This is a genomic window from Micromonospora saelicesensis (genome assembly GCF_900091575.1).
GTDB classification, from domain to species: domain Bacteria; phylum Actinomycetota; class Actinomycetes; order Mycobacteriales; family Micromonosporaceae; genus Micromonospora; species Micromonospora saelicesensis.
In genome coordinates, this window is record NZ_FMCR01000003.1 from 1 (window position 1) to 57,671 (window position 57,671).

A 57,671-nucleotide genomic window follows, 5' to 3' on the forward strand; every position below is an offset into this window, starting at 1 on the left:
GGGGGTGCGGGGTGCGGGGTGCGGCGAGGTGCGGGGTGCGGGCGCACGGGCGGGTGTGCGGCTTCGGCCACTGGGCGGGCGTGCGGTGCTCGGGGTCAGAGGGCTGGGCGGGCGGCGGCGCTGAAGAGGCGTACGGCAAGGTCGGCGAGGGCCGTGGCGGTCTGCTCGATCGGTTCGCGGGGGAGCACGATGTGGCTGACCACCAGGCGGACGATGGTGTCGGCGGCGAAGGCCAGCGCGGCCTGGTCCGCTCCGGGCAGGTGATCGCCGGCCCAGTCGATCAGCGCGCCGGACGCCTCGGTGAGCACCACCTCGGCCCGGGTGGTGAGGTACGGAAGTAGCTCGTCCGAGCCGCCTCGGGCGCTGGCCAGGATGGCCTTGACCAGCGGGTTTTGCGCCGCCGTGCTGAGTGTGTGCGCGATGGCCGCGTACGCGCCGGCCCGTACGTCGGTGCCGTGGGCGAGCAGAGCGGCCCGGACGGCGCCGACGAACCGGTCCACCTCGGCGCGGGCGAGGGCTTCGGCCAGCCCTGCCTTGCTGCCGAATTCGTTGTAGACGGTCTGCCGGCTGACCCCGGCGGCGTTCGCGACGGCGCCCATCCGGACGCCGTCCCATCCGGTGGCGACGGTCAGCGCGCGGGCGGCGTCGACGATGCCGGTCCGTACCGGCGTGGGGCCCCTCTGCTCAATCATGGTGGTCGAAGTGTAGGTCGTTCAGCGCACCTCGATCTGGTACTGCGCCTCGACCCAGAACCGCCCGCCGTCGGTGCCACCGAAGCTCAGCTCGTGTCGGCCGGGGCCGGGCGGCGGGATCAGGCCCCACAGACCCCAGCAGGAGACCGGAACGGACCACGGCCACATGGTGACGACGTTGTTGAAGAAGCCGCGGACCGGGAACGGCTCGGCCGAGCCGGCCGGTGTCAGCGCGATCGGCAGTCCGTCGAGCTGCGCATGCCCGGTGGCACCGAGGTCGGGCTCGGCCGGGCCGGTGCCGCCGCCGGCCTGCCACCAGCAGAACGCCGGGAAGAAGAGCGGCCGTCCGGAGGGGACCACGCAATGCCGTTGCACAGAGCCACCGTGCGTTCCCGCGAGGAACCACACGTCGTCGGGCTGGTGACGCCCGGCGTGCCGGCCGGACCGGTCGGCGATGGGGCTGGTCGGCTGCCGGTGTCGGGCCACCCAGCGCACCCATCTCGTGGCCAGGTGTGCCAGATCGGGGGCCTCTGGCTCGGGGGTGGGAGCCGCTCCGGTGTGCGGATCGAGGAAGGTCATGACGGCAGATGCTAACGATGCCGCGCCCGAGCGCACTGCCCTGACGAGCGGCGCATAGGATGTGCGGTCATGGCACGCGTGCTCACTCCCCGTGCGGAGGATTTCCCCCGCTGGTACCAGGACCTGATCGCCAAGGCGAAGCTGGCCGACAACGGCCCGGTTCGCGGCACCATGGTCATCCGACCGGCCGGCTACGCCATCTGGGAGCGTATGCAGGCTGAGATGGACGCTCGGATCAAGGCGGCGGGTGCGGAGAACGCGTACTTCCCGTTGTTCATCCCCGAGAGCTACCTCAAGCGCGAGGCGCAGCACGTCGAGGGCTTCTCGCCAGAGCTGGCGGTCGTCACCCACGGTGGTGGCAAGCCCCTGGCCGAGCCGATCGTGGTGCGTCCGACCAGCGAGACGGTCATCGGCGAGTTCATGGCCAAGTGGATCGACTCGTACCGGGACCTTCCGCTGCTGCTCAACCAGTGGGCGAACGTGGTCCGGTGGGAGCTCCGTCCGCGGATCTTCCTGCGTACCAGCGAGTTCCTCTGGCAGGAGGGGCACACCGCCCACGCCACCCGTGAGGACGCCCGGGCGTACGCGCGGCGGATCCTGCACGAGGCGTACGAGGACCTGATGGTCAACGTGATCGGCATTCCGGTGGTGGTCGGCCTGAAGACGACGCGCGAGCGCTTCGCCGGGGCGACGGCCACGTACACCTGCGAAGGCATGATGGGCGACGGCAAGGCGTTGCAGCTGGGCACCAGCCACGAGCTGGGCCAGAACTTCGCCAAGGCGTTCGACATCAGCTACTCCTCCAAGGAGGGCGGCCGGGAGCACGCCTGGACCACCTCCTGGGGCACGTCCACCCGGATGCTCGGCGGCCTGATCATGGCGCACGGCGACGACAACGGCCTGCGCGTGCCGCCGAGGCTCGCGCCGATCCAGGCGTACGTCATGATCGTCAAGGATGGCGACGGCGTGGGCGAGGCGGCGGCCAAGCTGCGCGACGGCCTGCGCGACGCCGGCGTCCGGGTCGCGCTCGACGACCGGACCGACACCCCGTTCGGCCGCCGGGCCGTCGACGCCGAGCTGCGCGGCTATCCGGTACGCGTCGAGGTCGGCCCCCGTGACCTGGCCGTGGGCAACGCGACGGTGGTGCGTCGGACCGACGGCTCGAAGACCCCGACGCCGGTGGCGGACGTGGTCACCGCGGTGCTGGCCGCCCTGGAGACCGACCAGCAGGTGCTGCACGACCAGGCGCTGGCCAACCGCGAGTCGCGCACCGTGGAGGTGGCCACCCTGGCCGAGGCCATCGAGGCCGCCGCGACCGGCTGGGCGCGGGTGCCGTGGTCGGCGGTCGGCGTGGCCGGCGAGGCGGAGGCGAACGGTCAGGGCGTCACTGTGCGCTGCCTGCTTCGCGCCGACGGTTCGGTACCGGACTCGGAGGACGAGCCGGATCTCGTTGCAATCCTCGCCCGCGCCTACTGAGGTGCGGCCGGGCAACCCCGTCGACCGGTTCGAGCCGGGTCGGCTGATCTTGCATCGGAACGTGCGGCACGGCCGGATCGGATGGGCCCGGCCGGCCCGCGTGGTCAGCGACGACGATCGAGGGTTGCTGGTCTGGATCGCCCGGGACTCGCCGGTGGCCCACGAGGTGACCGAGGCCGGGCTGGGGATGCGGGCGATGCCGTTCGCCGAGTGGATCTCGTCGACGTACCGGTTGGCGGAGGGGCGCTGGAACGGCCCGCCGCTGTTGAAGTTCCTGCCCACGGGGGCGGCGCACTCCGTCTGGTGGTTCTCCGACGCCCAGGGCCGGTTCGCCCACTGGTACGTCAACCTCGAGGAGCCCGGTGTCCGCTGGGACGACGGCCCGGTGGCCGGCGTCGACGTGGTGGACCAGGACCTGGATGTGGTGGTGTGGCCGGACCGCAGTTGGGAGTGGAAGGACGAGGGCGAGTTCGTCGAGCGGCTCGCCTTCGGGGCCGACTACTGGGTGACCGACGAGAAGGCGGTCCGCGCCGAGGGGGAGCGGGTGATCGCGCTCGCCGAGGCCGGCGAGTTCCCGTTCGACGGCACCTGGTGTGACTTCGCACCCCCTCCGGAGTGGCGCATACCGGACAAAATGCCATCGGGATGGGATCGTCCGCCGGTGCGCTGAGCGGTATCCCAGGTCGCCGACAACGCGGTGTACGGGTCCGATGCGGGAGATCGGCATCGGATCTGGCAGAATGGGTCGCTGGTATCCGGCGCGCGTCCGGCGCCCTCTAACCCGGGCGCGTCGCCAGTCCACCGAGTAGTCTCCGGCCCAACCCCACGGGCCCGGTCGGCGCTCACCCATGCACACCGTCCGCCTGGGCCGGTGAGATCGCAACAGGAGCGAAACAACTGTGGCCGTAAAGATCCGGCTCCTGCGGATGGGCAAGATCCGCAACCCGCAGTACCGCATCGTCATCGCCGACTCGCGCACCAAGCGTGACGGTCGGGCGATCGAGTTCGTCGGGATTTACCAGCCCAAGGAAGACCCCTCGATCATCGAGGTCAAGTCGGAGCGGGTCCAGTACTGGCTGTCCGTCGGCGCTCAGCCGAGCGAGGCGGTGCAGCGGCTGCTGGAGCTGACCGGTGACTGGCAGAAGTACAAGGGCCTGCCGGCCCCGCCGCCGCTCCTGGTCGCCCCCGAGCGGGCCGACCGCAAGGCGACGTACGAGGCTGAGGCGAAGGCCGCCGCCGGGCTCGCCCCGGAGACCCCGGCCAAGCCGGCCAAGAAGGCCGCCAAGGCTGCCGAGGCTCCGAAGACCGAGGCTCCGGCTGAGGCTCCGGCGGCCGAGGCGCCGAAGACCGAGGCTCCGGCCGAGGCCCCGGCCGCTGCCGACGCCGGTGAGCAGGCCTGACATGCCACTGCGTCCGGCGTTGGAGCACCTGGTCAAGGGCATCGTCGACCACCCGGACGACGTCCGGGTGCGGATGGTCGATTCCCGTCGGGGCAAGCGGCTCGAAGTCCGCGTGCACCCCGAGGACCTCGGCACTGTGATCGGGCGGTCCGGCCGGACCGCCAAGGCGCTGCGCCAGGTGATCGGCTCCATCGGCGGGCGCGGGGTTCGCGTCGACATCGTCGACTCGTACTGATGCAGCTCGTCGTCGGCAGGATCGGCAAGCCGCACGGTGTCCGCGGTGAGGTCACCGTGGAAGTGCGGACCGACGAGCCCGAGGCACGGTTCGCCCCCGGCACAGTGCTGCGCACTGAGCCGGGGGCGACACCCCCGCCTGCGCGCAACACTGTGCCGGGCACTGAGGCGGGGGCGACACCCCCGCCTGCGCGCAACACTGAGCCGGGGGCGACACCCCCGCCAACCAGCGATGAGCCCGGGGTGCCGTTCCGGGTTCCCGCGGAGCTGACCATCGATGAATCCCGCTTCCACCAGGGTCGGGTGCTGATCGCGTTCGAGGGCATCCTGGACCGCAACACCGCCGAGGCGCTGCGCGGGACGCTGCTCGTGGTGGACAGCGCCGACGTGACCCCACCGGACGACCCGGAGGAGTTCCACGACCACCAGCTGGTCGGGTTGGCCGTGGTGACCCCGGCCGGCGAACGCCTGGGCGAGGTCGCCCGCATCGACCACGCGCCGTCGTCCGACCTGCTGGTGCTGCGGCGCCCCGAGGGGCGTACCGCGTTGATCCCGTTCGTCCGGGCGATCGTCCCGGAGGTCGACCTGGCCGGCGGACGTGTGATCGTCGACCCGCCAGCCGGACTGCTCGACCTTTAGGACCAGCCCGCATGCGCGTCGACGTCGTGTCGATCTTTCCGGAGTACTTCGCCCCGCTGGACCTGTCGCTGATCGGACGGGCGCGGGCCAACGGCGTACTGCAGCTCGCCGTGCACGACCTGCGGACCTGGACCCACGACGTGCACCGCACGGTCGACGACACGCCCTACGGTGGCGGGCCGGGAATGGTGATGCGCCCCGAGCCGTGGGGTGAGGCTCTGGACGCTCTCGCGCCGCTCGACGCCCCGCCGCCAAGGCTGCTGGTGCCGTCGCCGGCCGGTGCCCCCTTCACCCAGGCCATGGCGTACGAGTTGGCGGCCGAGTCGCATCTGCTCTTCGCCTGCGGCCGTTACGAGGGGATCGACCAGCGGGTCCTGGCGCACGCCGCCACCCGGATGCCGGTCACCGAGGTGTCGCTCGGTGACTATGTGCTCTTCGGCGGCGAGGTCGCGGTCCTGGTGATGCTGGAGGCGGTCACCCGGCTGCTGCCGGGTGTGCTGGGCAACGCGGGCTCGTTGGACGAGGAGTCGCACGCGCACGGGCTGCTGGAGGCGCCGATCTACACCAAGCCGCCGAGTTGGCGCGGGCACGACGTGCCGGAGGTGCTCCGCTCCGGTGACCACGGCAAGATCGCCCGCTGGCGGCGCGAGGAGGGTCTGCTGCGCACGGCGGCCCGCCGGCCGGACCTGCTGGCCGCGCTGCCGCCCGATCGGCTCGACAAACGGGACATCGCGGCCCTGGACCAGGCCGGATTTCAGCCTCCACCGGGGGATGTGGCAAAGTAGGGGGGTTGCCGCATCCGTCCGCGCCCGCGGTCGGCTGCGAGGATCCCCGACCGGGGTCGGTCCGCCGATCACCACCCGGGAATCAGAATCACCCACCCGCGCACCGAGTGACGGTGCGCCGTGAGCCTTACGAGGACGCAGCGATGAACATCCTGGACGCCCTTGACGCCCAGTCGAAGCGGACCGACCTTCCCGACTTCCGGGCCGGTGACACCGTCAAGGTGCACGCCCGCGTCGTCGAGGGCAACCGGTCCCGTGTCCAGATCTTCCAGGGCGTCGTGATCCGCCGCCAGGGTGACGGTCTGCGCGAGACCTTCTCGGTCCGCAAGGTCAGCTTCGGTGTCGGCGTCGAGCGGACCTACCCGCTCAACGGCCCGGGCATCGACCGGATCGAGGTCGTGACCCGCGGTGACGTGCGTCGCGCCAAGCTCTACTACCTGCGCGAGCTGCGCGGCAAGAAGGCCAAGATCAAGGAGAAGCGGGAGAAGCAGCCCAGCTGACTTCCCGCTCGCCACGCCGCCCGAGCTGCGCGTATGCCGTACCGACCAGAGCGCACTACCCTGGTCGGTACGGGCGCAGCGAGGCGGCGGTCCCGCCCAGGTGGCGGGTAGTTGTCCACTACCGCCCGTGGAGCCTCGACGAGGCTCCCGGGCGGTGGTGTTTTCTGCGGACCGGGGAGTGGCGTGGTGCAGACGCTTGACGAGGACGGCACCGTCGATCCGTGGCGCCGACGGGCTCGCCGCACCCGCCGGCAGATGCCTCTCTGGCAGGAGCTGCCGCTGCTGCTGGTGGTCGCGTTCTGCCTTGCGGTGCTGATCCGCACCTTCCTGCTCCAGGCGTTCTTCATTCCGTCCGGCTCGATGGAGGACACCCTCCTCGTCGGTGACCGGGTGCTGGTCAACAAGGTCGTCTACGACGTTCGTGACCCGCTGCGCGGCGAGGTGGTGGTCTTCCGGGGCACCGACCGCTGGGCGCCGCAGGTCGACGAGCAGCCGAAGCCCGGCGTCGCCGGCCGGCTCGCCCGCACCGTCGGCGACCTGGTCGGGGTGAGCCGCCCCGGTGAGAAGGACTTCATCAAGCGGGTGATCGGTCTCCCCGGTGACCGGGTCAAGTGCTGCGACAGTCAGGGTCGGGTGACTGTCAACGGCATCCCGCTCAACGAGTCGTACGTCCTGCGGGACTCCCCGCTGGACCTGCCGCCCAACCCGGCGGAGTGTCGCTCCCGGCGCTTCGACGAGATCGTCGTGCCGCCCGGTCAGATCTTCGTGATGGGTGACCACCGCGAGGTCTCCCAGGACGCGCGTTGCCAGGGGCCGGTGCCGATCGACAACGTGGTCGGCCGGGCCTTCATGGTGGTCTGGCCGTCGTCGCGGTGGAGTGCGCTGTCGGTGCCGTCCACGTTCGAGGACGTCTCCGGGCCGGCCACGGCGTCGCCCGGTGCGACTCCGGCGCGACCGACTCCGCAGGGCGGTGTGCTGCTGATGCTTCCGTTGGCAGCCGCGCTACGTGGTTCCCGCGCGTTCCGGACGGTGCCGTCCAGCCGGGCAACGTAGGCTCCTTGGCGTGATTGACGAGCAGACCGACAAGCCGCGCAGCTCCTTCTGGAAGGAGCTGCCGATCCTGCTGGGTGTGGCGATCCTGGTCGCGGTGCTGGTCCGCGCCTTCGTGCTGCAGACCTTCTTCATCCCCTCCCCGTCCATGGAAAACACTCTCAAGATCGATGACCGTGTGCTGGTCAACAAGTTGGTCTACGACTTCCGGTCACCGCACCGCGGCGAGGTGATCGTGTTCAAGGCTCCGACCGCGTGGAGCGGCAACCCCGACGGTGAGGACTTCATCAAGCGGGTGATCGGCATCCCCGGGGACCACGTGGTCTGCTGCGACCCCGAGGAACGCCTGATGATCAACGGCAAGTCGCTGGACGAGCCGTACATCTTCTCCATGGACGGGATTCGCGACAAGCCCGCCGACCAGGAGTTCGACATCACCGTGCCGGAGGGCCGGCTGTGGGTGATGGGCGATCACCGGTCGGCCTCCGGCGACTCCCTGGAGCACTGGCAGCAGTCCCAGCAGAACATCACCGAGGCCACGATCCCCGAGGACGACGTGGTCGGGCGGGCGTTCACCGTCTTCTGGCCGGTCAACCGGGCCACCTGGCTGACGGTGCCCGACGGGTTCGACGGCATTCCCAAGCCGTAGGTCGTACGGGGCGTGGGCGATCCGTCCTCGGTCTGGCAGGCTGGTGCGGTGACCGTCTACACCCCTCGACGCGCGGCCCGCGTGCTGCTCGTCGACGCGGCCGGCCGGGTCCTGCTGTTCGAGGGCTTCGACCCGGCCCGACCCGGGCACCGATACTGGTTCACTCCCGGCGGTGGGCTCGATCCGGGGGAGGCGCCGGCAGTGGGCGCGGCCCGGGAGTTGGCCGAGGAGACCGGCCTGCGGCTCGACCCGTCCCAGTTGGGCGAGCCGGTCTGGTCCGACGCGACCGAGTTCTCCTTCGACGGCATCTGGTACCGCCAGGAGCAGGATTTCTTCCTCTTCCGGGTGGACTCCTGGCGGGTGGACACCACGGGCTTCAACGACATCGAGCGACGTAGCATCGCCGACCACCGCTGGTGGGTTCCGGACGAGTTGGCGGCCAGCGGTGACCGGTTCTACCCGCCCGAACTGCCCGCCCTGCTGACCCGGCTGGGGCAGTCGACCACCGCCGGCCGGGGCGAGGCGTCGTGCTGACCCCGCCGCGCACAGTGGTGCGCCGCGAGGCCGGCCTGTACGCCCTGGAGCGGGCATTGCAGCGGCGTGGCTTCCGGCACGTCGCCGGCGCCGACGAGGCGGGCCGGGGGGCGTGCGCCGGTCCGCTGGTCGCCGCCGCGGCGGTGCTGCCCGAGGGGCGGCGCGGCGAGATCGATGGGCTGGCCGACTCGAAGCTGCTCACCCCGGCCAGCCGGGAACGGGTGTACGCGGAGGTCGTGGACCGCGCGCTCGCGTACGCCGTGGTGGTCATCCCGGCCGAGGAGGTCGACGCCCGGGGTCTGCACGTGTGCAACCTGGCCGCGATGCGCCGGGCGCTCGCCTCGCTCACCACCCGCCCGGAGTACGTGCTGACCGACGGGTTCGGCGTGGACGGCCTGGGCGTGCCCGGCCTGGCGGTGTGGAAGGGCGACCGGGTGGCCGCGTGTGTGGCGGCGGCCAGTGTGCTGGCCAAGGTCACCCGGGACCGGCTCATGGTGGAGTTGGACGGGGTGTTCCCGGCGTACGGCTTCGCCGAGCACAAGGGCTACATCACCCCGGAGCACTCGGCGGCGCTGCGGGAGCACGGGCCGTGCCGGGAGCACCGGTTCTCGTACGTCAATGTCGCCGCGGTCTCCGGCCGCGACGGCCGGCCGCCGCGCGCCCGACGGCCCGGCGGCCACGGCCCGGATGAGCCGATGGAGCGCTCGTGGGCGTCAGGGGGTACCGTCGGCGTGGCGTTGGGCGAGCAGCCTCGGCCTCCGACGCCGGTGGGGGAAGATGTGGCCATGGAAGGCGGAGTGCGATGAGCGCGGAAGATCTCGAGAAGTACGAGACCGAGATGGAGCTGCAGCTCTACCGGGAGTACCGCGACATTGTCCGCCAATTCTCCTACGTGGTGGAGACGGAGCGCCGGTTCTACCTGGCCAACCAGGTCGACCTGCACGTGCGTAACTCCGACGGCGAGGTCTACTTCGAGGTCGAGATGCACGACGCCTGGGTGTGGGACATGTACCGTCCTGCCCGGTTCGTGAAGAACGTCCGGGTGATGACCTTCAAGGACGTCAACGTCGAGGAGCTGGAGAAGCCCGACATCTCACTGCCCGCCGACTCCGGCTTCGGCGGCTGAGCGCACCCGAGCCGCCGGGCCTGCCACGGGCCCCCCACCCGTGGCGTGACACCCGCCGCCGATCACTCGGCCGGCACCACGACCTCGACCCGCTGCACCATGTTGTTGGCGAAGCCGCCACGGTTCCACTGTTGCTCGACCGGCTGGGTCCGCCCGGACGCGTCGGTCGCCCGCGCGCCGAGCACGTACCTGCCGGGTGTGGCGACCCACTCGTGCCGCCAGCGCCGCCAGGCGAAGTCCCCCGCGTCCGCCGGGTCCAACTCGGCCGGCGCCCAGCTCTGCCCGCCGTCGGTGGTCACCTCCACGGCGACCACCGGGGCGTGCCCCGACCAGGCCCGACCATCCAGCGTGCACGGACCCTGTCGCAGCACCCGACGGCGGGACATGAAGTCGGGGAAGCCGGGCGGGCGGACCAGCGCCCGCGGCTCGATCCGGGTGACCGGCACGCCCGGGTCGTCGGCGTCGCGGCGTACCCGGTAGGCCACCGCGTTCTGGTACCCCTCGAACGGCTCGGTCCGCAGCTCGATCGAGTGGACCCACTTCACGTGCGCCATGCCGTACCAGCCCGGCACGATCAGCCGCAGCGGCGCACCGTGCTGCGGCAGCAGGGGAGCGCCGTTCATCTCGTACGCCAGCAGCACCTCCTCGCGCAGCGCGTCGGCGACCGGAAGCGCCCGCTGGTAGTCCTGCTCGATCCCGCGCTCCACACCGTGATCGGCGCCGGTGAAGACCACGTCCACCGCGTCCGGGTCGACGCCCGCCTCCCGCAGCAGCGGAGCGAGGGGGGTGCCGGTCCACTCCGCGTTACCGACCGCCTCGACCAGCCAGGGCTGGCTGACCGGTCGGGGGTGCAGCAGGGCCCGCCCGTTACCGGCGCACTCCAGTGTCACCTGCCGGGTGACGCGGGGCCGTTCGCGCAGGTCGGCGAGGGTGACCGTCAACGGACGGTCCACCGCACCGCCGATGGTCAACGTGTGCGCCGCCGGGTCGAGCTCCGGGATGTCGTAGTGGATCAGCAGGTAGTGCAACCCGGCCGGGGTGACGTCGTAGCGCAGCGCCTCCAACGGGATGCCGTGGTTGCGGGCCGCGAGCTGCAACTCCTCGGCGCTGATCGTCTCGTCCGGCTCCGCGAGCCGGGACGGGCCGCTCACGTCGGCCACCGTCGGCCCGGTGGGGTACGACGTCCAATCATCGAGAGTGGTCATGCGGCCTCCCCGGTACAGACGGCGGCACCCGCCGTACGCGGCCCAGCCTAGGCCCTCGATGGCGGCCCGAAAACGGCACCGGAGGTACGGCGGCGTTCGCGCGGCGGGCCGGGGACAGCCTCCGCCGTCGGGGGCATAACAGATCATCGAGGGCGTTGGGTGGTCGTCCACAGCACCTCCGGTTGTCCACAGCCCCGTCGGTCGGGACGGCGGACGACCCTGCGTCGGCCGGAGGCTGCCGTCATGCGACCGCCATCCGCCCGTTCGATCCGCCGCACGCTGCTGCTGTGCACCGTGCTCCCGCTCACACTGACCGTCCAGCTCTGTGGGCTGGCGGTGCTGGTCGCGGCGGTGCCCGGCCAACCACCGACCCCGACCGTGCCGGTCGCGGCCCTCGCGGAGCCGGTCGCCGCCCCAGCGCCCGCCGGGCGGTTCCGCTGGCCGGTCGACGGGCCGCCCCGTCCGGTGCGCCGGTTCGACCCGCCACCGCGACCGTGGCTGCCCGGTCATCGCGGCGTCGACCTGGCCGCCCCCGCCGGAGCGGTGGTCCGCAGCGCCGGGCCGGGCACAGTGCTCTTCGCCGGTCTGGTGGCCGGTCGACCGGTGGTCACCGTGGGGCACGCCGACGGGCTGCGGACCACCCACGAGCCGGTCCAACCCGCCGTACGCCCCGGCCAGCCGGTCACCGCCGGCGCACCGCTGGGCGAACTGCTGCCCGGGCATCCGGGTTGCCCGGCCGAGGCGTGCCTGCACTGGGGCCTACGCCGGGGCGAGGAGTATCTCGACCCGCTCGCCCTGCTCGGCCTCGGCCCGGTGCGCCTGCTCCCGGTCGGTCCGGTCCCGGCGTCCGCTCCCGGCCGGGTCCGGTCCCGGCCGTTCGCTCAGCGCTGGGCGAGCAGTGCCGGCAGCCGTGCGCCCAGACGCTCGTACTCGTCGGCGGCGTTGTAGACCTGGCCGGTGAGCCGCAACCACCCTCGGCCGCTCCAACTCATCACCGCGACCTCGGCGGCGAGCCGCTCACCGATCCGTGCCTGCAACGCCCGCGCCGCGTCGATCGTGGTGCCCGTGCCGGCCGGCAGCGGGATGAGGCGCAGCGCCACCCCCGGTCCGCCGGGGTCGGGCAGATCGGCGGGCGCCACCCCCAGGGCGTCCCCCACCACCCGCTGGCCGTACGCGGCGAGCGCGGCGTTGTGCTCCCGCACCCGGTCGACGCCGAGACTGCGCATCGTGAACAGGCCCGCCGGGGCGGCCAGCCAGGGCGTGTAGTCGAGCGTGGCCTGCCACTCGAGCCGGGCCGGGAAACCCGACTCCTGCTCCCAGGACACCACCAGTGGCTCGATCCGGTCCCGCCACTGCGGTGCCACCGCCAGCAGGGCGGTCCCGCGCGGGGCGTACGCCCACTTGTGCAGGTTGCCCACCCAGAAGTCCGCGCCGATGCCGGCCACCGGGGTGGGCAGCATGCCCGGGGCGTGCGCGGCGTCCACCAGGACCGGCACGCCGTGTTCGCGGGCCACCCCGACGATGGCGGAGGTCGGAAAGAGCTTGGCGGTGGCCGAGGTGAGCTGGTCGACGACGAGCAGCCGGGTCCGCCCAGGGCGCAGGCCGGCACGGATGCTCTGCACGATCTGCTCGTCGGTGGCGGCCAGGGGGATCGGCAGGACCCGGCTGACCGCGCCGGTGCGGCGGCACTCGCGCTGGATGGCCAGGCTCACCGCCCCGTACCCGTGGTCGGTGCTCAGCACCTCGTCGCCGGCCTTGAGGCCCACCGACTGAAGCACCACGGCGACGCCGGTGGTGGTGTTGCCCACCAGGGCGCTGCCGTCCGGGTCGGCGCCCAGGAACCCGGCGAGGTGCCGGCGGGTGTGCGCGATCCGGTCGACCAGCCCCTGGGTGAAGAAGCGCAGCGGGTTCGCCTCCATCTCGTCGCGCAGCCGCTGCTGGGCGCGCTGCACGCCGATCGGCACCGCGCCGAACGAGCCATGGTTGAGGTGGCTGACCGCCGGGTCCAGGGAGAAGAGCAGGCGGGCGCCCGGGATCGGCTCAGGGGGATTCGGGACGCTCACTTGATGATCGTAACCGCCGCGCGTGCCCGCCCTCCGGCCCTTGATCAGGCGTGCGTGCGCACCTTGCGGCCCTTGATCAGGCGCGCGGGTGCGCCTGGCGGTAGGCGGCGCGCAGCCGCTCGACCGAGACGTGGGTGTAGATCTGTGTGCTCGCCAGCGACGAGTGGCCGAGCAGCTCCTGCACGGCGCGTAGGTCCGCGCCACCCTCCAGGAGGTGGGTGGCCGCGGAGTGGCGCAGATCGTGCGGGCTGGTCCGGGGCAGTCCGGCGGTCTCGGCGTACGCACCGACGATCTGACGCGCGGTCGTCGGGTTGAGCCGACCACCCCGGGCGCCCAGCAGCAGCGCGTCGCCGGAGCGGGGGCCCACCATCGCCGGGCGGCCCCGGCGCAGCCAGTCGTCCAACGCCCGCTGGGCGGGCACCCCGTACGGCACCGAGCGCTCCCGCCCGCCCTTGCCGAACACCCGGATCACCCGCCGGCCGTGGTCGACATCCCCGACGTCCAACCCGCACGCCTCGCTGACCCGTACGCCGGTGGCGTAGAGCAGCTCCAGCAGCACGCGGTCCCGCAGTGGCACCGCCTCGGCCCCGCCCGTTGCACCCGACGCCAGCCCAGCCGCTGTGTCCGTGGGCTCTGCGTCGGCGCCTGCTTGGTTGGTGAGCGTGGGGTCCGTGCCCGCCGGGTTGGTGGGTGGTGCCTGCCGGGACGGTGCCTCGACCAGAGCGGCGGCCTGGTCGGCGCGCAGCACGCTGGGTAGTTCCCGGTGCGCGCGAGGGCTGGCCAGCGCGGCGCCCACGTCGGCGGGGAGCAGCCCGGCCCGGTGTGCCCAGGCGCTGAACGCCCGCGCCGACGCGGCCCGCCGGGCCAACGACGTGCGGGCCGCACCCATGGTGCGCTGCCGCGCCAGCCAACTGCGCAGCACCGACAGGTCCAGCTCGGCGAGGTCGACGCAGCCCATCCGGACGGCGTGGTCGAGCAGCGAGACCAGATCGGTGACGTACGCGCGGACGGTGTGCGCCGAGCGGTTACGGACCCGGGACAGGTGCTCGGCGAAGTCGTCGACAGCGTCGCGCAACGCTGGCGGGAGTGCCTGGTGCATGACCCGGGTGCCCCGGTCCGCCCGGCTCATCGTGGCCGCGCCGACGTGCCGGCCGGTTCCCCGGCCCCGGCACCCTCACTGACGGCTGACACGGCACCAGCCTACGGCCGGTTCGCAGCCGCCACGGGACACGACGGCGCCGGTGTCCACCCCCGACTACCGGCGGTTGTTCCTCTTGCTCAGGAAGACGAGCAAGCCGACAACGAGCACGGCGGTCACGACGAGACAGCAGAGCACACTGATGTGCCACGGCTTGATTGCACCCATGACCGGGCACGGTACCGGCAGTATCGGCTGGCCGGGACCCCGACCGCGAGGGGCTACGGGCATCCCGGCCGGATGGCGGTGACGCATCCGCTCAGGTAACAGGTCGACCGGACGTCCCTGCCGCCGCACGCTTTGGTTTGGCGGGTGGGGCGAGGGCGTAGCCGTCGTCGCGACGGACCACCATGGACAGCTCCTCCAGCAGCGACAGCTTGCGCAACGCGGTCCGTAGGTCGACGCCGGCGCGGGCGCAGAGCCGGTCCACGCCCATCGGGCCTCGGCGGGGCAGCGCCTCCAGCAGCGACCGCGCCTCGTCGTCCAGCGCGTCGGTGGCCCGCTGCGGTCCACGCGCCAACGGGGCCAGGTCCGCACCGATCCGACCCACCTCCTCCAGCACGTGCGCCACCCCGGTGACCAGCCGGGCCTTGTCGGGGAACTCGCGCAGGAACTCGTGCACGCCGACGGACATCGCCGAGGTCACCGGTCCCGGCACCACCATGGCCACCCGATTGGCGTGGATGGCCCGCCGCGCGGTCTGCGTCGCGCCACTGCGCGCCGATGCCTCCACCACGACGGTGCCCCGGGTGCCTGCGGCGATCACCCGGTTGCGGATCAGGAATCGGGGTCGCAGCGGCTCGGCACCGGGCGGCCACTCACTGACCAGCAGCCCCGTCTCGGCGATCCGGTCGAAGAGCGCGGCGTTGCCCATCGGGTACGGACGGTCCAGCCCGCAGGCGAGCACCGCGACGGTCAGACCGCCAGCGGTGAGTGCGCCCCGGTGGGCGGCGGCGTCGATGCCGAACGCGCCACCGGACACGACCGTCCAGTCCCGCTCAGCCAGGCCGTACCCCAGCTCGGTCGCGACGTGCTGCCCGTAACCGGTGGCCGCCCGCGCCCCCACCACGGCCACCGAGCGATCCAGAGCCTCACCGAGCGGCCAGCTTCCGCGTACCCAGAAGCAGAGCGGCGGGGCGGTCTCACCATCCACCCGGCGGCTGACGTCCGGCAGCCGCAATTCGGCCAGGCTGGCGACCTGGGCCGGCCACTCCTCGTCGTCCGGCGTGACCAGCCGGGCACCCAGTCGGTCCGCCCGCTCCAGGGCCTCCGCCGCCACCGCCCGTGCGTCGCCGGCCGCCGAGCGTGCGGCGACAGTGGTGTGCAGCCAGCCGGCCGGGCTGCCGCCGTCGAGCAGCAGATCCAGGGTCTCCACCGGGCCGTGCCGTTCGACCAGGTGATGCACCGCGCGCGTACCCGGCTCCGCCAGCCAGGTCAGGGCGACCCGGGCCAGCCTGCGTTCCTCCTCGGCGCTCACGTCGCCTCCCCCGTCCGTAGTTGAAGCGCTTCCCGGACGTCGTCCCGGTCAGGTCGGTCGCGACCGTCCAGATCGGCGATGGTCCAGGCCATCCGGATCACCCGGTCGAAGCCGCGCGCCGACAGCGAGCCGGAGTCGAGCCGGCCCCGCAGCTCCACGGTGACCCGGGCCGGCAGCCGCCACGGCGGTCGGCGTAGGTGCGGCCCTTCCACCTCGGCGTTGAGCCGCCGGCCGAGGCCGGCCCAGCGGCTGGCCGCCGCCTGCCGGGCCGCCGCCACCCGGGCGGCGACCGTCGCCGAGGGCTCGACGGCGCCGTCGGTCGCCATCAGCTCGGCTGCCCGCACCGGCATCAGCCGCACCTGGACGTCGATCCGGTCGAGCAGCGGCCCGGAGAGCCTGCCCAGGTAGCGGCGGCGAACCAGCGGTGAACACTCGCAGTGCGCATCGCCGGCCGGTTTCGCGCACGGACACGGGTTGGCCGCCAGCACCAACTGGGTGCGGGCCGGGTACACGGTGCCGCCTCCGCTGCGGCTCAGCTGGATGCGGCCGTGTTCCAGTGGCTGGCGCAGGGCCTCCAGCGCACCCTTGCTGAATTCGGGAGCCTCATCCAGGAAGAGCACCCCGCGATGCGCGAGCGACACCGCGCCGGGTCGGGCCAGCCCCGAGCCGCCCCCGACCAGCGACGGCACGGTCGCGGTGTGGTGCGGCGCCTGGAACGGCGGGCGACGCAGCAGCCGACCACCCGGCGGCAGCAGCCCGGCGACCGAGTGCAGCGCGGTGACCTCCAGCGCGGCGTCGTCGTCCAGCTCGGGCAGGATCGACGGCAGCCGTTCGGCGAGCATCGTCTTGCCGGCGCCCGGGGGGCCGAGCAGTGCCACGTGGTGCCCGCCGGCCGCGGCGACCTCCAGGGCGCGCCTACCCATCTGCTGCCCGGCGACGTCGGCGAGATCCGGCCCACCGGCCAGCGGCTCCGGGATGTCCGCCGGTGGTTCGATCAGTGGGGTGCCGTCCCGCACGAAGGCGACCAGCCGGTGCAGGGTGTCCACCGCTCGCACCCGTACCCCGGGGATGACGGCGGCCTCGGCGGCGTTGCCGACCGGAACGATCACCCGCGCGACGCCGGCCTGGGCCGCGGCGGCGACCATCGGGAGTACGCCGCGCACCGGCCGGACCGTCCCGTCGAGCCCCAGCTCGCCGAGGACCACCACCCCCTCCAGAGGGAGCAGCGGCAGCTCACCCGAGCCGCCCAGCAGCGCTGCGGCGATGGCCAGATCGAAGGCTGACCCGAACTTCGGCAGCGTGGCGGGCAGCAGGTTGAGGGTGATCCGCCGGTTGGGCCAGCGCTGGCCGGAGTTGACCACGGCGGCGCGGACCCGGTCGCGGGCCTCGTGCAGGGCGGTGTCCGGCAGACCGGAGATCACCACCGCCGGCAGACCGGCGGCCAGGTCGGCCTCCACCTCGACGAGGTGGCCGGTCACGCCGACCAGCCCCACGCAGAGCACCTTCGCGTAGCTCACGGCGCGTCACCGATCCTCCGGGTACGCATGTCAGAACGCGCCCTTGAGGTGGTCGACCTGTGCCGGACCGGCGTCGGGCAGCCGCACCGACAGCACGTCGAAACGCACCTCCTCGGCGGTCGTACCGGTCTCGGTCAGCCACCGCGCGGCGAGCCCTCGCAGCCGGCGGGCCTTGGCCGGTACCACCGCCTCGGCCGGGGTGCCGAAGTTCTCACCCCGGCGGGTCTTCACCTCGCAGAAGGCGAGCACCGGCCCGTCCCACGCGATGATGTCGATCTCCCCGGCCGCGCAGCGCCAGTTTCGGGCGATGGGGCGCAGCCCCGCCTCGGTCAGGTGCCGGGCCGCGCATTGCTCGCCGTACGCGCCAACCGCCTGGTTCCGCTTCGTCATGGCCGGCACGGTGCCCGCCGGAGGGTGATCGCCGCGACCCGGCAGCAGCCCAACTGTGGACAACGGGGGTGCTGTGGACAGTCGGACGATCATCCCCGCGCTGTGCTAGGCGCGACTCGTGTCCGCGCTGTCTGGACGATCGGCGGCGCGGTCGGCCGGGCTGAAATGGCGCGGGCGTGGCCGGTCGCATACGGTGCCTGACGTGGACGGACGACGGAGTTTTCCGGAAGATCAGGAGTCGCGCTGGTACCCCGACGAGCGGGGTCGCGGTTACGGCGAGTCGGAGTGGCGCGGCGCGGGCGAACCGCGGTACCGGGACAGCGAGATCCCCGAGCCGCGTGGCGCGGAAGGCGGCCGTTCCGTCGAGGACACCGGCGTCGGCCGCCGCCGCGAGCCGGACTCGGGTCGCTTCGGCGCCGTCGACGCAGGTCGCTTCGGTACGCCGGAGTCGGACTCGGGTCGTCTGAGCGCGGTGGACCCGAGCCGCTTCGGCACGCCGGAGTCGGATTCGGGTCGTCTGAGCGCGGTGGACACGGGTCGCTTCGGTACGCCGGAGTCGGATTCGGGTCGCTTCGGCGCCCTGGACGCTCAGACCGGTCGGTTCGGGGGGAGCGAGGCTGATTCGGGGCGTTTCGGGGCGGTCGACCCTTTGGGTGCCGCGCGGCCGGAGGTGGACGGTTACCGGGCCACCCGATCGCGGCGGGCGGACCGGGACCCCTCGGAGACCTCCGGTGAGCTGCCCGGACGCCGGGCCGCCCGCGAGACGACCACAGCGGGATCGCCGGTGACCAGTGCCCCGCCGGAGACGTCCCGCGACGGCACGTCGACAGCACCGGCGACCGTGCTCGCTGACCAGGCTCGTCCCGCTCCGCTCGCTGGGTACCCGATCATCGAGCCGACCCGGGGCGGCGGCGACACGCCGCACCCGCTGGAGATGCCGACCGGCCCGATGCCGGGGATCGGCCCGCGACCCGACCTGCCCGCGGCCGAGCCGCCGGTGTACCCGCCGGCCGCCGACGGCGTCTATCGGACCCGTCGACCGGTGCTGGCCGTACTCTTCGCTCTGCTGGTGTTGGTCTTCGAGGTTCCCGCGTTGCGGGTGCTGCTGGCGGGCGTGACCGGCGACCCGGTGGACGCCGGGAACGTGGTGGTGGGCATCGCCCTGGTCGCCGGCCTGCCGATCTTCGCGACCGGGCTGTACGGGCTACGGACCGGAGGTCTGGCGCTCGCCGACAACGGTCGGGGCTGGCTGCGCCCACCGACGGCCTACCTGACCGTCGGCCTGGTGCTCTTCGTGGCCGCCGCGCTCGCCGCCGGCTGACCCGGCCCTGCCCGGCCCGCCGCCGGCCTGTCGCGCGGCCGCCCTGTCGCGTGTCCCGACGGTTCGGACAACAACCAGGAAATAGTGGCCTCCGGCGACGCGGAGGCCACTATTTCCACGAACCAGCGCGATCTTCCCAGCAACTCGCGCGAGCGCGCAGGCGAGCGGGGGAGCGGCGGAGCAGCACGCCACGCGCACCCCGGGGCGGCTGAACGGGTGAGGGGCGTACACTGGCCAACTGGCGACCGCCTCGTGCGGTCGACCTCGCGCGCCCTCTTCACGAATCGTCGTGGAGCGACGGCCTCCCTGGTCCCGATCTTGATCGGGTCCACCATGGGTCGGCGACCAGGCGCCAGGACGCCCGGCCACCGGCCGGGCGTGACAACCAGGGACCTTGAGGAGTACCCCAACCATGGCCGTCGTGACCATGCGTCAGCTGCTGGAGAGCGGTGTCCACTTCGGGCACCAGACCCGGCGCTGGAACCCGAAGATGAAGCGCTTCATCATGACCGAGCGCAACGGCATCTACATCATCGACCTGCGCCAGACCCTCGAGTACATCGAGAAGGCGTACGAGTTCGTGCGTGGGACCGTCGCCGAGGGTGGCAGCATCCTGTTCGTCGGCACCAAGAAGCAGGCCCAGGAGGCGATTGCCGAGCAGGCGACCCGGGTCGGCCAGCCGTACGTCAACCACCGCTGGCTCGGTGGCATGCTGACCAACTTCCAGACCGTGTACAAGCGGCTCCAGCGGATGAAGGAGCTGGAGGGCCTGGGTGACCTCAGCGGCACTGCCGCCGGTTACACCAAGAAGGAGACCCTGCAGCTCTCCCGCGAGAAGATCAAGCTGACCCGCACCCTCGGTGGCCTGCGGGACATGCAGAAGCTTCCCGCTGCGGTCTGGATCGTCGACACCAAGAAGGAGCACATCGCCGTCGACGAGGCCCGCAAGCTGGGCATCCCGGTGATCGCGGTGCTGGACACCAACTGTGACCCGGACGAGGTCGACTTCCCGATCCCGGGTAACGACGACGCGATCCGCTCGGCGGAGCTGCTGACCAAGGTCGTCGCCGCCGCCGTCGCGGATGGTCTGATCGCGCGTTCCGGCCGTCGCCGGGGCAACGACGAGAAGCCCGAGGGTGTCGCGAGCGACGAGCCGCTGACCGAGTGGGAGCGCGAGCTGCTCGAGCCGAAGAAGGCCGACGAGTCGGCTGCCCCGGCCGCTGCGGCTGCCCCGGCCGAGCAGCCCGCCGCTGCCGCCGCCGAGCAGCCCGCGACCCCGGAGCAGCCGGCGCAGGCCGCCACCGAGCAGCCGGCGGCCGCCACCGCGGAGTGATCGCACCGTCGCTGCCCCGCCGTCCGTTTTCGCGAACGGCGGGCAGCGACGGTACGCCGGGCACGATCCGCCCGGATCCGGGTAACCGGCACCTCTGACCATCCACACGCCGTCTCAACACCGAAGAGAGAGCCATGTCCCAAATCACCGCCGCGGACGTCAAGAAGCTCCGCGACCTCACCGGCGCCGGCATGATGGACAGCAAGAAGGCGCTGACCGAGGCCGAGGGCGACTTCGACAAGGCCGTCGAGATCCTGCGCGTCAAGGGCGCCAAGGACGTCGGCAAGCGGGCCGGCCGTACGGCCGCGAACGGCCTGGTCGCCCACTCCGGCAAGGCGCTGCTCGAGCTCAACTGCGAGACCGACTTCGTCGCCAAGACCGAGTCGTTCATCGCGCTGGGCCAGCAGCTGGTCGAGCACGGTGAGCGCGCCGGCGTGAACTCCGCCGAGGAGCTGCTCGCCAGCGAGCTCGACGGCAAGGTCATCGCGGACCTGATCCAGGAGCAGTCCGCCAAGATCGGCGAGAAGCTGGTGCTCAACCGGTTCGCCCGGGTTGAGGGCACCACCGCCGTCTACCTGCACCGCAAGGCCCAGGACCTGCCGCCGGCCGTTGGCGTGCTGGTGTCGTACACCGGCAAGACCGACGAGGCCGGCGACGCCGACGCCCGTGGTGTGGCCATGCAGATCGCCGCGATGCGGCCGAAGTACCTCACCCGGGACGAGGTTCCGGCTGAGGTCGTCGAGTCCGAGCGGCGCATCGCCGAGCAGACCGCCCGCGAGGAGAACAAGCCCGAGGCGGCTCTGCCGAAGATCATCGAGGGTCGGGTGAACTCCTTCTTCAAGGACTTCGTCCTGATCGAGCAGTCGTCCGTCTCTGACAACAAGAAGTCGGTGAAGCAGCTGCTGGCCGAGGCCGGCATCGAGGTCACCCGCTTCGTGCGGTTCGAGGTCGGCCAGGCCTGAGCCGCCACCGGGCGCCGCTGGCGCCCGTGGGCAGGAGACATCAACGAGGAGGCCGCCGGTGTACGTGACAGGCACCGCGGCCTCCTCGTCACATAGGGTCGGCAGCGGCAGGTTCGCGGTACGCGCCGCACGGGGCGTGCGCGTGGGGAAGGGCGGGGCGGATGACGCAGGTTGTGAGTGACCGGACGCTGGAGCTGGACGATCCGACGGCACCGCCGCCGGGGCGTGCCCGCCGGGTGGTGCTGAAGCTCTCCGGTGAGGTCTTCGGTGGCGGCGCGATCGGCGTCGACCCGGACGTCGTCCAGGCCATCGCCCGGCAGATCGCCACAGTGGTCCGCCGCGGCGTGCAGGTCTCCGTGGTGGTCGGCGGAGGCAACTTCTTCCGCGGCGCGGAGCTGCAGAAGCGTGGAATGGACCGGGCCCGCGCCGACTACATGGGCATGCTCGGCACCGTGATGAACTGCCTCGCGCTCCAGGACTTCCTGGAGAAGGAGGGCATCGAGACCCGGGTGCAGAGCGCCATCACGATGGCCCAGGTCGCCGAGCCGTACATCCCGCTGCGGGCCATCCGGCACCTGGAGAAGGGCCGCGTGGTCATCTTCGGCGCCGGCGCCGGAATGCCGTACTTCTCCACGGACACGGTGGCCGCCCAGCGGGCGCTGGAGATCCGGGCCGACGTGGTGCTGATGAGCAAGAACGGCGTGGACGGCGTCTACACCGCCGACCCGCGGATCGACCCCACCGCCAGTAAGCTCGACTCGATCACCTTCTCCGAGGCGCTGCGCCGCAACCTGCGGGTGGCCGACGCGGCAGCGTTCAGCCTCTGCATGGAGAACGGCCTGCCGATGCTGGTCTTTGGCGCGCAGGGTGACGACACCATCATCCGCGCGGTGGGTGGCGACAAGATCGGCACCCTGATCACCGCCTGAGTCCCGCCGACGGCGACGACAGCGGTCTGACGACTTTCAGCAGAGCCCACCACGAGCACAGAAGGAGGCGAGGAGACCGGTGATCGACGACACCCTCCTCGAGGCCGAGGAGAAGATGGAGCGTGCGGTTGAGCACGCCAAGGAGGAGTTCGGCGCCATCCGTACCGGTCGCGCCAACGCCGCCATGTTCTCCAAGGTCATCATCGACTACTACGGCACGCCCACGCCGCTGACGCAGATGGCGTCCATCGCGGTCCCCGAGCCGCGGATGGCCATCATCAAGCCGTACGACAACTCGCAGATCAACGCCATGGAGAAGGCGATCCGCGACTCGGACCTCGGGGTGAACCCGAACAACGAGGGCAACCAGCTGCGCATCCTGCTCCCGCAGATGACCGAGGAACGCCGCCGCGACATGATCAAGGTGGCTCGGCACAAGGGCGAGGAGGCCAAGGTGGCGATCCGCAACGTCCGCCGCCGTGGCAAGGAAGAGCTGGACCGGATCGTCAAGGACGGCGAGGCCGGCGAGGACGACGGTCGCCGCGCCGAGAAGGAACTCGACGACCTGACCCAGCGGTACGTGGCCAGCATCGACGACCTGGTGAAGCACAAGGAAACCGAGCTGCTCGAGGTGTGACCCATGCTTCGAGGCCCGTTCCCGACGTCGGGGACGGGCCTCGTTCCATAGGTCAGCAGGGGATCCAGACGGTCCTGGTGCTCTCGGCGAACTGCTCGCCGGTGTCCCAGTCGCGCAGCGAGAAGTGGGCGGTGGCCCGGCCGGGGTGCAGTGCCGGAGCGATCCGGGCGAACGCCATCCCGAGTTCGACGGTGCCGCCGTCGCAGAGGATCTCGCCGGCGCCGTGTCCCCCGGTGGCCCAGAGGGTCGGCAGGCCGTCCTGCACCAGCGAGGCCGACATGAGGACGATGCCGGCCGGGCAGTTCCGGGCGGTGGCGGTGACCGCTGCTGCCGGGTACGTGATTCCCGGCTCGCCGACGGGCGGCTCGAACGGGTACAGCTCGCTGGTGTGGCGGTCGATGGTGATCCTGGTCCGTGCCGTGGTGGCGGCGGCCGGTGACCCTGCTCCCAGGACCATGGCGGCCACCGTCAACACCGCGAGACCGAACTTGTACATGTGAGTGCCCTTCCCCCGTACCGGAGCGCGGGCTGGCGCCGGCGCGGCACCAGCGGACCACGCCGGCCAGGGTTCGCTCAGTACTCGATCGCGCACCGGACGAGTCGGATCGACGGCTGCGGATTGCCTGCGGTCTGCCGTACCGAACGGGTGTGCGTCGCTGGCCGACGGGCCGGCGGCGTGGGTGGCGTCCGTGGGCGTGCCTCGTCCGCCGTGCCGATCCGGCGTGTGCAGTAGGCTCGGCAGGATTCCCGGCCACCGGGTGGTGAACACCGGGGATCGACCGACCGTCGGGGCGGTCAATCGGAGGAACATCGCACGTGTAGGGGATGCTTGTGGTCTTGCGTCATGTGGTGGTTCTCGTGCCGCGTCGCGGTGCGTGATGTCCCACCCCGACCCCTACGGCAGCGAGCCTCGCGGCTGGGACCGGCCGGAGCGCCCGGTGGCGCTGCCCTGGCCGGACCAGGAGCTGGAGGCCGGCCAGTGGAGCCGCCGTCCCGCCGCCGGCCCTGAGCTGTACGCCGACCCGCACGCCCGGCCGTACGCCGACCCGCAGCCCGCGGACCCGTACGACGAGCGTGGCCGCCCGGTCCGCCCGGACGACCGTTTCGACGACCGGGACCGGCACGATCGTTTCGACGACCTGGACCGGCACGTCGACGACCGCAACCAGCCCGACCGGTACGACGACCGGGGTCGCGGTGACCGCTACCCGGACCGACCTCCCGCGGGGGAGGGGCCGCCCAGTTACGACGGCCCGGATCGTGGGCGCTTCGACGAGCCGAGCCGTCTCGACGGCCCTCCCGTCCGCTTCGACGACCCGGGGTACCCGACCGAGCAGCTCGCGCCCGTCCGGGCGGAGGTGGTGCCGGACGAGGCTCCGACGACCGGTCGACGGTCGAAGGGACGACGTCGGGCCAGCCTCGACCGACCGGCCACCCAGCAGGTGGGCACCGGGCGGGCCGGGCGCAACCTTCCCGCGGCGATCGGGGTCGGGCTCGGCCTCGGCGCGCTGATCGTGGTGCCGCTGGTCTTCTATCCGTTGGCCTTCCTGCCGGTGATCGCCGCCGCGGTCGCCATCGGCATCTGGGAGATGGCCCGCGCGGTACGACGCAGCGGTGCGCACCCGCCGCTGGTGCCACTGATCGCCGGTGGCGTGTTGACGGTGGGTCTGGCCTGGTACGCCGGCCCGGACGCGCTCAGCCTGGGGCTGCTGGTCACCGTGCTGGGCACCATGATCTGGCGGTTGGGTGACGGGCCGGCCGGGTTCCAGCGGGATCTCACCGCGGCCACCCTGATCGCCGTCTACGTGCCGTTCCTCGCCGGTTTCGCGGCGTTGCTGGCGGCGGCCCCCGACGATGGGCGCCTGCGCATCCTGGCCACGCTGATCGGGGTGGTCCTCTCCGACACCGGCGGGTACGCGGCAGGGGTCTCCTTCGGCCGTCACCCGATGGCCCCGTCGATCAGCCCGAAGAAGTCCTGGGAGGGCTTCGCCGGCTCGGTCACCGCGGCGGCCCTGGGCGGAGCGTTGCTGCTGTGGCTGATGTTCGAGGTGGCCCCCTGGTGGGGCGCGCTGTTCGGGGTGGCCGTCTCCTGCGCGGCGGTCCTCGGCGACCTGGCCGAGTCGATGATCAAGCGGGATCTCGGCGTCAAGGACATGAGTAATCTGCTGCCCGGCCACGGCGGTCTGATGGACCGGCTGGACTCGATCCTGTTCGCGGTGCCGACGGCCTACCTGCTGTTGGCGGTCTTCGTGCCGGTGGTGAGCTGAGGTATGAATCACGGCGACCTGGTCATCCGGCTCCGACGGTCGCGGCCCGTTCGACACCTCCGGACCGGCAGCCACCGCCGACGGCGTGACACACTGGACCAGCCATGACGAGCCTGCCCTTGATCCCCGCCATCTCGGTCGCCCCCGCCGCGCGCCGGGCCTCCATGCCCCCTCAGCACCTCGCTGACCTGGACCTGGCCGGCCGCCAGGCGTTGGTCACCGGGCTGGGTGAGCCGGCCTTCCGCGCCAAGCAGGTCTCCAACCACTACTTCGGGCGGTTGGTCCGCGACCCGCAGGCGATGACCGATCTGCCCGCTGCGACCCGGGAGCGGCTGGCCGACCAGTTGCTGCCGACGTTGCTCAACCCGGTGCGCGAGTTGGCCTGCGATGACGGCGCGACCCGCAAGGCGCTCTGGCGGCTGCACGACGGTGCGCTGGTGGAGAGCGTGCTGATGGGTTACCCGGACCGGGTGACCGTCTGCATCTCCAGCCAGGCGGGTTGCGGCATGGCCTGTCCGTTCTGCGCGACCGGCCAGGCCGGGCTGACCCGCAACCTGTCGACGGCGGAGATCGTCGACCAGGCGGTGTACATGGCCGGGGTGGCGGCCTCCGGCGTGGTGGCGGGTTCCCCGCCGAGGCTGTCGCGCGTCGTCTTCATGGGCATGGGCGAGCCGCTGGCCAACTACAACCGGGTGATCGCGGCGATCCGTCGGCTGGTCAGCCCGGCTCCGGAGGGGCTCGGCCTGTCCCAGCGGCACATCACCGTTTCCACGGTCGGCCTGGTTCCGGCCATCCACCGACTGGCCAGCGAAGACCTCTCAGTGACCCTTGCGCTGTCGTTGCACGCGCCCGATGATGATCTGCGCGACGAACTCGTGCCGGTAAACCAGCGCTGGAAGGTAGCCGAGGTGCTGGACGCAGCGTGGGACTACGCCGCCCGGACGGGCCGCCGCGTGTCGATCGAGTACGCGATGATCAAGGACGTGAACGACCAGCCGTGGCGAGCCGACCTGCTCGGGCGGCTGCTGGCCGGCAAGTTGGCCCACGTGAACCTCATTCCGCTCAATCCGACGCCGGGCAGCCGCTGGGACGCGAGCCCGAAGCCGGTCGAGCGGGAGTTCGTCCGGCGGTTGCGCGACGCCGGGGTGTCCACCACAGTTCGGGACACCCGAGGTCGCGAGATCGACGGCGCGTGTGGCCAGCTTGCCGCCGCCGAAGACAACGACACCAACACCGACCGCGCCGGAGAGGCACCGGCGTGACCGGGCGTGGCGAACGAGACCAGGAGACATAGTGGCGAGTCAGGGTCAGCGTTTCCGGCGCAAGGCGCTCCGCCGGGGATACAAGGTCGACGAGGTGGATGCCTTCCTCGACCGGGTCGAGGCGACGCTCGACGGCCGACAGGTCGGTGCCCCGGTGGCCTCCCAGGAGGTTCATGACGTCGTCTTCCGGGTCCGTTTCAACGGCTACGACGAGTGGCAGGTCGACCTGCACCTGGACCGGGTCGAGCGGCAGCTGGCCGAGCTGGAGGAGCGCAACAGCGCCGGACGCGGTGGCGACCCCCGGATGGGTGACCGGATGGGCCCACCGGACCGGATGGGTCCGCCGATGCGTGACGACCGGGGCATGGTCCCGCAGCCGATGCCGCCCCGGCCGATGCCCGCGCAGGCCGGCCCGCCCTACGGCCGCTACGACGAGCCGACCGGTGCCTTCACCGGTGGGTACGACGCCCCCCGCGGCGGTGGTTACGACGCGCCACGTGGCCCGGCCGGCCCGCCGATGGGTCCCGGCGGCCCGATGGGCCCCGGCCCGATGGGTGGCCACGGCATGCCGCAGCGCGGCCTGCCCGCCGGTCCCAGCGGGTACGGCCCCCCGGACGACCAGCGCTCACCCGCTGGCTACGGCCAGGATGATCAGCGCGGCGGGTACGGCCCCGACGACCAGCGCGCGCCGGGCGGTTATCCGCCGCCGCCGGAGGAGCCGCGCTTCGACGGCTTCGAGGCCGGGCGACACGGTCGCGCCGACATGACGGCCGAGATCCGGATGCCGGAGCGGGATCTGCGCGACATGCGCCGTGGTCCGGCCGGTCCGCCTCCGCTGCCGCAGCAGGGCATGGGTGGCCCGCCGATGGCCGGTCCGCCCGCGGTGGCCGGCCCCCCGATGGGTGGCCCGCCGATGGGTGGTCCGCCGATGGCCGGTCCGCCCGGCAGCGACCTGTACCGGGTCGACCAGATCCGTCGTAGCTTCCAGGTGCGCCGGTTCGGCAGCGGGTACGACCCCGACCAGGTGGATCGGTTCTTCGACACCCTGCTCGGTGGCATGCAGCGCCGCAACCCGATGCCGGTCGACCCGAAGGACCTGGACACGCTCCGGTTCGGCCTGGTGCCGGGTGGCTACTTCGAGGCCGAGGTCGACGCCGCGCTCAAGGACGTGCAGGACATCCTTTTCGGGCGCTGACCCCGACGCGACACGGACGAGGGCCCGTCCCCGGGTGGGGGCGGGCCCTCGGCGTACGTCGGCCGGTCGTCCGGCGGTGGGTCGGGTCAGGAGCGCAGACCGCTGCGCCGCAACACGACGTCGCCGATCACGATGATCAGCAGCAGCGCGGCCAGGCCGATCAGCCAGATGTCCTCGACCCTGCCCTCGTGGTTGCCGCAGATCATCGCCAGCAGCGCCAGTGCGGACAGCACGGCGCCGATCTGCCCGGCCTTGCGGTGCCCGGGCTTGTGCTGGTCTGGCGACGTTACCGGCTCGCTTCCTGCCACTGTCGGTCCTTCCCTCGCGATCGGATCTTTGGTTAGTCTGGCACGCCTCGTACGCGGTGCGGTGGGGTGGGGGTTTCCTGGCCATCGGCCCTGCCCCACCCGGGCTGGACGGCACTACCGGCGTCGCGGGGTGGCGGTCAGACTCGCTCCGGTAGCGTTTGGCGTACACCTGATTGTCTGTTTGAGGGGGACTGTGCGGTGCGAGTGACCGGAACCGGGCACGCCAGCATGCGGATCGACACGGCCGCGGGCAGCATCCTGTGCGACCCGTGGGTCAACCCGGCCTACTTCGCGTCGTGGTTCCCTTTCCCGGACAATTCACTGCTGGACTGGGAGAGCCTGGGTCAGGTCGACTACCTGTACGTCTCCCACCTGCACCGGGACCACTTCGACGCGAAGCACCTGCGTGACTTCGTCTCCAAGGACGCCACGGTCCTGCTCCCCGAGTTCCCCACCTCGGAGATGGAGGACGAGTTCCGGGCGCTGGGCTTCACCAAGTTCCTGAAGGCGCCCAACGAGCAGGTGGTGGAGCTGCCCGGCGGCCTGAAGATCATGATTCAGGCGTTGACCAGCCCGACCGACGGGCCGATCGGCGACTCCTCGCTCTGGGTCGAGTACGAGGGTGTGCGGCTGCTCAACCAGAACGACGCCCGCCCCACCGACCTGAGCGTCTTCGCCGAGCTGGGGCACGTGCACGCGCACCTGCTCCAGTTCTCCGGTGCGATCTGGTACCCGATGGTCTACGAACTGCCGCAGGCGGCGAAGACCGCGTTCGGCAAGCAGAAGCGTGACCGGCAGTTCGACCGGACCTGGCGGTACATCGACGACCTGAAGGCGTCGCACGTCTTCCCGATCGCCGGCCCGCCGTGCTTCCTCGACGACGCCCTGTGGCAGTTCAACGACATCCACGGCGACGAGGGCAACATCTTCCCCGACCAGTCCGTCTTCCTGTCCGAGTACGCCAAGGTCGGCGGCACCAACGGGATCGTGCTGCTGCCGGGCAGCGTCGCCGAGGTCACCACCGAGGGCGCGAGCACCACCCACCCGGTGCCGGTGCAGGAGTTCTTCGCGAACAAGGTCGCGCACCTGGAGGAGATGCGGGAGCGCAAGCGCCCGATCATCGAGGCGGAGAAGGCATCCTGGCGGCACCCCGAGGTGGACGTGCTCGGCGAGATGAAGCGTCGGATCGAGCCGCTGCTCGACGAGTCGATCTACCTGGCCAAGGGCGTCGGCGGCCCGGTCCGTTTCGACCTGGTGGGGTATGACGGCGAGAGCGTCGAGTCGATCGTGGTGGACTTCCCCGGCAAGGAGGTCCGGCCGTACGCGGACGAGAAGGTGCGCTACCGGTTCCGGACCGAGCGGTCGCTGATCGAGCACCTGCTCTTCATTGACGAGGTGGACTGGGTCAACTCGCTCTTCCTGTCCTGCCGGTTCTCGGCGGCCCGGATCGGCCAGTACAACGAGTTCGTCTACGCGTTCTTCAAGTGCCTCTCCGAGGAGCGGCTCCAGTACGCCGAGGGCTGGTACGACGAGCACGAGCGCAGCACCGACGCCGAGGACATCACCTTGGGCGACTGGGTGGTGCAGCGGCGGTGCCCGCACCTGAAGGCGGACCTGACCCGCTTCGGCATCGTCGACGGTGACCAGCTCACCTGCCAGTTGCACGGCTGGCGCTTCGACCTGCCCAGCGGCCGCTGCCTGACCAGCGTGGGCCACAAGGTGCGAGCCCACCGCGTGGATGCGGAAACCCCCGCCCCCGCCGGCGAGGCCGTGATCTGATCCCGCGTGGTCGGGTTGCGCGACGTCGGGCCCGGCCGCACCGGTTCCGCGTTCACGCCGCCCCCGTGTACGCCACGATGCAGTGGTGTGGTGAGAGCCGCAGACCGGCAGCAACCGGGCATGGGGGCGGGTAGTGGCGGGGGCGGACGCGCGGGAGAGCGAGTACCGGTACGGGCGCGGCCGGGAGATGGCCCGGGACGCTACCCGGGTGGAGACGTTCAGCGACGGCGTCTTCGGGGTCGTGCTGACGGTGATGGCGGTCGAGCTGCTCCAGACCGGCCCGGCCAGGGAGAGCGGGCGAGAGCTTCCGGACGCCCTGGCCCACGCCTGGCCGTCCTACCTGGCGTACGTGATCACTTTCGCGATCGCCGGGCAGGTGTGGCTCGCCCACCACAACCTGTGGCGGTATGTGGCCCGGGTGGACCAGATGCTTCTGGTCTTCAACCTGCTCGTGTTGCTCTTCATCGCCACGATCCCGTTCACCGCCGACCTGCTGTCGGACAATCTGCGCGGAAACCCGACCGAGCAGCGGCTGACCGCCGCTCTCTACGTCGGCACCGTGCTTGGTGAGGCGATCTTCGTCAATTTGAGCTGGTGGTGGGCTCGTCGGCGCGGTCTGCTCCACCCCGACCTGGATCCCCGGCTGGCCCGGGCCATCGCCAGCCGGATACTGCTGAAGCCGCTGTTCTACCTGATCGCCTTCGCCATCGTCTTCGTCGACCCCATCCTCAGCCTGTGCGCGTACCTCCTGCTGGTCGGCTTCTACCTGATCGGGGGCGCGGGTGACCTCCGGCCGGCCGGCCGGCCGAGACAGGGCCGGTCAGCGGCCTAGATCGGTGAGGATGCGGCGGGCGGCGTTGTGGCCGGCCGCGCCGATGACGCTGCCGGCCGGGTGGCAGCCGGCGCTGCCGGCGTACACACCGTCGATGCCGGTGGCGTAGGGCATCCGGTCGGTGAACGAGACGGTGTTGTCCACGTGGTGGATGTGCCCGCCGGTGATGCCGAAGTGCTCCTCGATGCCGGGTGGCGGCAGCGGCACCGCGTCGGCGATCAGGTCGGCGGTGCCGGGGGCGTACCGCTCGACGATCCCGAGCAGCCGGTCGACGTAGCCGGGCAGCTCCGCGTCCCAGGTGGTGCCGGCCAGCTCGTAGGGGACGGACTGGACGAAGAGCGCCGACGAGTGGTGCCCGGCGGCGTCAGAGAGCGACGGGTCGACGGTGGTGTGCAGGTACCACTCGATGGTGGGCTCCGCCGGCAGCAGCCCGGCCTGCACGTCCGCCCACATGGCGCGCAGCGCGGTCATCGGCGACGCCTCCGCGCCGCCGACCAGCGACGCCGACCCGGGCAGCAGGTGGATGGTCGAGCCGAACGGGCTCGGCGTGCCGTCCGGAAGGCAGGAGAAGCGCGGCAGCCCGGTGAGCGCCAGGTTGAGCTTGAGGGTGGTGCCGGGCCGGCGGACCGCCGCCATCCGTTCGCCGAGCCGCGCCGGGAGCGCGCCGTCGGGCAACAGGTCCATCAACCGGTACGGGTCACACGCGCCGAGCACCAACCGGGCGGCGACCTCCCGACCGTCGGACAGCACCACTCCGCTCGCCGCGCCGCCGTCCACTGTCACCGCGTGCACCGGCGTACCGGTCAGGATGGTCGCTCCGGCGGCGCGCGCGGCCTCGGCGAAGGTCCGGGAGACGGTGCCCATCCCACCCTCGGCGATCATCCAGGTGCCGCCGGAGCCGGGCAGTCGGCACATGTTGTGCACGAGGAAGTTGTGGCCGGTGCCGGGGTCGTCCGGGCCGGCGTTGAGCCCGGACAGGCCGTCGGTGACCGCGTACATGCTGACCAGCAGCTCGGAGCGGAACTCGAACCGGGCCAGGTAGTCGGCGACCGAGCCCTGCACCAGGTCGACGAAGACCTGGCGCAGCGCCGGGCGGACGTGCCGCTCGGCGGTCTCCTGGACGCTCAGCGGCTCGGCCAGCCAGGCCGGGGCGAGGTCTTCCCGCAGCGCGGCCAGCTCGGCCTGCATGGCGTCGTCGGCGGCCACGTCGGCGGGGGAGAAGAACTCGGCGAGCTGCGCCCGGGTGGCGGCGGTGTCACTACCGAAGAGCAGGTACGGCGAGCCGAGGCCGCCCGGGGTGGGGAGGAAGTAGTGCGGGTCGCGGCGCAGCACCGGAATCCGTACGTCGAGCGTGGCGAGCAGCTCCGGGGGCATCAGCCCGAGCAGGTACGACCCGGTGGAGTGGCGCAGCCCCGGCACCTTCGGGAACGGGTTCTCGGTGCGGGTCGCGCCGCCGATCACGTCGGCGGCCTCCAGCACGAGGACGTCCAGGCCGGCGCGGGCCAGCAGGACCGCGGAGACCAGACCGTTGTGCCCGGCACCGACGATCACGACGTCGGCGCGGGCCGGAATCTCACTGCTCATGCCGCGGCAGCCTAGTCCGCCCCACCAGCCCAGGTCACCCCTTCCGCTCCCCACCCACCCCTGCCCCGCCCTCGCCCCCGGTGATCAAGAGCTTTGCGTCAAGGACCGGCTTCCCGGTGACGCAAACCTCTTGATCAACCCGGCGGGGTGGGGTCGGGGGTGGGGGTGGGGGTGGTGCGCCAGTGGGAGAGGGCCAGCGTGGCGGAGTAGCCGGCCAGGACGATCACGTGGAACAGGTAGAGCCAGAGGAGGACGGCCACGCCGCCGCCGATCTCGTCGAAGCCGCCGAACGGCACTCCCAGGTCCAGTGGAAGGGAGGCGAAGAGCACGAAGCCGTGCAGGAAGCCGGAGAGGTTCGCCGCGGTGAACGACCCGACCCCGAGGGTGGAGAGCCAGTCCGGTGAGGCCGGCCCGACGACCCGGAACACCCACACCAGCACCGGCGTCAGCACCAGCCAGACCCCCAGGAACGACAGCACCACGCCGAGCACACCGAACCAACCGCCCTGGCGTACGAGGCGGGTGGTGAGCGGGAGCGCCAGCAGGATCGACAGCAGCAGCGCGGGGGCCGGCGCGAGCAGTGGCAGGAGCAGGAGCCGGCCCCGCCAGCCGACCAGGTGCTCGTCGGAGCGGGGCGCGGCCACCGAGACGAACGCCCGGCGCAGGCCCTCGCCGTACAGCGAGGCGGGCAGCAGGGAGGCCAGCGCCAGCAGCGGGGTCAACCCCACCCCGGCGTCGACCAGTGCCTCCACCGCCCGGGGCGCGCCGATCGCGGTGGGCAGGGCCTCCACGGCGTACGAGGTGAGCCGGCGTACCCGGTCGGCCCCGGCCACCAGTGCGGTGAGCCAGATCGCCAGCAGGGCGACCGGCACCACGGCGATCGCCCCGTAGAAGGTGATCGCGGCGGCGTGCAGCGACAGGTCCCGTCCGCGCACCGGACGGAATGCGGCACTGGTGATCCGTTTCGCGCGCTGCCATCCGTTGCCCATCGGATCCTCCTTCCCTGTCGCCGGAGCCGTCACTCCTTAAGATCGCCGGTCATGACTGTTCTCACCACCGAACGCCTGATCCTGCGCGACTGGACCGACGATCCGGCCGATCTGGCCCGGATCTACGACATCTACTCGCGGCCGGAAGTCAGCCGATATCTGGGCATGGCGTCGGGTCTGCCGATGACCAACCCGGCCGAGGCCGTCGAGCGGCTGCGGATCTGGCAGGAGCGGCACGCCGACGACGGCGGCCGGTACGGCACGTGGGCGATCGAGGTACGCGGGACGGGTCAGGCGGTGGGCACCGTGTTGCTCAAGCCGCTGCCGGGGCGCGACGAGTCGCGCCGGACCGACGACATCGAGGTGGGCTGGCACCTGCACCCGGACGCGTGGGGCCACGGCTACGCCACCGAGGCGGCCCGCGCGGCGGTGGCCCGGGAGTTCGCCGCCGGTACCCGGGAGATCTACGCGGTCGTGTCGCCGAGCAACGAGCCGTCGATGGCGGTCGCTCGGAGGCTGGGCATGACCCATGTCGGTCAGCGCACCGACTGGTACGGCGGGGAGCTGCTGGAGACCTTCGTGCTGACCGCACCAGATGCCTGATCGTTCCCGGACGACCTGACGCAAGATCCGTGCAATTTCGGGGAAGGTGTGGCCTCCAGTCGTCGGGAGGCGGCCCCTTCCCCGAAACTGTGGGCAGGTCGGGCAGGGCGGTGACCCTCAGGGCAGGCAAGTCCGTCAATAGTTACGGCGGTCGAAGTGTTGACGCTCCCGTAGCACGTCAGTAACCTTTGGGCCAAAGTAACGCAAGATTTCGACAAAGAAGTGCACGGTTCTGTGCATGCTCTCGGAAGATTCAACGGGCCTCCTGGGGAGGCCCGTTGATGGTCGTACCCATCTGGTGTTTCCAGGACGAGCGGCGCCCCCGCGCCGCCCGTGCCATCCCGTCTCTCTCGACACCGGCCCGCTCGCGTCGGCCGGCGCTGCACCGCACCCCCACCCACCCCGTGGTCCAGCCACCGCGGCAACCGTCCCCCGACGACAAGGACAGTGATGAGACGAACGAATCTGTTCAGGATGGTGGCGGCCACGGCCGCCGCCGCGCTGATCGCGACGGCCGGGGCGACCGCCCTCGCGAACCCGGCCGCCGCCGCCCGCCCGGCCGACCCGGCCGCCGCACGGAGTACCGGCTTCGCCGCGGCGGCCGCCAACCTCGCCCAGGGCCGTCCCACCCAGGAGAGCGGCCACGCCGACGTCTACGACTCGTCGAAGGTCGTCGACGGCAACGCGGGCAGCTACTGGGAGAGCGTCAACAACGCGTTCCCGCAGTGGGTGCAGGTCGATCTCGGCTCGTCGCAGAGCGTCAACCAGGTAGTGCTGAAGCTGCCGACCTCCGGTTGGGGAACCCGGACGCAGACGCTGAGCGTGCGGGGCAGCACCAACGGTTCGTCCTTCACCGATCTGGTCGGGTCGCAGACGTACACCTTCAACCCCGCCAGCGGCAGCACCGCCACGATCAACTTCAGCTCGACCTCCACCCGCTACGTCCGGATCACCATCACCGCCAACAGCGGCTGGCCGGCCGGGCAGCTCTCCGAGCTGGAGGTGTACGGCAGCGGCGGCACCACCCCCGACACCACCGCGCCGAGCGTTCCCGGCAACCTCTCCTACACCCAGTCGGGCACCACCATCAGCCTCAACTGGGTCGCGTCGACCGACAACGCGGGCGGCAGCGGCATCGCCGGCTACGACGTCTACCGCAACGGCGCGTTCCTCCAGTCCATCGGCAACGTGACCACATTCAACGACACCCAGCCGGCCACGGCGACCGTGTCGTACCACGTCCGGGCCCGTGACGCCGCCGGCAACCTCTCCGGCAACAGCAACACCGTCACCCGTACCGGCAGCGGTGACACCACCGCGCCGAGCGTCCCGGGGACGCTGTCGCACAGCACGTCGGGCAGCACGATCTCGCTCAACTGGGGGGCCTCCACCGACTCCGGTGGCAGCGGGCTCGCCGGCTACAACGTCTACCGGGGCGGCAGCCTGATCGCCACGCTGGGCACCGTCCTCACCTACCAGGACACCCAACCGGCGACGGCGACCGTGTCCTACTACGTCCGCGCTCGCGACGGCGCCGGCAACCTCTCCGGCAACAGCAACACCGTCACCCGCACCGGCAGCAATCCGCCGGCCTGCACCAACGTGACGCAGGGCAAGAGCATGACGGCGAGCGGCTCCACCTTCAGCTTCACCCCGGACAAGGCGAACGACGGGCAGCTCACCACCTACTGGGAGGGCGCGGCGAGCTACCCGCAGAACCTGACCGTGGCGCTGGGCGCGAACCACTCCATCTCCGCTGTCACAGTGAAGCTCAACCCGGACCCGGCCTGGGGCACCCGTACCCAGACCATCCAGGTCCTCGGCCGCGACCAGGCGTCGTCCTCGTACACCAGTCTGGTGTCGGCGGCGGCCTACCAGTTCGCCCAGGGCACCAACGTGGTGACCATCCCGGTCAGCGCGACCACCGCGGACGTGCAGTTGCGGTTCACCGGCAACACCGGTGCCCCGTCCGGCCAGGTGGCCGAGCTTGAGGTGTGCGGCACCCCGGCGCCCAACCCGGATCTGGTCGTCAGCTCGGTGACCTGGTCGCCCGCGTCGCCCAGCGAGGTCTCCCCGGTCACCCTCTCGGCAGTGGTGCAGAACATCGGTTCGGCCGCCGCCGGTGCGACCACTGTGAACTTCAGCCTGGCCGGCGCGGTCGTCGGCAGCGCCTCGGTGGGCACGCTCGCCGCGGGGGCCTCGACCACCGTGTCGTTCAACGCGGGTACGCGGCCGATGGGCAGCTACGCCGTCTCGGCGGTGGTCGACCCGGCGAACACGATCGTCGAGCAGAACAACGGCAACAACAGCCGCACCGCCGCGTCACCGCTGGTGGTGGCGCAGGCTCCGGGCCCCGACCTCCAGGTGCTCAGCATCGCCTCGAACCCGCCGAACCCGGCCGTCGGGGCGTCCGTCACCTTCACCGTGACGGTTCGCAACCGGGGCACCAGCGCGACCGGCGCGACCACTGTCACCCGGCTGGTGGCGGGCAGCACCACGCTCAACACCAACACCGCCTCGATCGCCGCCGGCGCGACGGTCACCGTGGCCATCAGCGGTAGCTGGACCGCCACCAGCGGCGGCGCCACCATCACCGCCACCGCCGACGCCACAAACGTGGTCGCCGAGACCAACGAGACCAACAACGCGTTCAGTCAGTCGATAGTGGTCGGTCGTGGGGCCGCCGTCCCGTACGTCTCCTACGAGGCGGAGGCCGGCCGTTACCAGGGCACGCTGCTGGAGGCCGACCCGCTGCGTACCTTCGGGCACACCAACTTCGCCAGCGAGTCCTCGGGTCGCAAGTCGGTACGACTCAGCAGCACCGGTCAGTTCGTCGAGTTCACCTCGGCCAACCAGGCCAACTCCATCGTGGTGCGTAACTCCATCCCGGACGCGCCCGGTGGGGGCGGCATCGAGGCGACCATCAGCCTCTACGTCAACGACGTCTTCTCCCGGAAGTTGACACTGTCGTCGAAGCACAGCTGGCTCTACGGCAACACCGACGGGCCGGAGGCGCTGACCAACACCCCGCAGGCCGACGCCCGACGGCTCTTCGACGAGTCGAACGCGCTGCTGGCGCAGTCGTACCCGGCCGGCACCCGGTTCAGGTTGCAGCGCGACTCGGGTGACACCGCATCCTTCTACGTCATCGACATGATCGATCTGGAACAGGTGGCGCCGGCGGCGAGCCAGCCGGCCGGTTGCACCTCGATCACCTCGTACGGTGCGGTCCCGAACGACGGGCTCGACGACACCGCCGCCATCCAGCGGGCGGTGACCGACGACCAGAACGGTGTCATCAGCTGCGTCTGGATCCCCGCCGGGCAGTGGCGGCAGGAGCAGAAGATCCTGACCGACGACCCGCTGAACCGGGGCACGCACAACCAGGTCGGCATCAGCAACGTCACGATCCGGGGCGCCGGGATGTGGCACTCGCAGCTCTACACGCTGACCGAGCCGCAGAACGTGGTGGGCGGCATCAACCACCCGCACGAGGGCAACTTCGGCTTCGACATCGACAAGAACACCCAGATCTCCGACATCGCCATCTTCGGCTCGGGTCGGATCCGGGGCGGTGACGGCAACGCCGAGGGTGGCGTTGGTCTGAACGGTCGCTTCGGCACCGGCACGAAGATCAGCAACGTGTGGATCGAGCACGCCAACGTGGGTGTCTGGGTGGGCCGCGACTACGACAACATCCCCGACCTGTGGGGGCCGGCCGACGGGCTGGAGTTCACCGGCATGCGGATCCGCAACACGTACGCCGACGGCATCAACTTCAGCAACGGCACGCGTAACTCGCGGGTGTTCAACTCGTCCTTCCGCACCACCGGTGACGACGCGCTCGCCGTCTGGGCCAACCCGTACGTCAAGGACCGCAACGTCGACATCGCCCACGACAACCACTTCGTCAACAACACCATCCAGTTGCCCTGGCGGGCCAACGGCATCGCCATCTACGGCGGCTACGACAACTCGATCGAGAACAACCTGATCTACGACACCGCCAACTACCCGGGCATCATGCTGGCGACCGACCACGACCCGCTGCCGTTCTCCGGCACGACGCTGATCGCCAACAACGGGCTCTACCGCACCGGCGGCGCCTTCTGGAACGAGGACCAGGAGTTCGGTGCCATCACCCTCTTCCCGGCCACCAGGGACATCGTCGGAGTCACCATCCGCGACACCGACATCATCGACTCCACCTACGACGGCATACAGTTCAAGAACGGTGGCGGCAACATGCCGAACGTCGCCATCACCAACGTGCGGATCGACAGGTCCGTCAACGGTGCCGGCATCCTCGCGATGAGCGGCGCGCGCGGCAACGCCAACCTCACCAACGTGACCATCACCAACTCGGCCGACGGCAACATCGTCATCCAGCCGGGCTCGCAGTTCGTCATCAACGGCGGCTAGCCGTCCGCTTGATCACACGGTTTCAGTGAGGTCGGGGTGTCCGCATCTGCGGACACCCCGACTTTCGTGCTGGTCACTACGGCGCTCAGCCGAACGACTTGACCCCGCGCCAGTCGTCACCCAGGACGACCTTCACCGGCCCACCGGTGTCGGTGGTGGACGGGTGATAGATCCGCATCATGCCGTCCGTGCCCGAGCGGGTCCAGAAATCAGGCACCCGGTCTCCGCTGACGTCCGGAATGCTGATCATGGCACTGATGTTGGCCTCGGACCATCCCGTCCCGTATGAGACGTCGCCGCTGCGCGAGCCGGCGGCCGACTTGAGCGAATCAAGGTTCACGCTGCCCGGGGTCGAGCCAGGCTTGCCGTGCCGGACGTACATGTTGCCGTTGTCCAGGTTGCGCCAGATCATGTCAGGTGTGCCGTCCAGATCGATGTCGGCGACGTTGACGACCTCACGTCGGGCCCAGGCGGTGCCCTCCATCAGGGTCGCCTCCTGGAAGCTCCCACCCGTGTAGCCGCTCAGCACCCAGAAGGCCGGCCCGGCCCGCAGAATCAGGTCCGGGAGCTTGTCGCCGGTGATGTCACCGACGGCCTTGATCTGGGTCCAGGTGTCCGGCGAGGGCACCGCGGTTCCGCCGACACCGGTGGCCGGGAGGATGACCCGCAGTCGACGTTCGACGTCGAAGGTGCCGTACCCGTCGCCCGGGTAGAGCCAGAAGCCGCCGTCCGGGGTACGGGCGAACATGTCGGTCGTGCCGTCGCCGGGATAGGTGTCGGTGTGCTTGGTGAGCAGGGCCGCCCTGCCCGTGTTCGGGTCGAACCAGTGACCCGTCGGGTTGAGCTTGCCGTCGCTGTAGGAGCCGACGAGCCAGGCGTACAGCTCGCCCCCCGTGTCTCCGGCGTAGTTGCGCAGGTTGCCCGAGGAGTCCACCAGGAGCAGGTCGGGAATCCCGTCACCGCCCGTGTCGCCAGGCCCGTCGGCGGTCGAGCGCGGCGGCAGGTAGAACGTGTAATCGGTGCGGGCGCTGCGGTTGCCGACCGAGTCGTACGCGTACACGTGCAGGGTGGTGGGGCCGGCGTGCCGGGGTGCCAGGTTGGGCACTGTGGCTTTGCCGCCGGTCGCCGCCACGCTCACGGCGCCGATGCTCTCGAACGAGTAGGTGAAGCTCGTGGCGCCGGAGGCGGTGAACGTGATGGGACCCGTCTCGCCGAACTTGATCGTGGCCCACGTCGCGCCGTCGGGGGTGGCCTCCTTGAAGACGTCGCTGGCGACGTCCGGTGCCGGGGGTGCGGAGGCGTCGATGGTGAGGCGGCACGGCTCGCTGCCGGGTGGGAAGAACGACGACGTGGCGCCGACCGCGTCCTCGGCGCTCACCTCCCACGAGTAGACCGCCTTGTCCTCCAGGTTGCCGGCGGGGATCGTCAGTGTGGCCTTGCCGTCGGTCGTGGCGGTGACGACGGTGCCCGCCGGGGTGGTCGTGCCGTTCTTCCAGAAGCGGAAGCGCAGGCTCTTGAGGTTGCCGTCACCATCCGAGGCGGACGCGGACAGGACGATGTTGGTCTTCGCCACCGTCACGCCACCGCCGGGGCCGGGCACGCAGCTACCGCCGGGTGAGGTGGTGCCGCCCGTCGGCTCGTTGGGCGGCCGGTTGTAGGTGACGGTCAGCTCGGCGGAGGTGACCTTGAACTTGCGCCAGGTCAGCGTGTCGGACTCGCTGCTGGCACGCATGCCGAGGGTGAGGTTCGCCCAGCCGCCGTTGGCAGCGGCCTGGGCGCCCTTCTTCACGTCGAAGCTCACGTAGTCGTCGGCGCAGTTGCTGCCGTAGCCGTAGGCGAAGGACCGCCGGGACTGTTCCTCCACCCATGCCGGCTGCTTGTTCCAGGTGCTGCCGCTGGAGATGGAACCGGTGCGCCAGAGCTGCATCTCGCGGGACGTGCAGTTCCACGAGTGGTTGTTCAGCACCTTGAAGCTGGCCGATGTGACAGTCGCACCCTTGATTTTGGCGTCAAAGCCCATCCGCCAGAACGAGCGGGCTCGCAGCGGCGTGTCCTCCTCGTACCCCACCCGGGCGTCAGTGGTTCCGGAGTTGAAGTTGGTGCCGTTGTAGGTGTTGGTGTTGGGGTGCTGTGAATAGACGGTGGCCCAGGCCTGTTTGCCGCTGGTGAGGGTCGGGTCCAGGAAGACGGGGAAGAGCACGTCCGGGCCGGTGAGCAGCCCGGTGGCGGCGGCGTCGAGGTGCAGTCGGACGTCGCCGGTGCCGTCGCCGTCGAGTCGGGTGGGGATCTGGGCCTCGCGTGCGTCCGGCTCACTGCCGACGAGGCCGGACAGCTTCAGCACCTCGGCGGACGTGGCCACTGAGGTGCGGGGGGCGCTGTCGGGAGCCTCCGGGTCGCGTCCGGCGGAGTCCCAGGCGAACGGGCTGGGGATCGAGCTGACCTCCTCGCCGCTGACCTTGTCGAGGGCGAGGACGCCGCCGGTTGTCGCATCGCGGCGGAAGACGACCGTCTCGGAGCGCAGACCGTAGGTCAGGGAGCTGACGGCCTGGATCGTGGCGGCTGCTCGGTTCTTGACGATCAGCAGTTGTCCGACGCCGCCGTCGTCACGGGCGACGACGAGCAGGTCGACTCCGGGGTGGACCTCGGGGTAGAGGGCGCGCGGGCCGTCGAGCACCGGCTTCGGCAGCCGGCCGGGCCAGGTGTACGCGATGGTGTGGCCCTCGACGTCCATCTCGGTCAGTACGGTCGGAGTGCCGTCCGCCTGACCAGGGGCGCTGCCGCCGGAGAACCGCACCGGCGTGACGGCGTTGACGGGTCGGATGTCCAGCCCGCTGGCGGTGCTTCCGCCGCGGGTCAGCGTGTTGTCGACAGCCACCCACTGGCCGGCGGTGTTCTTCGACCGCTGGGGGATGGCGTGGACCGTGGTGCGCAACTGCCCGTTCGGCATGGCCCAGGTGAGCGAGGTGGCGCTGGTGGCGGTGTCCACCAGCACGTCCGTGCCGGTCCGCCGGGCGTCGGTCATCGCGGTCGCCTCGTCGCGCGGGGCGGCCGGCACCGGCGCGAGGACGGTGTCGCGCGGTTGGTCGGTCCACCGCAATGGCAGTGGGGTCGCGACAAGTGCGGCCAGCAGGACGCCCAGGGTGAGAGTCAGCCTGAAGCGCGTACGCACAAGCGGGCTGAGCAGGCGAGGCACGGTCACGGCGCTTCTACTCCCGTGGGGGCCGACAACAGGGGGATGGCACAACAAGCAGCCCCGTTCGGCGGGCCGCGGGGCAAAACGCGAGCACACGATCGCATGACGTGAGTCTTTTTCGTCCGCCCGAGCAACGTTATTGATCCGTTACACAACACTGGAAAGTCGCCGGGGGTTCATGCGTAATTTGATCTTGTGTACGTTTTGTCAGCCCGATTCAGAGGCACCTGGGCCGATTTTCCCGCACGCCCGATTGTTGCCATCCGCAACTAGCTCATCACCAATGGCGGCGTGACCCAGATCACTCGCTGTCGATCCGGTGATGATCGGCTGGCCTTGAGTGATGACTCCGTCTACCGCAGAGTGCTCACGCACGTGCCGATCCGGCACGTGCTTTTCGCGGTCTTCCGCGCCTCCTCGTTCGTTTTGCGCCTGGGTGGAGTCGACACGTATGCGTGGTATCGGGTTGCTGTCCCGGCGGTGGCATGGCCGACGGACCTCGACGGAGCCGCTTCGCCCTCGGGGGCACCGCGCCCGTACGGCGATGGTGCTGTTCCTGTCCACGACACTCGTCGCTACCTCCGCGCCCGCGCCGGCGTGGGCGGTGCCGGGCGCTGGCATGAGCCGCGAGGACACCCAGGTCCAGTTGCCGGACGTCCCGCAGAGCAAGCAGGTCCTGCAGAACCAGGAAGCCGACTCGGACCTGCTCACCGCCGACCAGGTGCCGGTGGTCCCGTACGCGCCCACGTCCGTCGCGCCGTGGCAGCAGGACAGCGGCGCCGTGGACCTGACCGGCGTCGAGGCCGGCGCGACCAAGCAGGTCGACGACCTGCCGGTCGCCCTCGGCGTACCGGCGGGTGCTGACCCGGCTGCTCTCGCCGGGACCTGGACCGTCGATCTCGCCGCACCCGAGGCGTCCCAGGCGGCCAGCGTGTCGGGCCTGATCATGAAGATCACGCCACCGGCCACCGCCGACCCGGCCGCCGAGGTCGCTCTCGACGTCAACTACACGGACTTCGCCGACCTGTACGGCCCGCTGGCGGCCGACCGCTTCGGCGTCATGCTGCTGCCCGACTGCGTCTTCGACGCCCCCGACAGCGGCGACTGCGCCACCGGCGACAGCGGGACGATGTGGGCAACACCCGGTGCGACGAGTGCACAGGCGGTGTCCAGCGAGGTGAAGCTGGTGCCCACCAAGAGGGCGTCGGCGCGCGTCGCGGCCACCGCGGACGAGCCGACGCAGCGGGTCGTCACGGGCAAGGTGCCCGTGGGCGCGTTGCTCGGCGCACAGGGTACGGCGGGTGCACGCGCGGCCGCGGCGGACAGCTCAAGCGTCGTCGGCGTCCTGGACACCGGAGCGTCGGCGGCCGGCGACTTCACCGCCACTCCACTGCTCTCCTCGGGCTCCTGGGCCGCGGGTTCGTCGTCTGGCGCCTTCACCTACTCGTACCAGGTGCAGACTCCCGAGACGGCCGCCGGCCTGATGCCGAAGGTGTCTCTGTCGTACTCCTCCCAGTCGGTGGACGGTCGCACCTCCGCCAGCAACAACCAGTCCTCATGGATCGGTGACGGCTGGGACTACAGCGCGGGGGCGATCACCCGCAGCTACGCCAGCTGCCGCGAGGACTCGAAGAAGCCGGGTGCGAACAACTCCTCGCACCGCACCGCCGACCTCTGCTGGGGCTCGAAGAACGCCACCCTGTCACTTGCCGGCATGACCACCGAGCTGGTCTGGGACGAGGGCAGGGGCGCCTGGTTCACCGCCAACGGCGACGGCTCCAAGGTCCAGTTGGTGCAGGACACCAGCCTGGCGAACGGTGACGCCGACGGCGAGTACTGGATCGTCACGACCCGCGACGGCACCCGGTACCACTTCGGCCGCAACCGTCTTCCGGGCTGGTCCGACCGGGGCAGCGCGGCGGACGACCCGGTCACCAACTCGGTGCTCACCGTGCCGGTGTACGGCAACCACGCGAACGAGCCCTGCTACAAGGCGGGCAACTGGGCCGGCTCGGTCTGCACCGAGGCATGGCGGTGGTCCCTCGACTACGTCGAGGACATCCACGGCAACGCCATGAGCCTGTGGTGGGAACGCGAGACGAACCACTACGCCCGGAACTTCAACTTCAAGGACCCGGTCAGCTACGACCGTGGCGGCTACCTGACCCGCATCGACTACGGGCAGCGCAAGGACAATCTCTTCTCCGAGGCACCGCTGGCGCGAATCGCCTTCAGCGTCGCGGAACGCTGCTTCGCCGAGGGATCCCTCACCTGCACCGACGCCAACTTCGCCAGCACCAACCCCGACAAGTACCGAATCTGGTACGACACTCCGGCGGACCTGCGGTGCGCCGCCGGCCAGAAGTGTTGGAACGCCTCGCCGTCCTTCTTCACCCGCAAGCGGCTCGACAAGATCACCACGTCGGCGCAGCGGACGTCGGCGAAGACTCTCCAGCTCGTGGACGAGTACCAGCTCAAGCAGTCGTTCCCGATCCTCAAGACCGGCCCCAACACCGCGCTCTGGCTGGAGTCCATCACCCGTACCGGACACGGGCGAAGCGGCGACAAGATCGCGCTCAACGCGGTGCGTTTCGAGTCCAACACCGAGGAGATGCCGAACCGCGTCAAGCGGGACAACCGCCCCGGCTTCTCCCGCCTGCGCATCGCCCGGGTCATCAACGAGTACGGCGGCGAGACCGTCGTCAACTACAAGGCGCCGGTGGGTGACTGCAAGAGTGGCACCGGACTGCCCGGCAAGGGCGACACCGCCGAGCTGAAGGCCAACGACCGGCTGTGCTACCCCGCCTTCTGGCACCCGGACCCGGCGGTCGAGGAGATCGACTGGTTCCAGAAGTACGTCGTCGACAGCGTCGAGGAACTCCCCAACCTGGACGGCGCGTACACCACCATCACCGGGTACGCGTACGAGAAGCCGGCATGGCGGCTCGCCGAGCAGGAGTTCACCAAGAAGTCCACCCGCACGTACTCCCAGTTCGCCGGTGTCGAGAAGGTCACCGTCATCACCGGCGCAGACGACCCCGACATCGGCAGCAAGCGGAGCAAGTCCGTCACCCGGTACTTCCGGGGCCTGGGCGACACCGTCTCGGTGAAGGACTCCGCCGGCTCCGAGATCGCCAAGGACCACGAGGCGTTCGCCGGCCGGGTCGCCGAGGAGTTGACGTACGCCGACGCCGCCGACGCCGACGGCGACTGGCTCACCCGCAGCGTGACGTTCCCCGCGGCGCAGGAACTCGCGACGCGCTCACGTGACGACGGCCTGAGCCCCTTGCAGGCATGGCGGGTCACCGAACCCCGGCAGGCTTCGTACACCAGGTCCTCCGGCACCGGTGACGACGCCCGCACCCTGCGCACCGTCGAGACGAAGACCACCCACGAGACGACGCACGGTCTGCCCACGCACATCGAGTCGCTCGGTGACACCGGCAAGACCGGCGACGAGTCCTGCACCTTCGTGGAGTACCTGCACCGCGACGACAAGAACCTCATCGGGTTGACCAAGCAGATCCGCACCAGCCCGACGACGTGCGCCACTGCCAACTTCGACGACCTGAAGACGCTGAGCTCCGCGGGCCGGGTCGCCTACGACGGGCAGGCGTACGACGTCGCGCTCGGCGCCTCGACCCGCGGGCTGGCGAGCCAGACCTGGTCGTTGAAGGGCGACGGTTCCGGGTTCCAGCCCGACGGCACCACGGGCTTCGACGCCATCGGTCGCGTCGTCACCAGCACCGACCCGGACGGCAAGACCTCCAAGATCACCTACACCCCGGCCACCGGCCAGGCCACCAGCGTCACCGAGGAGAACTCGCTCGGGCACAGGCAGGTCCGGGAGTTGGATCCGGGCCGCGCGGTCACGGTCAAGACCACCGACCTGAACGACCGGGTCAGTGAGGCGAAGTACGACGCGCTGGGCCGCCTCGTCGAGGCGTGGGGACCTGGGCGCACCCCGTCGTCCACTGCCGTACCGGACTTCCGGGCCCAGTACACAGTGCCCGCCGGGAAGCCGCCGTACATCACCACCTTCGCCCGGGGGCACGAGAACCGCATCCAGACCTCCGTCGCCATCTACGACGGCCTGGGCCGCGAACGGCAGACCCAGGAGGAGGCCCCCGGCGGCGGCCGGCTGATCACCGACACGCACTACAACAGCTCCGGCGAGGTGTGGCGGACCAACAACGCCTACTTCGCCAAGGGCTCTCCCAACGGCCAGATGTTCACGCCCTACGTGGACCCCAACAACCCGGCGCCCGTACCCAACGCCACCCTCTACACCTACGACGGCCTCGGCCGGGTCACCCAGGAACTGCCGGTACTGGCCGAGGTCGAGCAGCCGGCCCGGGCCACCCGCTACGCGTACGGCGCCGACCACTCCACGGTGATCAACCCGGCGGGTGCGACCTCCTACCGGCTGTTCACCGACGCCCTGGGCCGGACCACCCGGGTCGACACCTTCACCAACAGTGCCCGCACCGAGTTCACCACGATGCGCTACCAGCACGACGCGCGTGGCCAACTCGCGCAGGCCAGCCACTCCGCGAGCCCGACCCGCCCGTGGACCTGGACGTACGACCAGCGCGGCCGGATGGAGACCTCCACCGACCCGGATTCGGGCACCACCCGGATCACGTACGACCACCGGGACCGGCAGCTGACCTCCACCAACGCTCGCGGCATCACCGTCTGGAACGGGTACGACCAGCTGTCCCGGCCGACCCAGCAGCGGCTCGGTAGCAGCACCGGAACGCTCCTGGGCGAGTTCACCTACGACACCGTCGCCGGTGGCAAGGGCCTGCCTGCGAGCGCCACCCGTTACACCGACGGCCTGCCGTACACCCAGACGGTCGGCGGCTACAGCAACGACTACCAGCCGACGTCGACGACGCTCACGCTGCCGCAGACCGTCGCCAACACGTGGGGCCTGCGGACCTCCTACACCTACGAGTACAACTACACCGACACCGGTCTGCCCGAGTCGACCACACTTCCCGCAGTCGGCAGCCTCCCGTCCGAGAAGCTCCTCGTCCGCTACACCAAGGACGGCCTGCCCCTCTCGGTGTCCGGCAAGGACTGGTACGGCGCGGAGACCGTCTACTCGCCGTACGGGCAGGTGTTGCGGTCCACTCTCGGCGCCCAGCCGTACCGGGTGTGGACGATGGCCTCGTACGACGACGCCAGCGGTGCCCTCAACAGCCAGCAGGTCTACCGGGAGCAGACCGGCGACAAGAGCGTCGTCGGCGGGAACCTCGTCTCGAACCGCTCCTACGCCTACGACGACGCGGGCAACATCCTCGCGATCCGCGAGCAGGCGACCGGCATCGAGGAACGGCAGTGCTTCCAGTACGCGCTCGGCCGGGTCAAGACGGCCTGGACCGCCAGCAACCAGGCGCAGTGCTCGCCGGGCCCGGTCAACGCGGACGGCACCCTCAACGTGGCGGCCGGCACTGACAAGTCCGGCTACTGGCAGGAGTACGAGTACGACCTGCTCGGTAACCGCACCAAGCTGGTGGAGAAGGACCTGACCGGCGCCACCGCGAAGGACGCCACCACCTCGTACACCTACGGCAAGGCCGACGGCAGCCAGCCGCGGACCCTCACCAAGGTGACCAAGAACTACGTCACCCCGGCCGGTGCCGCGGTCACCGCGGCGGCCGAGCGGCTGTACGAGCTGACCGGCGAGACGAAGTCCGTCACCTCGATCCAGAACGGCGACCAGCAGACGCTGTCCTGGACCTACGACGGCCAGGTCGACCGGATCGCCGGTGCGGGCACCAAGGGCAAGAGCCCGTACGTCGGTCTGGCCGGCAAGTGCCTCGACCTCACCAACGGACTCGCCACCCCCAACCAGCCCCTCATGCTCTACCCGTGCAACGAGTCGCCCGCGCAGAAGTGGGCCTTCGCTGCCACGCCGAACCAGAGCAACGCCAACCTGGGCACGCTGGCCGCGTACGACAACTGGTGTCTCCAGCCGGCTGCCAACACCGCAGGCTCGGTCCTCGCGGTGCAGGCCTGCAACGGCTCGGCGGGCCAGCAGCTGGAACGCCTGTCGACGGGCCAGCTCAAGCACACCGCGTCCGGGCTGTGCGTCGCCGTCAAGGACGCCGCGACCGCCGATGGCACGCCGATCGTGTTGGCCGCGTGCGCCAATGTGCCCGCCCAGCAGTGGGAGGCGCAGGACGAGACCCGGCACATCTACGGGCCGGGTGGCACCCGTCTCCTGACGATCCAGCAGCGCCAGGCGACCCTCAACCTGGGCGAGGCGCAGCTCACCGTGCAGCAGGGCGGGGTGCAGATCTCCGTCCAACGCTCGTACGCCGCGCCGGGTGGCACCGTGGTCCGCTACGCGAACCGCGCCGTCGCCGGCTCGAACCTGCTGGCCCTCGCCGGCGACCACCAGGGCAGCACGTACGCCGAGATCGGCCTGCACGACGCGGCGATGCCGGTGCGGATCCGCAAGCAGGACCCGTTCGGCAACCAACGTGGCACCACCCCGCTCAGCGTCAACATGCAGAGCAACAAGGGATTCCTCGGCGCGGTCCGCGACGACGCCTCCGGCTACACCCCGCTCGGCGCACGCCTGTACGACCCGACCGTGGGACGGTTCCTGTCCGCGGACCCGGTCCTGGACCTGACCGACCCGGCCCAGTCCAACGGGTACGCGTACGCCCACAACAACCCGGTCACCCACTCGGACCCGTCGGGTCTGTCGGTGGCGCTGACCGCCTCGGAGACGGCGGCGGCACTGGCGGGCGCGGGCCTGTCGGCGGCGATGGTCGCCCAGGCGCAGGCCAACATGGGCCGGTCCCTGATGTCGGTGATCCTCGATTCGGCGTGGTACATGCTGAAGGACTTCATCGGGATCAACGACGCCATCAACTGCTTCGGCGGTGACATGTGGGCGTGCGGCAGCCTGATCATCGGCGCGATCCCCTGGGGCAAGATCGGCAAGATCCCGGCCGTGATCAGAGCGATCGACCGGACGATCGCGGCGATCCAGGCGTGGAAGGCCGCGAAACGGGCGGCCGAGGCTGTCCTGGCGGCTGTTCGAGCGGCGGAGACAGCGGCGCTGAACGCCAAGAAGCTGGCGATCGAACGGGCGAAGAAGGCAGCCCAGGCAGCCAAGAAGAAGGCTGCCGACAAGATCAACACGACCAGTAACAAGGCGACGAACGCCACGAAGAAGACCGGAAACCCGGCCCAGAAGGACGCCCAGGCCAAGAGCAATCCGAAGGGATCCTCTGCCGCGTCGAGCGGCGCCGGTAAGTCCGGTGGCAGCAAGGGTGCCGGCAAGGGCGACTCGAAGCCCGGCGGCTCGTCGGGCGCTTCCGGTCGCAGTAATGGCGGGGCCAGCGGAGGAGGCGGTAGCGGCCGGGCTGACGGCGGCTCGTGCCTCGACAACAGCTTCGTCCCCGGCACGAAGGTCGTGATGGCCGACGGGTCCGATAAGCCGATCGAGGACGTCAAGCCGGGCGACAAGGTCCAGGTCACTGATCCGGAGACGGGTCGGGTCGAGGTGGAGACGGTCACCGCGGCGATCAAGGGCGAGGGTGTCAAGCACCTGGTGAAGGTCACCATCGACACCGACGGTGAGCAGGGTTCGGACACGGCCGAGGTCACGGCGACCGATGGTCACCCGTTCTGGGTCCCGGAGTTGAACGAGTGGGTCGACGCCACCGATCTGCGATCCGGCCAGATGTTGCGGACCAGTGCCGGCACCCTCGTGCAGATCACGGCGATCGAGCGTTGGACCACCCCGTGGGCCACCGTCCACAACCTCACCGTCGCCAACGTCCACACGTACTATGTGCTGGCGGGGGCCACGCCGGTACTCGTACACAACTGCAAAACCGACGCTGGGCTACAAGCAGACGCTGATGCCCTTCACGAGACTGTGCGGACCACCTACGGCGAGCGGGCCTTCAACGGAACGACAGTGGCGGTGGGGCACCTCGATGGCGAACTCGTCTACACAGTGAACAGGAACAAGACAAACCCTGCAATGCGTGCACTGGCAGAGCAGCTCGGGTATCGCCGAGTATCAGGAAAGCAATTTTCGGCAGCCAATCAAACTGACGCTGAACAGATCATGCTCAACGCCGTTGATGCAGGTGCGGTCGGGAGTTCAGGGCGAATCGCAACGTCGAGAATTCCTTGCGGTCCGGCGAGGCAGGACTGTGGGGCAAGGCTATCCCAGCCACAGTATTCAGGTATTTCCGTGGTGGGAAGGTATGGAGGTTGACGATGCTTCTGTGGGACTATGAGATGAGCTCAGCGCGAGGTGTCCTTGAGGGAACGTCGCCCGCTAAGAGGCTCGCATTGGCGGTATCTGCAATCGAATGGACCATCAATACGATGACTCCTCCAATTGAGACAGATCAGGTGCGGGGCTATCTCAGCGTAGTTGTCGACGCTTGTCGTCAGGCGGTTCAGGCCGGGAACACGTGGGTCAGCCTGTCTGATGAGATGTTGGATTCATACGATGAGGTAGACGAGATTGCAGAAGAGCCGGGGACCTCGCACATGCTCTCTGCGGTCTTGGCTTGCTGTGATCCTACTGAAGACTTGAGCGCCGAGAGGGCTTACGGGATTCTGTCTTTCTGTTACGAAGGATCTCTGGATCGTGAGGGTGTGGAGGAGTGGACCCTGGAGGCGGAGAGGGCGAATTCCCGCTGCCGTGCCGTTATCGACTATCAGAAGTCACTGATCGCAACCGTAGAGTAGCGGTATTCGTGCTGGGTGGACCTACTGAATCCTGGGCGGGTTCGTTGCGAGCTTGAAGGAGCGCTATCGGACCGGGGCTGCCGCCTCATCGGCCTATCGGCAGCGGGAGCGCTGCTGGAAGGGATGGCACACGTCGGACTGGGCGTGCGATGACGCACATTTTGGGCTGCGGTGGCTAGGCTGAGCTGAGCAGAATGTCCCGCTGAGGGGATGAGCCCGGATGGCCCAGGCCGCGTTCGCGCCGGAGCCGGCGCCGCAGCACACCGAGCCGTCGTTCGACGTGCTGCGGTGGCACGACGAACCCTGGACTGCGCAGCTCGCCCTCGACCTGTTGCCGGAGACCAACGGCCCCAAGGTTGAGGTCCTGAGCGGAAGCGTGATCGTGACACCACACGGGGGAATCGATCATCAGTCGGTCGAGCGGGAGTTGCCCTACGTGCTGCACCGCGCTGCGCGGAAGGCCGGATTCTGGGTCTATCCGGAGATCAACGTCATCTCCGGGGATGATCTCTTCACCCCGGACATCGTTGTGCTGCGCAAATCAGGTGGTGGCCGCACGACGGTTCCCATCGCCGAGGCGGTGCTGCTGGGGGAGATCGTGTCTCCAGGGAATCGGCGCAAGGACGTGATCGACAGGCCCAGGGAGTACGCCGCTGTCGGAGTGCCGTTCTTCCTCCGGGTGGACCTCCGCAACCGGGTGCCGACCATGGCGCTGTTGGAGCTGGTCGACGGGGAGTACCGGCCGTTGGCCGCCGCTGCGGCAGGGAGCACCTTCGCGATGCGGGAGCCGTTCGAATTCTCCATCGACCCGGCCGAGTTGCTAGACGAGGAGGAGTCGGGCGGGGAAGGCTGAGGCTCCCAGCGGGCGTACAGCGGCAGTGGGGAAGAATGGCCGGGTGACTTCCCCCCGCGACCTTGTTCTGCTCGGGTCCACTGGCTCGATCGGCACCCAGGCCATCGACATCGTCCGGCGCAACCCGGACCGGTTCCGGGTGGTCGCCGTGGGTGCCGGTGGCGGAAACGTCGAACTGCTCGCCGCGCAGGCCCTGGAGCTGGGCGTCGAGGCGGTCGGGGTGGCGAAGGCCTCCGCCGCGCAGGATCTGCAACTCGCGTTCTACGCCGAGGCGAGCCGGCGCGGGTGGGCCACCGGTGACTTCAAGCTTCCCAAGATCGTGGCCGGCCCGGACGCCATGACCGAGCTGGCGCAGTGGCCGTGCGACATCGTGCTCAACGGCGTGGTCGGCTCGCTGGGCCTCGCTCCTACGCTGGCCGCGCTGCGCGGTGGTCGTACTCTCGCGTTGGCCAACAAGGAGTCGCTCGTGGCCGGCGGCCCGCTGGTCAAGGCCGCGGTGACGCGGCCGGGGCAGATCGTTCCGGTCGACTCGGAGCACTCGGCGCTGGCCCAGTGTCTGCGCTCCGGTTCGCGCGGCGAGGTGCGTCGGCTGATCGTCACGGCCAGCGGCGGCCCGTTCCGGGGTCGACGGCGCGACGAGTTGACGCAGGTCACACCCGAGCAGGCGCTCGCGCACCCGACCTGGAACATGGGGCCGGTCGTCACGATCAACTCGGCGACCATGGTCAACAAGGCGCTTGAGGTGATCGAGGCGCACGAGCTGTTCGACGTGCCCTACGCCGACATCGTCGTGATGGTGCACCCCCAGTCGGTGATCCACTCGATGGTCGAGTTCGTCGACGGGTCGACGATCGCCCAGGCCAGCCCACCGGACATGCGGCTGCCGATCGCGCTCGGCATCGGCTGGCCGGACCGGGTGCCCGGGGCCGCCACCGCCGTCGACTGGACGGCCGCGCACACCTGGGAGTTCGCGCCGCTCGACGACGCGGCGTTCCCGGCCGTCGCGCTGGCCAAGGCCGCCGGGGAGGCCGGGCGTAGCCGCCCGGCGATCTACAACGCGGCGAACGAGGAGTGCGTGGCCGCGTTCGTGGCGGGCCGGCTGCCGTTCCTCGGCATCGTCGACACCCTCGAACGCGTGTTGGAGGAGGCTCCGGACTTCGACGAACCAGGTACCGTCGAGGACGTGCTCGCGGCCGAGTCGTGGGCACGCGCGCACGCGCAGGAGATCATCGCGGGTTCGGTGGAAGGAGCTTGATGTCGTACCTGCTCGGGGTGGTCCTCTTCGCCCTGGCCATTCTCATCTCGGTGAGTCTGCACGAGGCGGGGCACCTGCTGACCGCCAAGATGTTCGGGATGAAGGTCACCAAGTACTTCGTCGGTTTCGGCCCCACCATCTGGTCGTTCAAGCGCGGCGAAACCGAGTACGGCGTCAAGGGCATTCCGCTCGGCGGTTTCTGCAAGATCGTCGGGATGACCCCGCAGGACGACGACGTCGAGCCGGGCGACGAGTCGCGGGTGATGTGGCGCTACCCGGTGTGGAAGCGGACGATCGTGATGGCCGCCGGGTCGATCACGCACTTCGCGCTCGCTCTGGTCACCATCTGGATCCTCGCCGTCTCCGCCGGCCTGCCCAACCCCGACTTCCCGACCACCGACGCGCAGGCCCGCCAGGAGCCCGCCGTCATCCAGCTCAGTGAGTGCGTGGTTCCGGAGAACGCGGTGCGGGCGTGCACCCCGGCCGACGCGGCCAGCCCGGCCGCCCAGGCGCAACTGCGCAACCGGGACCGGATCACCTCCGTCAACGGCACCCCGATCAACTCCTACGGCGACCTGCTCACCACGCTGCGCGGGCTCAAGCCGGGCGACACCGCGCAGATCGCGTACGTCCGCGACGGGCAGCCTGGCACCACCAGCACGGTTCTCGCGCAGACCCAGCGTCCGCCGCTGAACGACCCCAAGGGTGCCGCCGCGCCGGTGGCCGCGCTCGGCGTCGGGCTCGTCCCCAGCACGCCCACCCGCGTGACGTACGGCCCGGTCGGCGCCTTCGGCGCCACCGCCGACTTCACCGGTCAGCTGGCCGTCGGCACCGCCCAGGCGCTCCAGCGCCTCCCGCAGAAGGTCCCCGCCCTGTGGACCGCCCTCACCGGCGGCGAGCGGGACGTCGACACCCCGATCAGTGTGGTCGGCGCCAGCCGACTCGGCGGCGAGGCGGTGGAGAACAACGCCTGGCTGGTCTTCTTCATGCTCTTCGTGTCGCTGAACTTCTTCATCGGCGTGTTCAACCTGCTGCCGCTGCTCCCGGTGGACGGCGGCCACATCGCCATCGCCTGGTTCGAACGGGCCCGCTCCTGGGTCTACGGGCGGATCGGCCGGGCCGACCCCGGCCGGGTGGACTACCTCAAACTGATGCCCTTCACGTACGTGGTGATCCTGATCGGTGGCGCGTTCACGCTGCTGACCATCGCCGCGGACGTCGTCAACCCCATCACGCTCTTCTCAAGGTGAGTGCCTGAAGTGACCGCAATCAGTCTCGGTATGCCCGCCGTGCCGCCCCCGCCGCTCGCTCCCCGTCGGGCCAGCCGCCAGATCATGGTCGGTTCGGTTCCGGTCGGTGGTGGTGCGCCGGTCTCCGTGCAGTCGATGACCACGACCCTCACCTCCGACATCAACGCGACCCTTCAGCAGATCGCCGAGCTGACCGCGTCCGGCTGCCAGATCGTCCGGGTGGCGGTGCCGTCCCAGGACGACGTCGAGGCGCTGCCCGCGATCGCCAAGAAGTCCCAGATCCCGGTGATCGCCGACATCCACTTCCAGCCCAAGTACGTCTTCGCGGCGATCGACGCCGGCTGCGCGGCGGTCCGGGTCAACCCGGGCAACATCCGGCAGTTCGACGACAAGGTCAAGGAGATCGCTCGTGCCGCGGGGGCGGCGGGGGTGCCGATCCGGATCGGCGTCAACGCCGGGTCGCTGGACAAGCGCCTGCTGAGCAAGTACGGCAAGGCCACCGCCGAAGCGCTGGTCGAGTCGGCGCTGTGGGAGTGCTCGCTGTTCGAGGAGCACGGCTTCCGCGACATCAAGATCTCGGTCAAGCACAACGACCCGGTCGTGATGATCCGGGCGTACCGGCAGCTCGCCGAGCAGTGCGACTACCCGCTGCACCTCGGCGTCACCGAGGCCGGGCCGGCGTTCCAGGGCACCATCAAGTCGGCGGTCGCCTTCGGCGCACTGCTGGCCGAGGGGATCGGCGACACGATCCGGGTGTCGCTGTCCGCCCCGCCGGTCGAGGAGATCAAGGTCGGCAACCAGATCCTGGAGTCCCTCGGTCTGCGCGAGCGGGGCCTGGAGATCGTCTCGTGCCCGTCCTGCGGCCGGGCCCAGGTGGACGTCTACAAGCTCGCCGAGGAGGTCACCGCCGGCCTGGAAGGGCTGCCGGTGCCGCTGCGGGTCGCCGTCATGGGCTGCGTGGTCAACGGTCCGGGCGAGGCCCGGGAAGCCGACCTCGGTGTCGCCTCCGGCAACGGCAAGGGCCAGATCTTCGTCAAGGGCAAGGTCGTCAAGACGGTGCCCGAGGCGCAGATCGTGGAGACGCTGATCGAGGAGGCGCTGCGGATCGCCGACGAGATGGGCGCCGAGCTCCCCGAGGAGCTGCGCGGGCTGGTCACCGGCCCGACCGTCACCGTGCACTGATTTTCCATTCGGAAAAAGCGGCCGTTCCCCGTGCGGGGAACGGCCGCTTTTCGTTCGTGCTGATCCTGCGCTCTCGCGCTGTGCTGCCCGTGCCATGCCCGTGCAGGGCCGTGCCTTGCTGTGCTGTGCCTTGCTGGGCGTGGTGCGGCCTGGCGTCACTCGGATTCGGCGAGGATCGCGTACAGCTTGCGTCGGGTCTCGTCGAGCACCTGGGCGGCCCGCTCACGCTGGTCGTCGGTGCCGTTCATCATCACCTGACGCAGCGCGTTCATCGCCTGCGCGCCGGAGTCACGGATGTCGTGCCAGCTGCTCACCGTGCCCTGGGCGACGTCCGCCCACGGCGGGGTCTGCGCGGCCTCGGTCGCCTCCGCCTGACCGGCCTCGGTGACCGTGAACCGCTTCCGCCCACCACCGGACTCCTCGGTGCTGGCGACGATCACGCCCTCGTCCTCCAGTAGCTGGAGGGTGGGGTAGATCGAGCCGGGGCTCGGCCGCCACGCACCGCCGGTGCGGGAGTCGATCTCCTGGATCATCTCGTAGCCGTGCATCGGCCGCTCGGTGAGCAGGGCCAACACGGAGGCTCGGACGTTGGGGCGTCGGCCCCGACCCCGTCCACGGCCCCGGCCGCCCCAGGGGCCGCCGTGTCCGTGCTCGTGGCCGTGCGGCCCGGGCGGGACCGGCGGGAAGCCGAACCCGCGCATCCGGGCTTCGTGCATCGGGTGGTGCTGTCGGTGGAACCTCATCGGGTTCTTCCTTCCGTAGGACTATCGCTGATGCATCAACGATATATCGGCAATGCATCGTCGACAACCCTGATCTACCAAACCGTACGTACGTCTTGTTAGGGTATCGGTCATGCGCCTGCTTCCCCCGCCGGGTCCGGCCCGGGTCCTCACCCTCGGCACGCTGGTCAAGACCGTCGGGCGGGGCCTCTGGCTCGTCGCCAGCGCGCTCTTCCTCACCCGTTCGGTCGGCCTGTCGGCCACCCAGGTGGGCATCGGGTTGACCATCTCTGCCCTGGTCGGTGTCCTGGCCAGTGCCCCGAGCGGCTACCTGGCCGATCGCGTCGGCCCACGCGGTGTGCAGGTCGGCGCGCTGTTCGTCGCCGGCACGCTGACAATCGGCCTGATCGCCGTCCGGTCGTTCCCCACGTTCGTGCTGGTGGGAGCGGCGACCGCGCTCGCCGACGCGGTCGAGCGCGGTGCCCGCGGCGCGCTGATCGCCGGAGCGATCCCGGCCGACCAGCGGGTCCGCACCCGCGCCTACCTCCGAGCCACCACCAACGTCGGGATCTCCGTCGGCGCCGTCCTCGGCGGCTTCGCCATCGCCGCCGACACCCGAACCGGCTACGTCGCGCTGATCCTGGCCTCGGCGGCGACATCACTGGCCGCAGCGGTGGTCTTCCTTCGACTGCCCGCCGTCGCCCCGGTCGCCGCCCCGACGCACGGCCCTCGGCTGGTCGCTCTACGGGACCGCCCGTTCCTCGCCTTCACAGTGGTCGACGGCCTGATGTCGATGCACTTCAGCCTGCTCACCATCGCGCTGCCGCTGTGGATCGCCGGCCACACCCGGGCCCCCGCCTGGATGATCTCCGCGTTGACGCTGGTCAACACCGTCATGGTCGTGCTCCTTCAGGTACGCGCCGCGGGCACCGCCGCCACCTTGCCCGGAGCCGCCCGCGCCGCCCGTCGAGCGGGCGTGGCCATCGCCCTGGCCTGCGTACTCTTCGCCGCCAGCGGCGCGGTGCCCGCCGCCGGCGCGGTGGGCCTGCTCGGCCTCGGGTCACTCGCGCACGTCACCGGGGAGCTGTGGCACTCCGCCGCCGGCTGGGGGATCTCCTTCGGGCTGGCACCAGCGGACGCCCAGGGGCAGTACCAGGGGACTTACGGCATGGGCTACGAACTGGGCAAGATGCTCGCACCGGTCGTGGTGACCAGCCTTGCACTCGGCTGGGGCGTACCTGGTTGGCTCGTACTCGGTGCCCTGTTTCTCCTGCTCGGTGCCCTGGTTCCCCCGGTCGTCCGGTGGGCCGGACGGACCCGGCCCGCAGAACCGGTGCCGGCCTCGTCACTCGACCGGCGGAGCGGGGGGTCGATCTGGCAGGCTGATAGTCGTGCTGACGGTGCCGGTACGCCAACTGGGGGAATCGGAGCGCCGCGCGGTCGAGCGACTGCTCGACCATGACCCGTTCGCGGGCGCGCAGGTCGCCGAGCGGATCGCCGCGCGCGGACTCTCCTGGTGGCGGGCCGAAGGCAGAATCCTGGGGTACGGGGCCCGCCGCAACCTCGAATCACTCTGCTGGCTCGGCGGCAACCTGACCCCGGTGCTGGCCAGTGACGCCGCGGTGGCTGCCTTCGCCGACCTGCTCGCGGGCGAGGAGCGGCTCTGCTCCTCGATCGTCGGCCGCGCCGATGCCGTCCTCGGGCTGTGGGACCGCCTCTCCGACACGTGGGGGCCAGCGCGAGACGTCCGCCCCAATCAGCCACTGCTGGTCACCGACACGCTGCCGCCCGTACCGGCCGATCCGGAGGTACGCCAGGTTCGCTCCGGCGAGGTCGACCGGCTCTTCCCGGCGGCAGTCGCCATGTACACCGAAGAGGTCGGCGTCTCCCCACTTGCCGAGGACGGCGGCCGCAGCTACCGCCGGCGGGTCAACGACCTGGTCCGGACCGGTCGCGCGTACGCCCGCGTCATCGACGGCAAGGTCGTGTTCAAGGCCGAGCTGGCCGTGGTGACCAAGCGGACGGCCCAGATCCAGGGCGTCTGGGTCGCACCGGAGTGGCGAGGCAGGGGGATCGCCACCGCCGCCATGGCAGCCGTGGTCCGCGACGCGCTGCTGCGGGTCGCCCCCACCGTCAGCCTGTACGTCAACGATTTCAACCTCCCGGCCCGCCGTGTCTACGAGCGCTGCGGCTTCCAGCCGATCGGCACCCTGGCCACCGTCCTCTTCTGACCGGTTGCGGGTTGGCTCACGGCCCGTGGAAGTTGCAGGATTAGTTCCCGCCAATTGTTGCCCCGGTTGCCATCGAAGATTATGGTTCGATAACGGGGTGTGATCCTGAGCGGGGGAACGTTCTTGGGGATCACTCGCGAGGCTTGCTGCCCGCTTGGCCGTCATGCCCCTTCGCCTATCGTGGGAGGGAAAAGTATGACCAAGAAACTGTTCGCCACGCTCGCGGTCGCAGCCACCGCCTCGTTCACGCTGGCTGTTCCGGCGGCCGCTCAAGCCGACGGCAACTCGGCGCTGGCCCGATGTAGCTCGGGA

Annotated in this window: 45 protein-coding genes and 4 pseudogenes (1 of these 49 running past the window's edge); 34 read left to right on the plus strand and 15 right to left on the minus strand. The window is 70.6% G+C overall.

Going from position 1 to position 57,671, the window contains the following annotated elements; translation table 11 throughout:
- Positions 1-95: 95 nt before the first annotated feature.
- Positions 96-692, minus strand: a complete 597-nt coding sequence (locus GA0070561_RS13050; protein WP_091400270.1) for a TetR/AcrR family transcriptional regulator — start codon at positions 690-692, stop codon at positions 96-98.
- Positions 693-713: 21 nt separating this feature from the next.
- Positions 714-1,271, minus strand: coding sequence for a signal protein (locus GA0070561_RS13055; RefSeq protein ID WP_112638439.1), 558 nt, complete (start codon positions 1,269-1,271; stop codon positions 714-716).
- Between the two features lie 69 nt (positions 1,272-1,340).
- On the opposite strand from GA0070561_RS13055, the gene proS reads away from it, so the two are divergent.
- The 12 genes from proS to GA0070561_RS13115 all read left to right on the plus strand — a co-directional run bounded on the left by proS (position 1,341) and on the right by GA0070561_RS13115 (position 9,664).
- Entirely contained in the window at positions 1,341-2,747 is a 1,407-nt protein-coding gene (gene proS, locus GA0070561_RS13060; RefSeq protein ID WP_091400274.1) for a proline--tRNA ligase, read from the plus strand.
- A 1-nt stretch (position 2,748) separates the two neighbouring features.
- Positions 2,749-3,417: a ribonuclease FAU-1 family protein gene (locus tag GA0070561_RS13065; RefSeq protein ID WP_279616371.1), complete on the plus strand. Its 669-nt coding sequence runs from the start codon at positions 2,749-2,751 to the stop codon at positions 3,415-3,417.
- A gap of 229 nt (positions 3,418-3,646) precedes the next feature.
- Positions 3,647-4,147 (plus strand): 30S ribosomal protein S16, encoded by a 501-nt coding sequence (gene rpsP, locus GA0070561_RS13070; protein WP_091400275.1) that lies wholly within the window; start codon positions 3,647-3,649, stop codon positions 4,145-4,147.
- Complete coding sequence (locus GA0070561_RS13075; RefSeq protein WP_172862164.1) at positions 4,122-4,382, plus strand: RNA-binding protein; 261 nt, start codon at positions 4,122-4,124, stop codon at positions 4,380-4,382. The genes rpsP and GA0070561_RS13075 overlap by 26 nt, the downstream gene beginning before the upstream one ends.
- A complete protein-coding gene (rimM, locus tag GA0070561_RS13080) occupies positions 4,382-5,020 on the plus strand; it encodes a ribosome maturation factor RimM (protein ID WP_091400277.1) in 639 nt (212 codons plus the stop codon). Before GA0070561_RS13075 ends, rimM begins: the two co-directional genes overlap by 1 nt.
- A gap of 11 nt (positions 5,021-5,031) precedes the next feature.
- A complete protein-coding gene (gene trmD / locus GA0070561_RS13085; protein ID WP_091400279.1) occupies positions 5,032-5,805 on the plus strand; it encodes a tRNA (guanosine(37)-N1)-methyltransferase TrmD in 774 nt (257 codons plus the stop codon).
- A gap of 143 nt (positions 5,806-5,948) precedes the next feature.
- Positions 5,949-6,305, plus strand: a complete 357-nt coding sequence (gene rplS / locus GA0070561_RS13090) for a 50S ribosomal protein L19 (protein WP_030335223.1) — start codon at positions 5,949-5,951, stop codon at positions 6,303-6,305.
- A gap of 183 nt (positions 6,306-6,488) precedes the next feature.
- A complete protein-coding gene (gene lepB, locus GA0070561_RS13095) occupies positions 6,489-7,358 on the plus strand; it encodes a signal peptidase I (protein ID WP_091400281.1) in 870 nt (289 codons plus the stop codon).
- A 10-nt stretch (positions 7,359-7,368) separates the two neighbouring features.
- The gene (gene lepB, locus GA0070561_RS13100; protein ID WP_091400282.1) at positions 7,369-8,004 is read left to right on the plus strand and encodes a signal peptidase I; all 636 of its coding nucleotides are present in this window, start codon (positions 7,369-7,371) and stop codon (positions 8,002-8,004) included.
- Between the two features lie 48 nt (positions 8,005-8,052).
- Complete coding sequence (locus GA0070561_RS13105; RefSeq protein WP_091402039.1) at positions 8,053-8,538, plus strand: NUDIX hydrolase; 486 nt, start codon at positions 8,053-8,055, stop codon at positions 8,536-8,538.
- Positions 8,532-9,344 carry a ribonuclease HII gene (locus GA0070561_RS13110; RefSeq protein ID WP_091400284.1) on the plus strand — a complete coding sequence of 271 codons (813 nt, stop codon included), beginning with the start codon at positions 8,532-8,534 and terminating at the stop codon, positions 9,342-9,344. Before GA0070561_RS13105 ends, GA0070561_RS13110 begins: the two co-directional genes overlap by 7 nt.
- Positions 9,341-9,664, plus strand: a complete 324-nt coding sequence (locus tag GA0070561_RS13115) for a DUF2469 domain-containing protein (protein WP_007075222.1) — start codon at positions 9,341-9,343, stop codon at positions 9,662-9,664. Before GA0070561_RS13110 ends, GA0070561_RS13115 begins: the two co-directional genes overlap by 4 nt.
- A 62-nt stretch (positions 9,665-9,726) precedes the next feature.
- Here the strand turns inward: GA0070561_RS13115 and GA0070561_RS13120 are convergent, their stop codons facing one another.
- Complete coding sequence (locus tag GA0070561_RS13120; RefSeq protein ID WP_091400286.1) at positions 9,727-10,869, minus strand: sulfite oxidase; 1,143 nt, start codon at positions 10,867-10,869, stop codon at positions 9,727-9,729.
- 243 nt (positions 10,870-11,112) lie between these two features.
- Between GA0070561_RS13120 and GA0070561_RS13125 the strand changes: the two are divergent.
- Positions 11,113-11,700 (plus strand): annotated as a pseudogene (locus GA0070561_RS13125) (murein hydrolase activator EnvC family protein); the annotation flags it as partial.
- A 50-nt stretch (positions 11,701-11,750) separates the two neighbouring features.
- Here the strand turns inward: GA0070561_RS13125 and GA0070561_RS13130 are convergent.
- The 6 genes and pseudogenes from GA0070561_RS13130 to GA0070561_RS13150 form a co-directional block, all read right to left on the minus strand.
- Complete coding sequence (locus GA0070561_RS13130; protein WP_091400289.1) at positions 11,751-12,932, minus strand: aminotransferase class V-fold PLP-dependent enzyme; 1,182 nt, start codon at positions 12,930-12,932, stop codon at positions 11,751-11,753.
- A 76-nt stretch (positions 12,933-13,008) separates the two neighbouring features.
- Positions 13,009-13,509: pseudogene (locus GA0070561_RS34710) on the minus strand (tyrosine-type recombinase/integrase); the annotation flags it as partial.
- 98 nt (positions 13,510-13,607) lie between these two features.
- A pseudogene (locus GA0070561_RS34715) lies at positions 13,608-14,061 on the minus strand (site-specific integrase); the annotation flags it as partial.
- A 328-nt stretch (positions 14,062-14,389) separates the two neighbouring features.
- On the minus strand, positions 14,390-15,607 hold the full coding sequence (gene dprA / locus GA0070561_RS13140; RefSeq protein ID WP_091400292.1) for a DNA-processing protein DprA: 1,218 nt from the start codon (positions 15,605-15,607) through the stop codon (positions 14,390-14,392).
- Positions 15,604-17,124, minus strand: coding sequence for a YifB family Mg chelatase-like AAA ATPase (locus GA0070561_RS13145; RefSeq protein ID WP_091400294.1), 1,521 nt, complete (start codon positions 17,122-17,124; stop codon positions 15,604-15,606). The genes dprA and GA0070561_RS13145 overlap by 4 nt, the downstream gene beginning before the upstream one ends.
- Before the next feature lie 30 nt (positions 17,125-17,154).
- Complete coding sequence (locus GA0070561_RS13150) at positions 17,155-17,514, minus strand: YraN family protein (protein WP_091400296.1); 360 nt, start codon at positions 17,512-17,514, stop codon at positions 17,155-17,157.
- 165 nt (positions 17,515-17,679) lie between these two features.
- Between GA0070561_RS13150 and GA0070561_RS13155 the strand changes: the two are divergent.
- From GA0070561_RS13155 to frr, 5 genes and pseudogenes are all read left to right on the plus strand, one after another.
- Positions 17,680-18,835: pseudogene (locus tag GA0070561_RS13155) on the plus strand (hypothetical protein).
- Between the two features lie 412 nt (positions 18,836-19,247).
- Positions 19,248-20,168 carry a 30S ribosomal protein S2 gene (gene rpsB, locus GA0070561_RS13160; protein ID WP_091400299.1) on the plus strand — a complete coding sequence of 307 codons (921 nt, stop codon included), beginning with the start codon at positions 19,248-19,250 and terminating at the stop codon, positions 20,166-20,168.
- Between the two features lie 134 nt (positions 20,169-20,302).
- Entirely contained in the window at positions 20,303-21,130 is an 828-nt protein-coding gene (gene tsf, locus GA0070561_RS13165; protein ID WP_091400300.1) for a translation elongation factor Ts, read from the plus strand.
- A 161-nt stretch (positions 21,131-21,291) separates the two neighbouring features.
- Entirely contained in the window at positions 21,292-22,059 is a 768-nt protein-coding gene (gene pyrH, locus GA0070561_RS13170; protein WP_030487501.1) for a UMP kinase, read from the plus strand.
- Positions 22,060-22,138: 79 nt separating this feature from the next.
- Positions 22,139-22,696 carry a ribosome recycling factor gene (frr, locus tag GA0070561_RS13175; RefSeq protein WP_088946658.1) on the plus strand — a complete coding sequence of 186 codons (558 nt, stop codon included), beginning with the start codon at positions 22,139-22,141 and terminating at the stop codon, positions 22,694-22,696.
- A gap of 52 nt (positions 22,697-22,748) precedes the next feature.
- Here frr and GA0070561_RS13180 read toward each other — a convergent pair whose 3' ends face one another.
- Positions 22,749-23,192 (minus strand): hypothetical protein, encoded by a 444-nt coding sequence (locus tag GA0070561_RS13180; protein WP_091400302.1) that lies wholly within the window; start codon positions 23,190-23,192, stop codon positions 22,749-22,751.
- A gap of 382 nt (positions 23,193-23,574) precedes the next feature.
- Between GA0070561_RS13180 and GA0070561_RS13185 the strand changes: the two genes are divergently transcribed.
- From GA0070561_RS13185 to GA0070561_RS13195, 3 genes are all read left to right on the plus strand, one after another.
- Positions 23,575-24,963 (plus strand): phosphatidate cytidylyltransferase, encoded by a 1,389-nt coding sequence (locus GA0070561_RS13185; RefSeq protein WP_091400303.1) that lies wholly within the window; start codon positions 23,575-23,577, stop codon positions 24,961-24,963.
- Positions 24,964-25,067: 104 nt separating this feature from the next.
- The gene (rlmN, locus tag GA0070561_RS13190) at positions 25,068-26,225 is read left to right on the plus strand and encodes a dual-specificity RNA methyltransferase RlmN (RefSeq protein ID WP_091400305.1); all 1,158 of its coding nucleotides are present in this window, start codon (positions 25,068-25,070) and stop codon (positions 26,223-26,225) included.
- A gap of 31 nt (positions 26,226-26,256) precedes the next feature.
- The gene (locus GA0070561_RS13195; RefSeq protein WP_091400306.1) at positions 26,257-27,420 is read left to right on the plus strand and encodes a DivIVA domain-containing protein; all 1,164 of its coding nucleotides are present in this window, start codon (positions 26,257-26,259) and stop codon (positions 27,418-27,420) included.
- Between the two features lie 86 nt (positions 27,421-27,506).
- Here GA0070561_RS13195 and GA0070561_RS13200 read toward each other — a convergent pair whose 3' ends face one another.
- Positions 27,507-27,728 (minus strand): DUF2631 domain-containing protein, encoded by a 222-nt coding sequence (locus GA0070561_RS13200; protein WP_091400308.1) that lies wholly within the window; start codon positions 27,726-27,728, stop codon positions 27,507-27,509.
- Between the two features lie 198 nt (positions 27,729-27,926).
- On the opposite strand from GA0070561_RS13200, the gene GA0070561_RS13205 reads away from it, so the two are divergent.
- Positions 27,927-29,507, plus strand: coding sequence for a Rieske 2Fe-2S domain-containing protein (locus GA0070561_RS13205; RefSeq protein WP_091400310.1), 1,581 nt, complete (start codon positions 27,927-27,929; stop codon positions 29,505-29,507).
- A 187-nt stretch (positions 29,508-29,694) separates the two neighbouring features.
- Positions 29,695-30,339 (plus strand): TMEM175 family protein, encoded by a 645-nt coding sequence (locus GA0070561_RS13210; RefSeq protein WP_167362428.1) that lies wholly within the window; start codon positions 29,695-29,697, stop codon positions 30,337-30,339.
- Here the strand turns inward: GA0070561_RS13210 and GA0070561_RS13215 are convergent.
- Positions 30,328-31,923, minus strand: coding sequence for a phytoene desaturase family protein (locus tag GA0070561_RS13215; protein WP_091400313.1), 1,596 nt, complete (start codon positions 31,921-31,923; stop codon positions 30,328-30,330). The genes GA0070561_RS13210 and GA0070561_RS13215 overlap by 12 nt on opposite strands.
- Positions 31,924-32,057: 134 nt before the next feature.
- Positions 32,058-32,912 carry a YhjD/YihY/BrkB family envelope integrity protein gene (locus GA0070561_RS13220; RefSeq protein WP_091400314.1) on the minus strand — a complete coding sequence of 285 codons (855 nt, stop codon included), beginning with the start codon at positions 32,910-32,912 and terminating at the stop codon, positions 32,058-32,060.
- Positions 32,913-32,963: 51 nt separating this feature from the next.
- Here GA0070561_RS13220 and GA0070561_RS13225 point away from each other — a divergent pair, with 51 nt between their 5' ends.
- On the plus strand, positions 32,964-33,515 hold the full coding sequence (locus tag GA0070561_RS13225; protein WP_091400316.1) for a GNAT family N-acetyltransferase: 552 nt from the start codon (positions 32,964-32,966) through the stop codon (positions 33,513-33,515).
- 450 nt (positions 33,516-33,965) lie between these two features.
- Entirely contained in the window at positions 33,966-37,937 is a 3,972-nt protein-coding gene (locus tag GA0070561_RS13230) for a CARDB domain-containing protein (RefSeq protein WP_091400318.1), read from the plus strand.
- Positions 37,938-38,022: 85 nt separating this feature from the next.
- On the opposite strand, the gene GA0070561_RS13235 is transcribed toward GA0070561_RS13230, so the two are convergent.
- Complete coding sequence (locus GA0070561_RS13235) at positions 38,023-41,136, minus strand: DNRLRE domain-containing protein (RefSeq protein WP_091400319.1); 3,114 nt, start codon at positions 41,134-41,136, stop codon at positions 38,023-38,025.
- Positions 41,137-41,581: 445 nt separating this feature from the next.
- On the opposite strand from GA0070561_RS13235, the gene GA0070561_RS13240 reads away from it, so the two are divergent.
- From GA0070561_RS13240 to ispG, 6 genes are all read left to right on the plus strand, one after another.
- A complete protein-coding gene (locus GA0070561_RS13240; RefSeq protein WP_091400320.1) occupies positions 41,582-49,384 on the plus strand; it encodes a ricin-type beta-trefoil lectin domain protein in 7,803 nt (2,600 codons plus the stop codon).
- The gene (locus GA0070561_RS13245) at positions 49,381-49,866 is read left to right on the plus strand and encodes a hypothetical protein (protein WP_141710370.1); all 486 of its coding nucleotides are present in this window, start codon (positions 49,381-49,383) and stop codon (positions 49,864-49,866) included. The genes GA0070561_RS13240 and GA0070561_RS13245 overlap by 4 nt, the downstream gene beginning before the upstream one ends.
- Positions 49,867-50,086: 220 nt before the next feature.
- Positions 50,087-50,719 carry a Uma2 family endonuclease gene (locus GA0070561_RS13250; RefSeq protein ID WP_091400323.1) on the plus strand — a complete coding sequence of 211 codons (633 nt, stop codon included), beginning with the start codon at positions 50,087-50,089 and terminating at the stop codon, positions 50,717-50,719.
- A 43-nt stretch (positions 50,720-50,762) separates the two neighbouring features.
- Positions 50,763-51,974, plus strand: coding sequence for a 1-deoxy-D-xylulose-5-phosphate reductoisomerase (gene dxr / locus GA0070561_RS13255; RefSeq protein WP_091400326.1), 1,212 nt, complete (start codon positions 50,763-50,765; stop codon positions 51,972-51,974).
- Entirely contained in the window at positions 51,974-53,224 is a 1,251-nt protein-coding gene (locus GA0070561_RS13260; RefSeq protein ID WP_091400327.1) for a M50 family metallopeptidase, read from the plus strand. Before dxr ends, GA0070561_RS13260 begins: the two co-directional genes overlap by 1 nt.
- A gap of 9 nt (positions 53,225-53,233) precedes the next feature.
- Positions 53,234-54,406 carry a flavodoxin-dependent (E)-4-hydroxy-3-methylbut-2-enyl-diphosphate synthase gene (gene ispG, locus GA0070561_RS13265; RefSeq protein WP_091400329.1) on the plus strand — a complete coding sequence of 391 codons (1,173 nt, stop codon included), beginning with the start codon at positions 53,234-53,236 and terminating at the stop codon, positions 54,404-54,406.
- Between the two features lie 155 nt (positions 54,407-54,561).
- Here ispG and GA0070561_RS13270 read toward each other — a convergent pair whose 3' ends face one another.
- Positions 54,562-55,149 carry a PadR family transcriptional regulator gene (locus GA0070561_RS13270; protein WP_091400331.1) on the minus strand — a complete coding sequence of 196 codons (588 nt, stop codon included), beginning with the start codon at positions 55,147-55,149 and terminating at the stop codon, positions 54,562-54,564.
- A 112-nt stretch (positions 55,150-55,261) separates the two neighbouring features.
- Between GA0070561_RS13270 and GA0070561_RS13275 the strand changes: the two genes are divergently transcribed.
- The 3 genes from GA0070561_RS13275 to GA0070561_RS13285 form a co-directional block, all read left to right on the plus strand.
- Positions 55,262-56,590, plus strand: a complete 1,329-nt coding sequence (locus tag GA0070561_RS13275; protein WP_091400333.1) for an MFS transporter — start codon at positions 55,262-55,264, stop codon at positions 56,588-56,590.
- A complete protein-coding gene (locus GA0070561_RS13280; RefSeq protein ID WP_091400334.1) occupies positions 56,520-57,359 on the plus strand; it encodes a GNAT family N-acetyltransferase in 840 nt (279 codons plus the stop codon). Before GA0070561_RS13275 ends, GA0070561_RS13280 begins: the two co-directional genes overlap by 71 nt.
- Before the next feature lie 195 nt (positions 57,360-57,554).
- Positions 57,555-57,671: the 5' end (the start) of a peptidase inhibitor family I36 protein gene (locus tag GA0070561_RS13285; RefSeq protein ID WP_091400336.1), read on the plus strand. The gene runs 285 nt beyond the window's last position; only the first 117 of its 402 coding nucleotides appear in the window; it begins with the start codon at positions 57,555-57,557; its stop codon lies off the right edge, out of view.

Excerpts from the sequence above, each read along its gene's own strand:
- tsf (WP_091400300.1), top strand. The coding sequence starts at position 20,303 with ATGTCCCAAATCACCGCCGCGGACGTCAAGAAGCTCCGCGACCTCACC.
- GA0070561_RS13120 (WP_091400286.1), bottom strand. The coding sequence starts at position 10,869 with ATGACCACTCTCGATGATTGGACGTCGTACCCCACCGGGCCGACGGTG.
- GA0070561_RS13240 (WP_091400320.1), top strand. The coding sequence starts at position 41,582 with ATGCGTGGTATCGGGTTGCTGTCCCGGCGGTGGCATGGCCGACGGACC.
- proS (WP_091400274.1), top strand. The coding sequence starts at position 1,341 with ATGGCACGCGTGCTCACTCCCCGTGCGGAGGATTTCCCCCGCTGGTAC.
- rimM (WP_091400277.1), top strand. The coding sequence starts at position 4,382 with ATGCAGCTCGTCGTCGGCAGGATCGGCAAGCCGCACGGTGTCCGCGGT.
- GA0070561_RS13215 (WP_091400313.1), bottom strand. The coding sequence starts at position 31,923 with ATGAGCAGTGAGATTCCGGCCCGCGCCGACGTCGTGATCGTCGGTGCC.
- GA0070561_RS13185 (WP_091400303.1), top strand. The coding sequence starts at position 23,575 with ATGTCCCACCCCGACCCCTACGGCAGCGAGCCTCGCGGCTGGGACCGG.
- GA0070561_RS13050 (WP_091400270.1), bottom strand. The coding sequence starts at position 692 with ATGATTGAGCAGAGGGGCCCCACGCCGGTACGGACCGGCATCGTCGAC.
- rlmN (WP_091400305.1), top strand. The coding sequence starts at position 25,068 with ATGACGAGCCTGCCCTTGATCCCCGCCATCTCGGTCGCCCCCGCCGCG.
- GA0070561_RS13180 (WP_091400302.1), bottom strand. The coding sequence starts at position 23,192 with ATGTACAAGTTCGGTCTCGCGGTGTTGACGGTGGCCGCCATGGTCCTG.
- GA0070561_RS13115 (WP_007075222.1), top strand. The coding sequence starts at position 9,341 with ATGAGCGCGGAAGATCTCGAGAAGTACGAGACCGAGATGGAGCTGCAG.
- GA0070561_RS13230 (WP_091400318.1), top strand. The coding sequence starts at position 33,966 with ATGAGACGAACGAATCTGTTCAGGATGGTGGCGGCCACGGCCGCCGCC.
- GA0070561_RS13225 (WP_091400316.1), top strand. The coding sequence starts at position 32,964 with ATGACTGTTCTCACCACCGAACGCCTGATCCTGCGCGACTGGACCGAC.
- pyrH (WP_030487501.1), top strand. The coding sequence starts at position 21,292 with ATGACGCAGGTTGTGAGTGACCGGACGCTGGAGCTGGACGATCCGACG.
- trmD (WP_091400279.1), top strand. The coding sequence starts at position 5,032 with ATGCGCGTCGACGTCGTGTCGATCTTTCCGGAGTACTTCGCCCCGCTG.
- GA0070561_RS13150 (WP_091400296.1), bottom strand. The coding sequence starts at position 17,514 with ATGACGAAGCGGAACCAGGCGGTTGGCGCGTACGGCGAGCAATGCGCG.
- GA0070561_RS13210 (WP_167362428.1), top strand. The coding sequence starts at position 29,695 with ATGGCCCGGGACGCTACCCGGGTGGAGACGTTCAGCGACGGCGTCTTC.
- GA0070561_RS13055 (WP_112638439.1), bottom strand. The coding sequence starts at position 1,271 with ATGACCTTCCTCGATCCGCACACCGGAGCGGCTCCCACCCCCGAGCCA.
- rplS (WP_030335223.1), top strand. The coding sequence starts at position 5,949 with ATGAACATCCTGGACGCCCTTGACGCCCAGTCGAAGCGGACCGACCTT.
- rpsB (WP_091400299.1), top strand. The coding sequence starts at position 19,248 with ATGGCCGTCGTGACCATGCGTCAGCTGCTGGAGAGCGGTGTCCACTTC.
- GA0070561_RS13250 (WP_091400323.1), top strand. The coding sequence starts at position 50,087 with ATGGCCCAGGCCGCGTTCGCGCCGGAGCCGGCGCCGCAGCACACCGAG.
- GA0070561_RS13270 (WP_091400331.1), bottom strand. The coding sequence starts at position 55,149 with ATGAGGTTCCACCGACAGCACCACCCGATGCACGAAGCCCGGATGCGC.
- GA0070561_RS13275 (WP_091400333.1), top strand. The coding sequence starts at position 55,262 with ATGCGCCTGCTTCCCCCGCCGGGTCCGGCCCGGGTCCTCACCCTCGGC.
- GA0070561_RS13220 (WP_091400314.1), bottom strand. The coding sequence starts at position 32,912 with ATGGGCAACGGATGGCAGCGCGCGAAACGGATCACCAGTGCCGCATTC.
- GA0070561_RS13260 (WP_091400327.1), top strand. The coding sequence starts at position 51,974 with ATGTCGTACCTGCTCGGGGTGGTCCTCTTCGCCCTGGCCATTCTCATC.